46 protein-coding genes (1 of these 46 running past the window's edge) are annotated in these 57671 nt (G+C 69.6%); 26 read left to right on the top strand and 20 right to left on the bottom strand.

The window, feature by feature from the left end; translation table 11 throughout:
• A protein-coding gene (locus AW272_RS32125) for a hypothetical protein (protein WP_066373204.1) crosses the window boundary here: on the bottom strand, nucleotides 1–1339 show its 5' portion. 638 nt of this gene lie to the left of the window's left edge; only the first 1339 of its 1977 coding nucleotides appear in the window; its start codon is at nucleotides 1337–1339; its stop codon lies off the left edge, out of view.
• 143 nt (nucleotides 1340–1482) lie between these two features.
• On the opposite strand from AW272_RS32125, the gene AW272_RS32120 reads away from it, so the two are divergent.
• The 4 genes from AW272_RS32120 to AW272_RS32105 all read left to right on the top strand — a co-directional run bounded on the left by AW272_RS32120 (nucleotide 1483) and on the right by AW272_RS32105 (nucleotide 6189).
• On the top strand, nucleotides 1483–3141 hold the full coding sequence (locus AW272_RS32120) for an asparagine synthase (RefSeq protein WP_066373202.1): 1659 nt from the start codon (nucleotides 1483–1485) through the stop codon (nucleotides 3139–3141).
• A gap of 153 nt (nucleotides 3142–3294) precedes the next feature.
• A complete protein-coding gene (gene treS, locus AW272_RS32115) occupies nucleotides 3295–5001 on the top strand; it encodes a maltose alpha-D-glucosyltransferase (RefSeq protein ID WP_066373200.1) in 1707 nt (568 codons plus the stop codon).
• 11 nt (nucleotides 5002–5012) lie between these two features.
• Nucleotides 5013–5690: a uracil-DNA glycosylase gene (locus tag AW272_RS32110; protein ID WP_066373198.1), complete on the top strand. Its 678-nt coding sequence runs from the start codon at nucleotides 5013–5015 to the stop codon at nucleotides 5688–5690.
• A gap of 157 nt (nucleotides 5691–5847) precedes the next feature.
• Nucleotides 5848–6189 (top strand): hypothetical protein, encoded by a 342-nt coding sequence (locus AW272_RS32105; protein WP_066373196.1) that lies wholly within the window; start codon nucleotides 5848–5850, stop codon nucleotides 6187–6189.
• 11 nt (nucleotides 6190–6200) lie between these two features.
• Here AW272_RS32105 and AW272_RS32100 read toward each other — a convergent pair whose 3' ends face one another.
• The 4 genes from AW272_RS32100 to AW272_RS32085 all read right to left on the bottom strand — a co-directional run bounded on the left by AW272_RS32100 (nucleotide 6201) and on the right by AW272_RS32085 (nucleotide 9486).
• Complete coding sequence (locus AW272_RS32100; protein WP_066373194.1) at nucleotides 6201–6740, bottom strand: MOSC domain-containing protein; 540 nt, start codon at nucleotides 6738–6740, stop codon at nucleotides 6201–6203.
• 71 nt (nucleotides 6741–6811) lie between these two features.
• Nucleotides 6812–7015, bottom strand: a complete 204-nt coding sequence (locus AW272_RS32095) for a hypothetical protein (protein ID WP_066373188.1) — start codon at nucleotides 7013–7015, stop codon at nucleotides 6812–6814.
• Complete coding sequence (locus tag AW272_RS32090) at nucleotides 7012–8160, bottom strand: inorganic phosphate transporter (protein ID WP_066373186.1); 1149 nt, start codon at nucleotides 8158–8160, stop codon at nucleotides 7012–7014. The genes AW272_RS32095 and AW272_RS32090 overlap by 4 nt, the downstream gene beginning before the upstream one ends.
• A 72-nt stretch (nucleotides 8161–8232) precedes the next feature.
• Nucleotides 8233–9486, bottom strand: coding sequence for a cryptochrome/photolyase family protein (locus AW272_RS32085; protein ID WP_066373185.1), 1254 nt, complete (start codon nucleotides 9484–9486; stop codon nucleotides 8233–8235).
• 84 nt (nucleotides 9487–9570) lie between these two features.
• On the opposite strand from AW272_RS32085, the gene AW272_RS32080 reads away from it, so the two are divergent.
• From AW272_RS32080 to AW272_RS32050, 7 genes are all read left to right on the top strand, one after another.
• On the top strand, nucleotides 9571–10470 hold the full coding sequence (locus AW272_RS32080; protein ID WP_066373184.1) for a MerR family transcriptional regulator: 900 nt from the start codon (nucleotides 9571–9573) through the stop codon (nucleotides 10468–10470).
• 85 nt (nucleotides 10471–10555) lie between these two features.
• Nucleotides 10556–11044 (top strand): RNA polymerase sigma factor, encoded by a 489-nt coding sequence (locus AW272_RS32075; RefSeq protein ID WP_066373182.1) that lies wholly within the window; start codon nucleotides 10556–10558, stop codon nucleotides 11042–11044.
• Nucleotides 11041–11994 (top strand): YbgA family protein, encoded by a 954-nt coding sequence (locus AW272_RS32070; protein ID WP_066373181.1) that lies wholly within the window; start codon nucleotides 11041–11043, stop codon nucleotides 11992–11994. Before AW272_RS32075 ends, AW272_RS32070 begins: the two co-directional genes overlap by 4 nt.
• An 85-nt stretch (nucleotides 11995–12079) precedes the next feature.
• Nucleotides 12080–12742, top strand: a complete 663-nt coding sequence (gene cseB / locus AW272_RS32065; RefSeq protein ID WP_066373180.1) for a two-component system response regulator CseB — start codon at nucleotides 12080–12082, stop codon at nucleotides 12740–12742.
• A gap of 1 nt (nucleotide 12743) precedes the next feature.
• Nucleotides 12744–13901 carry a sensor histidine kinase gene (locus tag AW272_RS32060; protein WP_066373178.1) on the top strand — a complete coding sequence of 386 codons (1158 nt, stop codon included), beginning with the start codon at nucleotides 12744–12746 and terminating at the stop codon, nucleotides 13899–13901.
• Between the two features lie 69 nt (nucleotides 13902–13970).
• Nucleotides 13971–14483, top strand: a complete 513-nt coding sequence (locus tag AW272_RS32055) for a M15 family metallopeptidase (protein WP_066373176.1) — start codon at nucleotides 13971–13973, stop codon at nucleotides 14481–14483.
• A 46-nt stretch (nucleotides 14484–14529) separates the two neighbouring features.
• Nucleotides 14530–16323, top strand: a complete 1794-nt coding sequence (locus AW272_RS32050) for an alkyl/aryl-sulfatase (RefSeq protein WP_066373599.1) — start codon at nucleotides 14530–14532, stop codon at nucleotides 16321–16323.
• Here AW272_RS32050 and treZ read toward each other — a convergent pair.
• The 3 genes from treZ to glgX are packed head-to-tail and all read right to left on the bottom strand — an operon-like array spanning nucleotide 16310 to nucleotide 22307.
• Nucleotides 16310–17995 carry a malto-oligosyltrehalose trehalohydrolase gene (treZ, locus tag AW272_RS32045; protein WP_066373174.1) on the bottom strand — a complete coding sequence of 562 codons (1686 nt, stop codon included), beginning with the start codon at nucleotides 17993–17995 and terminating at the stop codon, nucleotides 16310–16312. The two genes, AW272_RS32050 and treZ, sit on opposite strands and share 14 nt — an antisense overlap.
• Entirely contained in the window at nucleotides 17992–20172 is a 2181-nt protein-coding gene (gene treY, locus AW272_RS32040) for a malto-oligosyltrehalose synthase (RefSeq protein WP_066373173.1), read from the bottom strand. Before treY ends, treZ begins: the two co-directional genes overlap by 4 nt.
• Nucleotides 20173–20210: 38 nt before the next feature.
• A complete protein-coding gene (gene glgX, locus AW272_RS32035) occupies nucleotides 20211–22307 on the bottom strand; it encodes a glycogen debranching protein GlgX (protein ID WP_066373598.1) in 2097 nt (698 codons plus the stop codon).
• Nucleotides 22308–22439: 132 nt separating this feature from the next.
• Here glgX and AW272_RS32030 point away from each other — a divergent pair, with 132 nt between their 5' ends.
• Nucleotides 22440–23369: an alpha/beta fold hydrolase gene (locus AW272_RS32030; protein ID WP_066373171.1), complete on the top strand. Its 930-nt coding sequence runs from the start codon at nucleotides 22440–22442 to the stop codon at nucleotides 23367–23369.
• 4 nt (nucleotides 23370–23373) lie between these two features.
• On the opposite strand, the gene AW272_RS32025 is transcribed toward AW272_RS32030, so the two are convergent.
• The 4 genes from AW272_RS32025 to AW272_RS32010 form a co-directional block, all read right to left on the bottom strand.
• Nucleotides 23374–24072, bottom strand: a complete 699-nt coding sequence (locus tag AW272_RS32025; protein WP_066373169.1) for an oxygen-binding di-iron domain-containing protein — start codon at nucleotides 24070–24072, stop codon at nucleotides 23374–23376.
• Nucleotides 24073–24139: 67 nt separating this feature from the next.
• Nucleotides 24140–27214 carry an ATP-binding protein gene (locus AW272_RS32020; RefSeq protein WP_066373167.1) on the bottom strand — a complete coding sequence of 1025 codons (3075 nt, stop codon included), beginning with the start codon at nucleotides 27212–27214 and terminating at the stop codon, nucleotides 24140–24142.
• A 47-nt stretch (nucleotides 27215–27261) separates the two neighbouring features.
• The gene (locus tag AW272_RS32015; protein ID WP_066373166.1) at nucleotides 27262–28572 is read right to left on the bottom strand and encodes a sensor histidine kinase; all 1311 of its coding nucleotides are present in this window, start codon (nucleotides 28570–28572) and stop codon (nucleotides 27262–27264) included.
• Nucleotides 28573–29256: a response regulator transcription factor gene (locus AW272_RS32010; protein ID WP_066373165.1), complete on the bottom strand. Its 684-nt coding sequence runs from the start codon at nucleotides 29254–29256 to the stop codon at nucleotides 28573–28575.
• Between the two features lie 53 nt (nucleotides 29257–29309).
• Between AW272_RS32010 and AW272_RS32005 the strand changes: the two genes are divergently transcribed.
• On the top strand, nucleotides 29310–29936 hold the full coding sequence (locus AW272_RS32005) for a hypothetical protein (protein WP_066373164.1): 627 nt from the start codon (nucleotides 29310–29312) through the stop codon (nucleotides 29934–29936).
• Nucleotides 29937–30099: 163 nt separating this feature from the next.
• On the opposite strand, the gene AW272_RS32000 is transcribed toward AW272_RS32005, so the two are convergent.
• A complete protein-coding gene (locus AW272_RS32000) occupies nucleotides 30100–30771 on the bottom strand; it encodes a DUF305 domain-containing protein (RefSeq protein WP_066373162.1) in 672 nt (223 codons plus the stop codon).
• Between the two features lie 286 nt (nucleotides 30772–31057).
• Here AW272_RS32000 and AW272_RS31995 point away from each other — a divergent pair, with 286 nt between their 5' ends.
• The 6 genes from AW272_RS31995 to AW272_RS31970 all read left to right on the top strand — a co-directional run bounded on the left by AW272_RS31995 (nucleotide 31058) and on the right by AW272_RS31970 (nucleotide 41352).
• Nucleotides 31058–32062: a LacI family DNA-binding transcriptional regulator gene (locus tag AW272_RS31995; protein ID WP_066373160.1), complete on the top strand. Its 1005-nt coding sequence runs from the start codon at nucleotides 31058–31060 to the stop codon at nucleotides 32060–32062.
• A complete protein-coding gene (locus AW272_RS31990; RefSeq protein ID WP_157518944.1) occupies nucleotides 32049–33590 on the top strand; it encodes a serine/threonine-protein kinase in 1542 nt (513 codons plus the stop codon). Before AW272_RS31995 ends, AW272_RS31990 begins: the two co-directional genes overlap by 14 nt.
• Nucleotides 33591–34069: 479 nt before the next feature.
• Nucleotides 34070–34495 carry a large conductance mechanosensitive channel protein MscL gene (gene mscL, locus AW272_RS31985; protein ID WP_066373159.1) on the top strand — a complete coding sequence of 142 codons (426 nt, stop codon included), beginning with the start codon at nucleotides 34070–34072 and terminating at the stop codon, nucleotides 34493–34495.
• Nucleotides 34496–34606: 111 nt separating this feature from the next.
• Nucleotides 34607–34975 (top strand): DUF8711 family protein, encoded by a 369-nt coding sequence (locus AW272_RS31980; protein WP_066373158.1) that lies wholly within the window; start codon nucleotides 34607–34609, stop codon nucleotides 34973–34975.
• Nucleotides 34976–36765: 1790 nt separating this feature from the next.
• The gene (locus AW272_RS31975; protein ID WP_066373156.1) at nucleotides 36766–37938 is read left to right on the top strand and encodes a sugar phosphate isomerase/epimerase family protein; all 1173 of its coding nucleotides are present in this window, start codon (nucleotides 36766–36768) and stop codon (nucleotides 37936–37938) included.
• 114 nt (nucleotides 37939–38052) lie between these two features.
• Nucleotides 38053–41352 carry a PQQ-dependent sugar dehydrogenase gene (locus AW272_RS31970; protein WP_066373154.1) on the top strand — a complete coding sequence of 1100 codons (3300 nt, stop codon included), beginning with the start codon at nucleotides 38053–38055 and terminating at the stop codon, nucleotides 41350–41352.
• A 74-nt stretch (nucleotides 41353–41426) separates the two neighbouring features.
• On the opposite strand, the gene AW272_RS31965 is transcribed toward AW272_RS31970, so the two are convergent.
• On the bottom strand, nucleotides 41427–41639 hold the full coding sequence (locus AW272_RS31965) for a DUF397 domain-containing protein (RefSeq protein WP_066373152.1): 213 nt from the start codon (nucleotides 41637–41639) through the stop codon (nucleotides 41427–41429).
• Nucleotides 41636–42481 (bottom strand): helix-turn-helix domain-containing protein, encoded by an 846-nt coding sequence (locus AW272_RS31960; RefSeq protein ID WP_066373151.1) that lies wholly within the window; start codon nucleotides 42479–42481, stop codon nucleotides 41636–41638. The genes AW272_RS31965 and AW272_RS31960 overlap by 4 nt, the downstream gene beginning before the upstream one ends.
• 149 nt (nucleotides 42482–42630) lie before the next feature.
• On the opposite strand from AW272_RS31960, the gene AW272_RS31955 reads away from it, so the two are divergent.
• Nucleotides 42631–44064 (top strand): MFS transporter, encoded by a 1434-nt coding sequence (locus tag AW272_RS31955; protein WP_169807670.1) that lies wholly within the window; start codon nucleotides 42631–42633, stop codon nucleotides 44062–44064.
• Here AW272_RS31955 and AW272_RS31950 read toward each other — a convergent pair.
• Nucleotides 44037–45593 (bottom strand): AMP-binding protein, encoded by a 1557-nt coding sequence (locus AW272_RS31950; RefSeq protein WP_066373150.1) that lies wholly within the window; start codon nucleotides 45591–45593, stop codon nucleotides 44037–44039. The two genes, AW272_RS31955 and AW272_RS31950, sit on opposite strands and share 28 nt — an antisense overlap.
• 153 nt (nucleotides 45594–45746) lie before the next feature.
• Here AW272_RS31950 and AW272_RS31945 point away from each other — a divergent pair, with 153 nt between their 5' ends.
• The 4 genes from AW272_RS31945 to AW272_RS31930 all read left to right on the top strand — a co-directional run bounded on the left by AW272_RS31945 (nucleotide 45747) and on the right by AW272_RS31930 (nucleotide 51167).
• Nucleotides 45747–45971 (top strand): hypothetical protein, encoded by a 225-nt coding sequence (locus tag AW272_RS31945; protein ID WP_066373149.1) that lies wholly within the window; start codon nucleotides 45747–45749, stop codon nucleotides 45969–45971.
• A gap of 89 nt (nucleotides 45972–46060) precedes the next feature.
• Nucleotides 46061–49237, top strand: coding sequence for a S41 family peptidase (locus AW272_RS31940; protein ID WP_066373147.1), 3177 nt, complete (start codon nucleotides 46061–46063; stop codon nucleotides 49235–49237).
• 5 nt (nucleotides 49238–49242) lie between these two features.
• Nucleotides 49243–50106 carry a hypothetical protein gene (locus tag AW272_RS31935; RefSeq protein WP_083958937.1) on the top strand — a complete coding sequence of 288 codons (864 nt, stop codon included), beginning with the start codon at nucleotides 49243–49245 and terminating at the stop codon, nucleotides 50104–50106.
• The gene (locus AW272_RS31930) at nucleotides 50103–51167 is read left to right on the top strand and encodes a DUF2293 domain-containing protein (RefSeq protein WP_066373146.1); all 1065 of its coding nucleotides are present in this window, start codon (nucleotides 50103–50105) and stop codon (nucleotides 51165–51167) included. Before AW272_RS31935 ends, AW272_RS31930 begins: the two co-directional genes overlap by 4 nt.
• Nucleotides 51168–51305: 138 nt before the next feature.
• On the opposite strand, the gene AW272_RS31925 is transcribed toward AW272_RS31930, so the two are convergent.
• The 4 genes from AW272_RS31925 to AW272_RS31915 form a co-directional block, all read right to left on the bottom strand.
• The gene (locus AW272_RS31925) at nucleotides 51306–52271 is read right to left on the bottom strand and encodes a nitronate monooxygenase (protein ID WP_066373145.1); all 966 of its coding nucleotides are present in this window, start codon (nucleotides 52269–52271) and stop codon (nucleotides 51306–51308) included.
• A gap of 46 nt (nucleotides 52272–52317) precedes the next feature.
• Nucleotides 52318–52491 (bottom strand): hypothetical protein, encoded by a 174-nt coding sequence (locus AW272_RS42675; protein WP_157518942.1) that lies wholly within the window; start codon nucleotides 52489–52491, stop codon nucleotides 52318–52320.
• A 33-nt stretch (nucleotides 52492–52524) separates the two neighbouring features.
• Nucleotides 52525–53547: an LLM class flavin-dependent oxidoreductase gene (locus AW272_RS31920; protein ID WP_066373144.1), complete on the bottom strand. Its 1023-nt coding sequence runs from the start codon at nucleotides 53545–53547 to the stop codon at nucleotides 52525–52527.
• 112 nt (nucleotides 53548–53659) lie between these two features.
• Entirely contained in the window at nucleotides 53660–54646 is a 987-nt protein-coding gene (locus AW272_RS31915) for a WD40 repeat domain-containing protein (RefSeq protein ID WP_066373142.1), read from the bottom strand.
• A 239-nt stretch (nucleotides 54647–54885) separates the two neighbouring features.
• Here AW272_RS31915 and AW272_RS31910 point away from each other — a divergent pair, with 239 nt between their 5' ends.
• Together AW272_RS31910 and fxsT are read left to right on the top strand one after the other, a co-directional pair.
• Complete coding sequence (locus tag AW272_RS31910; RefSeq protein ID WP_066373141.1) at nucleotides 54886–55344, top strand: toll/interleukin-1 receptor domain-containing protein; 459 nt, start codon at nucleotides 54886–54888, stop codon at nucleotides 55342–55344.
• 29 nt (nucleotides 55345–55373) lie between these two features.
• On the top strand, nucleotides 55374–57671 hold a 2298-nt coding region (fxsT, locus tag AW272_RS31905), incomplete at its 3' end, for an FxSxx-COOH system tetratricopeptide repeat protein (RefSeq protein ID WP_066373138.1).

Below are 57671 nucleotides of genomic sequence, written 5' to 3'. Positions count from 1 at the left end.
GTTCCAGCTGGTCGCGTACGGCCACCAGCGCGGTCACCACCTGGGTGTTGCGCACGTCCGCCAGGCCGACGGCCTCGAAGACGGGACGGAGCCGGGCCGTGACCGGCACGGTGGCCCGCCAGGCCAGGTGGGCGCGGCGGTCGCGTTCCTGCGGGTCGGCGGCGAGTTCGGCGGCGCCGGTGGCCACGACCGGGGTGCCGCAGGCCTCGATCTCGGCGATCTCGCGGTCGTTGGCGTCGGGTCCTGCCACGACGACCTCGACCTTCCGCACGGCGGTCAGGAAGTCGTCGTAGCTGGTCCTGTCGTCGCCCTGGGCGGGCAGCGGGCCGCCGCCCTCGGCGGTGCCGAGCGTGGCGACGCCCTCGGTCCTGCCGCCTTCGGCGCGGAAGGTGTTGTGCACACGGGGCTGCACGCTGTGCGGCAGCACGATCACCCGGTCGTGCTTCAGCGCCGCCCGCCACTCGCGGGCCCGCTGCTCGGTGGTGGCCAGCACCAGGTCGAACAGCTCGGCGACCGGCACGGCCTTGCCGAGCGACCCGCCCGAGTGCCAGTAGACGGTCTTGATGCCGCGCTTCTTGCACGCCTCCACCAGGTCGCGCATCGCGCGGTCCTGCCCGGCCATCGAGGCGAGCCAGCGTCCGCCGTTGCCCTGGCGCGGCCCCTCGTGCACCGACTCGACGAACAGCATCGAGGGCCGGTACGTGTCCAGCATCTTCGCCCAGTTCTCCGGGCCGAAGTTGGTGACCTGGCGCCATTCGTACCGGAGCAGGGCCTCGGTGCGCCGGTCGACGATCGCCGCGACGGTCATGTAAGGCCTGGTCAGCGGCCCCTTGGGTACCGCGAAGTACTCGGTGAGCGGGGTGGAGAACAGCGGCGCGCGGGGGTCGGGCTCGACCGGAGGAGCTTTCTCCGCAGGCGTCTGACTGACGGCCGGCTTCTCCACCGGGAAGTCGGTGCGTTTGGGGGCCTTGCCGGCGCCTCCCGAGGAGGCGCGGAGTGAGCGGGCGACCGAGCCGGGCTTCTTGGTCTGGATCGCGTCGCCGATCTTGATCCAGCGGCTACCTTGGAGCTTCTCCAGCTTCCATTCGGCCACCGCGGTCTGATACCTCTGCTCGGCCAGTTGCTTGGCGAGATGGGCGAGCTGGCGTTCGGCCTGTTTCTCGGCCGCCTTGCGTGCCGTCTCGGCGTCCCTGGCCTTGGTCAGGGCCTCGGCCTCGGTGCGGGCGGCCTCGTCCAGGCGGGCCTGGTAGTCGGCGAGAAGCCGGGCCAGTTCGGCGGCGCCCTCGGCCTTCTCGACCGCCTGTGCCAGCGCCCGCCGCAGGCTTTCGAGCTCACTCATAACGCCCACTCCTCCAGGTAACGGCGACAGTCACCATATTCTCAGATCATGGTCTACCTGCATGGAAACAGTCATTAAGGCACCAAGAGTCCATCTGACGTCCGTAAACTCGTCGTCAACCGCCGATCGAGGAGGGACCTGAGGTGCGCAAGGGAGAGTGGCCGTCGTTCCGGGCCAGGCCATACGTCTGTGGCGCCTTCGGGCCGTTCTCCCAGGAGCGACTCGACCTGCTCGCGCGGTCGGGACCCCTGGTGGAGACGGCCTATGTGACCCGCGACGCGGCCGTGCTGTCGTCGGGACCGCTGACCATGTACGACTCCTCGCCCACCATGGCCGCCTTCTCGTGGGGTGACCGCACCCCCATCGCCGGCGGCGACTGGCTCCACGTGGCCGAGCACTACGAGGCGCCCGGCTTCATCGACGAGCCCGCGGCGGTCACCCTGCACACCGGCGCGTTCGGGCTGATCGACGTCTACTACCTGACCGACGGCGACGCGGTCTACTTCTCCGGCCTGATCGAGCCGCTGCTGGCGCTCGCGCGCAAGCCCTACGTGGTGAACTGGAACGCCTGGGCGGCGATCCTCAAGCTGACCTACCCGCTGCTCGAGGACACCCCCTATGCCGAGGTCAAGCGCCTCCCCGGGGCGACCGCGCTGTCCTGGTCGCGCGACCGGCAGCGGCTGTCGGTCGACAAGCGGGCCCCCCGATGGGTGCGCGAGGAGCCGTTCGACCACGGGGTCAGCGCCCACGACATCGTCAGCCTGCTGCACGAGTCGCTGAAGCCGTACGAACAGGTGCTGGTGCCCGTCAGCGGCGGCTACGACTCCCGGCTGCTGGCCAGCGTGGCCGTGGCGCAGGGCAAAGACGTCATCTCGTGGACGACCAGCCCCGACGACGGCCTCGACAACGACATCGACTTCGCCGTCGCGGTCACCCGCGAACTGGGCATCCCCCACCGGATCGTCCCGCAGAACGCCGCCGACTTCCCCGACGAGGCCCTGTGGGCCGCCCGCAGGCTGGAATACCTGACCAGCCACCACGCGTGGTACTCCCCCTTCGCCCGCGCCGTGCACGAGGCCGGCCGGCCCGTGGTCGACGGCCTGGCCGGCGGCCCGCTGATGAAGAACTTCCTGATGTCGGCCGCCGCGGCGGCCACGACGCCCGCGGAACGGCGTCAGGCGCTGCTGAAGTCGATGACGACCGGCGCGGCCCATCTCCCGGTGCTCGGCGAGGGCGCGCTGGCCTGGATGGACGACGTCGTCGAGAAGACCTTCACCCAGGCCACCTCGATGCTGAACGGCCACCGCAGCGAACTCGCCCTGAGCGTGCTGCACACCCGGACCGCCCGGGGCATCGCCCGTTCCCCCGTCAACCTCGTCGGTCCCGAGGCCACGCCGATCTTCCCGTTCCTGCACCCCGGCTTCTTCGACGCCGCCCTGTCGGTGCCGGTGCACCGCAAGGAGGGCGGAAAGTTTTACCGAGAGATTCTGTGGGCCGCCAATCCCAAGGTCGCCTCGCTCCCGTCGACCAACGGCGGCCTGCCGCACCGCCGCGTGCCGCTGCGCTCCGGCGCGGTGTGGGCCCGCGAATGGAACCACACGATGCTCAGGCGGGTGGCCCGCGTGCCGGGGCTGCTGTCGCCCCAGATGGCCGAGGTGGTCGAGGGCGGACCCGACGCACTGGCCGCGTTCGGATCGTGGAACTCCCGGTTCTGGCTGCGCGGGCTGGTGCTGTTCGGCGCCTGGCTCACCGACTACGACGAGGTTCTGGGTGACCTCACCCCTCCGTGGAGCTCACGTTAGGTGACGCGGAGTAGCCGCACGACAACCGACGGAAAGTCCCTGTAAGGGCTACGTAACCGTTCATTGTCAGGGGCTACCGGGTGGTACCTTCTCCGGAAGGCCGCGCTGAGCTGCGGACATTCCCATTTTTCTCCTTCCGTGGAGCGAGGTCTGATGACTGCGGCTGCGCCCTGCCCTGAACCCGTGTCAGAGCCCATTGAGGAATTCGAAGTACAAGATCCGGCCTGGTACAAGAAGGCCGTCTTCTACGAGATCCTCGTCCGGGGCTTCCACGACTCCAATGGCGACGGGACCGGCGATCTGCGCGGCCTGGTCGACAAACTCGACTACCTCCAGTGGCTCGGCGTCGACTGCCTCTGGCTGCTGCCCCTGTACGAGTCCCCGCTCCGCGACGGCGGCTACGACATCTCCGACTACCTCAAGATCCTCCCGGAGTTCGGCAACCTGTCCGACTTCGTGACGATGATCGAGGCGGCCCACGAGCGCGGTCTGCGCGTCATCACCGACCTGGTGATGAACCACACCAGCGACCGCCACCCCTGGTTCCAGGCCTCCCGCCACGACCCGTCGGGCCCGTTCGGCGACTTCTACGTGTGGACCGACGACCCCACCACGTACGAGGGCGTGCCGATCATCTTCGTCGGCGCCGAAGACGCGAACTGGACCTATGACCCGGTCCGCGGCCAGTACTACTGGCACCGCTTCTTCCACCACCAGCCCGACCTGAACTACGACAACCCGGCCGTCCAGGAGGCGATGCTGGAAGTCCTGCGCTTCTGGCTGGACCTGGGCGTCGACGGCTTCCGCCTCGACGCGGTCCCCTACCTGTACGAGCGCGAGGGCACCATCTGCTCCGGCCTGCCGGAGACCCACGCCTACCTGAAGCGGGTCCGCGCCGAGGTCGACCGCCTCTACCCCGACCGGGTCCTGCTCGCCGAGGCCAACGGCTGGCCGGAGGACGTCGTCGAATACTTCGGCGACCCGTCCGTGGGCGGCGACGAGTGCCACATGGCCTTCCACTTCCCGCTCATGCCGCGCATCTTCATGGCCGTCCGCCGCGAGTCCCGCGAGCCGATCTCCGAGATCATGTCCCGCACCCCCAAGCTGCCCGAGACGGCCCAGTGGGGCATCTTCCTGCGCAACCACGACGAGCTCACGCTCGAGACGGTCAGCGAGGAGGAGCGCGACTACATGCACGCCGAATACGCCAAGGACCCGCGCATGCGCGCCTACCTCGGCATCCGGCGCCGGCTCGCGCCGCTCCTGGAGAACGACCGCGACCAGATCGAGCTGTTCACCGCGCTGCTGCTGTCGATGCCGGGTTCCCCGGTCATGTACTACGGCGACGAGATCGGCATGGGCGACAACATCTGGCTGGAGGACCGCGACGCCGTCCGCACCCCCATGCAGTGGAGCCCCGACCGCAACGCCGGCTTCTCCAAGGCCGACCCGGGACGCCTCTACCTGCCGACGGTGATGGACCCGATCTACGGCTACCAGGCCGTCAACGTCGAGGCCCAGCTGAAGAGCCCGTCGTCGCTGCTCCACTTCACCCGGCGGATGCTCCAGATCCGCCGCGAGCACCCCGTGTTCGGCACCGGCGAGTACATCGAGCTGTGGTCGCACAACCCCGCGATCCTGGCGTTCCTCCGCGAAGACGGCGACGACCGGGTGCTCTGCGTCAACAACATGTCCAAGCACCCGCAGCCGGTCGAACTCGACCTGCGCCGCTTCACGGGCATGACCCCGGTCGAATGCCGCGGCGGCGTGCCGTTCCCGGTGATCGGCGACCTGCCCTACCTGCTGACGCTGCCCTCCCACGGCTTCTTCTGGTTCTCGCTCACGGACCGGGAGGACTAGGCTTTCGCGGCATGGCAGGCCGTCCCTTAAACGAGTTGGTGGAACCGGGCTGGGCTAAGGCCCTCGAACCGGTCGCGGACAAGATCGCCGAGATGGGCGACTTCCTCCGGAATGAGATCGCGGAAGGCAGGCAGTACCTCCCCGCCGGGGAGAACGTCCTGCGGGCGTTCAAGCAGCCGCTCGCCGACGTCCGGGTGCTCATCATGGGTCAGGACCCCTACCCGACCCCAGGGCACCCGATCGGGCTGAGCTTCTCGGTGGCGGCTGACGTCAAGCCGATCCCGGGAAGCCTCCGCAACATCTACACCGAGCTGATGGAGGACCTGGGCCTGCCCAAGCCCTCCAACGGCGACCTCACCCCGTGGACCGAGAACGGGGTCCTGCTCCTCAACCGGGTGCTGACCGTGGCCCCCGGCGCCCCCGCCTCCCACGCGGGCAAGGGCTGGGAGTCGGTCACCGAACAGGCCATCCGCGCTCTCGCCGAGCGCGGCGGCCCCCTGGTGGCCATCCTGTGGGGCGCCCACGCCCGCAAGCTGCGCCCGCTGCTGGGCCAGGTCCCGTGCGTCGAGTCGGCCCACCCGAGCCCTCTGTCGGCCCGCAACGGCTTCTTCGGCTCCAAGCCGTTCAGCCGCGCGAACGAACTGCTGGAGCGACAGGGCGCCGCACCCGTGGAGTGGAAACTCCCCTAGCCGGATTCGGTCCCTCACAGGCCCGCTTGACAATCCGCACTGCGTGTTACTCATAGCGTACGATCAGTCACGCGTCGTGCGTTTGTTCTAATCCCGCCTGACACAAGACCTTTAGTCCCCTGCCCGGAAGCAGGGGTCCACGTTCAAGGAGTCACTCATGACCGACGTTACGGATGCCCGCTATCTGCGCCTCACGGTCGATCTCGTGGTTGAGGTCACCGATGTCGGCGCCCTCCAGGCCGCCGCGCTGAAGGAGATCCGCAACCCGGAGGCCGACCTCGAGGAGGGCGAGCGCCAGGAGCAGATCGACCTAGTGAACGCCGACGAGACGGGCGCCGCCGCGCTGCAGTGGCTCATCGAGCCCGACCACGTTCTCAGCCTCGTCGAGCACATCGACGAGGTCGAGCCGCGTGAGGCCATGCTGGGTGTCGAGCCGTCCGACGGCTCCCTCGAAGACGAGGAAGACGAAGAGCACGACCACGATCACGACCACGTGTGAGCGACGACCTGTCAGACGGGCTCCAGCTTCCGATGGGGCCCGTCGGGCAGGGTCACCCCGATCGCATCCCCCGGGCGGATCTCACCGCCCGTCAGCACCACACTCATGATCCCGGCCTTGCGCACGACCGCCCCGTCGTCGTCGCGCCCGAGCACCGCCTTCATCAGGCCGTGCTGGAAGCCGTCGATCTGCAGGCACGGATTGCGCAGCCCGGTCACCTCCACCACCGCTTCGGCGCCGAGGTGCAGCAGGGTGCCGGTGGGCAGGCCGAGCAGGTCGACGCCCCGGGTGGTGACATTCTCGCCGATCTGGCCGGGCGCCACGGCGAACCCCCGCAGGGCCAGTTCCTCGAACAGTTCGGCGTGGATCAGATGCACCTGGCGCAGGTTGGGCGCGTCGGGGGTGCGGGCCATCCGGCTGCGGTGTCTCACCTTCTCGCCGTAGTGGGCGTCCCCCTCGACGCCGAGCCCGGCGACGAGCCGGATGACGCCCTGACCGGGCTTGCTGAAGGTGTACTCGGCCGACCTGCTGACCGCCTCGACGAGGGCCACGCGGGCCTCCTCCCCTAGAAGAACCTGAATGCGATGATTTCATCCGCATAAAGGATCATCAGGCGCAGGCCCTATTTGTCGAGCATGACGTACACGCCCAGCAGCACTCCGGCGATCACGATCACGAAGCAGGCGCCGCCCGCGACGCGGGCCACGGCGCGGCCGGACGAGATGCCGACCAGGCCGATCGAGAACAGGGCGGCGATGCCGACACCGCCGATCAGCGAGGCCACCATGACGCGCCACAGGGCGTCGACGTCGATGTAGTCGCTCATACCGGAGTTCCGATCTGGGTGGGGGTGCCCCGCCCGACCCACTCGTCGTTGACGTTCTTCGAGGTGACGGCCGTCTTGCGGGAGGCGAGGTAGAGCAGGGCGGCGAAGATCACCGCCGCCGCGAAGACCACGATCACACCGAGGGTGCCGCCGATCAGCTGGGCCACGCCGAAGGCGATGGCGCCGACCAGGGCGGCGGCCGGAAGGGTGATCAGCCAGGCGACGCCCATGCGGGCCGCGACGCCCCAGCGCACCTCGGCCAGTCGCTTGCCGAGACCGGCGCCGATGACCGAGCCGGTGCAGACCTGGGTGGTGGAGAGCGGGAAGCCGAAGTGGGTCGAGGTCAGGATGACCGTCGCCGATGAAGCCTCGGCCGCGAAGCCCTGCGGGGTCTCGATGTCGGTCAGGCCCTTGCCGAGGGTCCTGATGACCCGCCAGCCGCCGATGTAGGTGCCCGCGGCGATGGCGGTGGCACTGCAGATGATCACCCAGAAGGGGGTGCCGGCGCTCTGCGTGATGGTGCCGTTGGCGATCAGGGCGAGGGTGATGATGCCCATCGTCTTCTGTGCGTCGTTGGTGCCGTGGGCGAGCGACACGAGTGAGGCCGAGCCGATCTGGCCGATCTTGAAGCCCTTGGCCCGGGTGTTCTCGTTGACCTTCCGGGTCAGCACGTAGACCAGATAGGTGCCGATGGTGGCCACCACGATGGCGGCGATCGGGGCGAGGATGGCCGGGATGATGACATGGGAGACCAGGCCTCCTCCTTTGACGGCGCTGACCCCCGACGCCAGCAGGGTCGCGCCGACGACGCCGCCGATCAGGGCGTGGGAGGAGCTCGACGGGATGCCGTAATACCAGGTCACCAGGTTCCAGGCGAGGCCGCCGACCAGACCGGCGAAGACGACGGTGAGGGTGATCGCGCCGCTGTTGACGATGCCGGTGGCGATGGTCGCGGCGACCTTCAGGGAGAGGAACGCGCCGACGAAGTTCAGGATCGCGGACAGTCCGACCGCGATCTTGGGTTTCAGCGCTCCGGTGGCGATCGAGGTGGCCATCGCGTTGGCGGTGTCGTGAAAGCCGTTGGTGAAGTCGAACGAGAGCGCCGTGAGCACGACCACGATCAACAGAATCAGGTCACCAGTCATACTCCCTCACATTAGGCAGCAGTGCCTGATTCATGCCTCTCAATCGGTCAATGACCGAATATTCATTTGGGGTCAACCGCGCCAGATCGGTGAGGTGTAGCCGAGGATCGGCGAGGGTGCCCGCCAGGGCTCGTGCAGGGTGGCCGTCGGGACGTGTTCCAGCTCGGGCACGTAGCGGCGGATGTACTCGCCTTCCTTGTCGAACCTCTTCGCCTGGCGCACCGGGTTGAGCACCCGGTTGGGCCGGGTGTCGTTGCCGGTCCCGGCCACCCACTGCCAGTTGCCGTAGTTGTTCGGCACGTCCGCGTCGAGCAGCAGCTCCTCGAAGTGGTCGGCCCCCACGCGCCAGTCGAGGCGCATCGTCTTGGTCAGGAACGAGGCGACGATCATGCGGGCCCGGTTGTGCATCCAGCCCTCGGCGGCGAGCTGGCGCATCCCGGCGTCGACGATGGGCACGCCGGTCATGCCCTCGCGCCAGGCGTCTTCGGCCTCCTTGTCCTGGTGCCAGTCGCCCCGGCCGGGCCGGTAGTCGTCGCGGGGCATGCCCGGGAAGGCGAGGGTGACCTGGGCGAAGAAGTCGCGCCAGCAGAGCTGGCGGACGAACTCCTCCGACGCCCCGGCCCGGCCGGCCAGCTCCAGCGGCGAGACACAGCCGAACCGCAGATAGGGGCTCAGCCTGGACGTGTGGTCGCCGGCCAGGTCGTCGTGGCCGGCGGCGTAGTCGCGCAGGCAGTGGCGCAGCCACAGGTCGAGGCGGCGGCGCACTTCGCGTTCGCCGCCGGGCAGGTGGGGCTTGCGGCGGGCGGTCGGGATGTCGCCGGCCTTCACCTCGGGCATCGCGATCGTGTCGGGGGTCTCCGCGATCGGCCGCCAGTGGACCTCCGACCAGGCCCGGAAGTAGGGCGTGAAGACCTTGTAGTGGTCGCCGTTCGCGGGCCTCAGCTGGCCGGGCGGGACGACCGTGATGCCGGGGAAGGTGCGGAACTCGATGCGCTCGTTCTGGAACCGGCGTTCCCGCTTCGTGGCGACGGCGCTGACGTCGGCGCTGGCGTAGACCGCCGTGGCGCCGGTCGCGGCGGCGATCCGCATCGTCTCCGCGACCGCGTCGCCGCGTCTGACCACCAGGTCGGCGCCCCGGTCCCGCAGCGATTCGCGCAGGTCACCCAGGCACTCGATGAGGAACCCGGCCCGGCCGCGCGGCCGGATGGCCGGGTCGATCACGAACAGGGGGACGACCTGACGCGCGTCCTGGCACGCCTGGGCCAGCGCGGGATGGTCGGTGATCCGCAGGTCCCGGTTGAAGAGGACAATGATGGTGTCCGGCACGACCGTACCTTCGTGAACCCCCTGTGGCCGGTTGCATCCAGTCGGCGACCGCCCCCGAAAGGACGTGTGGGAGGTGACGGAACCATGCCCGACTGGGAAGCGAAATCCCTGAGCTACGGCATCGGCGCGGTGGCCAGGCGTTTCGGCCTGCCCGCCCCGACGCTCCGCACCTGGGACCAGCGCTACGGCCTGGGGCCGAGCCTGCGCACCGCCGGAGGGCACCGCCGCTACACCGAACTCGACGTGCAGCGCATCCAGGAGATGCACCGCCTGGTCCGGGCGGGCGCCCCGGCGTCCGAGGCGGCCGAGGCGGCGCTGAAGATCCGCCGGGTGGGCACCGAGAGCCGTCCCGTGCTGGAACCCCCGGTGCGGCCCGAGCCGGTCTACTCCACCTCCCACGTCGCCAGGGCCGCCCTGATGCTCGACTCCTGGTTCGTCGCCGCCGCGCTGGAGACCTGGCTGCGCGACCAGGGCGTCGCGAACACGTGGAACCACCTGGTCATCCCGGTCTTCGCCGCGATCTCCCGGCGGCAGGACGACACCGGCGCCGGCATCGACATCGAGCACCTGTTCTCCGAGCGGGTGCTGGCCGCCCTGGCCCCGCTGGTCGAACGCCCGATCGCGCCGATCCACCCGAGGCCGGTCCTGCTGGCCTGCGCCGAAGAGGAGCAGCACAGCCTCCCGCTGTTCGCGCTGGCCGCCGCGCTGACCGTGCAGCACGGCGCGGAGTGCAGGGTCATGGGGGCGCGGATGCCCTACGACGCGCTGGTCGACGCCATGCGGCGGCTCAGCCCCGCCGTGGTCTTCCTGTGGTCCCAGCAGCCCGGGACCGGTGCCGCCGAACCGCTGGCCGCGCTGCCCCGGCTACGCCCCGCGTCTACCGTCATGGTCGGCGGTCCCGGGTGGAGTGATCTCCCTGCGGGTGTCGTCCACCTGCGATCTCTTGACGACGCCATCACGTCAATCTGCGCTGTCCTGCGCTGAGCAGGGCATATTCCCGTCGTACCACTTGCGCCTCACACCCGAGAGTGAATAGGTTTTGAGTAAGTTCTCAATTCGGGGAGGTCTCATGGACGGCGAGGAGATGACGGTGACGGAGTGCTACCGGAGCCACGCGCCGCTGGTCCGGGGCTATCTCCGGCATTTCGTACCGCAGCAGGATGTCGAAGACGTCCTGCAGGTCGTCTTCAGCGAGGTCTGGCGCTCCCGGGGCCGCTACGACCCGAACCGCAGCCTCGAGGGCTGGGTGCTGGGCATCGCCCGCAACCGGGCCATCGACTTCCTGCGGGCCCGCCACCCGGCGACGGTGCCGCTCGACGTGGTACCCGAGCCGAGTGACCACGTCGACCCGGCCCGTCGCCTCGACGACCGCGACCAGGTCCGCCGGGCCCTGCGCCACCTGCCCGAGGTCCAGCGCGAGGCGATCACGCTGGCCTACTACGGCGACCTGACCCAGCGCGAGATCGCCGAACACCTCGACGTGCCGCTGGGCACGGTCAAGGCGCGCACCGCGCGGGCGCTGCACAAGCTCAACTCCGTCCTGACCGAGGCCGCATGAGCCCCTGGATCAGACCTCAGATCGGAGTGTCGAGCTGTCTCATCGGCGAGCCGGTGCGGTTCAACGGCGGGCACAGCCGCGACCGTTTCCTGGCCGGCGAGCTCGACGAGCACGTCGACTGGGTGCCGTTCTGCCCCGAGGTCGAGGCGGGCCTGGGCACCCCGCGCGAGACCCTGCGCCTGGAGGAGGGCGAGCACGGCGAGCGCCTGATGCTCCGCAAGAGCCGCGTCGACCTGACCGCGACCATGCGCGAGGTCACCGACCGGCGCATCGCCACCCTGGAGGTCGACGGCTACGTCTTCAAGTCGAAGAGCCCGTCGTGCGGGATCCACGGAATCCCCGTGTACGACGCCAACGACCACCCCGCCCGACGCACCAGGGGCGTGTTCGCCCAGAAGATCATCGAGACCTACCCGCTGCTGCCCGCCGAGGACGAGGGCCGCCTCAACGACGCGGTGCTCCGGGAGCAGTTCGTCGAGCGGATCTTCGCCCACGCCCGGCTGCGCGTCCTGTTCGAGACCGGCTGGAAACCGCGTGACCTGGTCGAATTCCATTCACGCCACAAGATGCAACTGCTCGCCCACGACCCCGAGGGCTACCGGGCCGCCGGCCGGGTGGTCTCCCACGCGGGCAGCGCGCCCCGCGAGGAACTGGAGCGCGACTACACGGTCGCCTTCCAGAGCATCATGTCCAGGAAGTCCACGATCGGCCGCAACGTCAACGCCCTGCACCACTGCCTGGGCATGGTCGGCCACGCCCTCGACGACGCCAGGAGGGCCGACCTCGTCGAGGTGATCGACGCCTACCAGGGCCACCAGGTGGCCATCGCCGTGCCGATGACGCTGCTGCTGCACCATGCCAAGGGCGAGGCCGCCGAATACGTCCAGGACCAGACCTTCTTCGCGCCCTTCCCGGCCGAGCTGAGGCTGCGCAACCACGTCCCGGCCTGATTCACGCCTGATACACGGCCGAGGCGGAACGGCTGCGCGCCCGCCATAGTCTCTTTCTGACCTGTTCCTGTGTCATTGGAGATCAATGTCGGTTTCGGTGCTTCTCGTGGAAGACGACGAGGTGATCCGCCGATCGGTCGGCATGGCCCTGGAGCGCTACGGCTACCGCGTCGTCTCGGCGGCCGACGGCCTGACCGGCCTGGAGCTCTTCCGCGCCGCGGACCCCGATCTCCTCCTGCTCGACGTGATGCTGCCCGGCCTGGACGGCATCGGCCTGTGCCGCCGGGTCCGCGAGTCCAGCCTGGTCCCGATCCTGATGATGTCGGCCCGCGGCGACGCCCTCGACGTCGTGTCCGGCCTGGAGGCCGGCGCCGACGACTACGTCGTCAAGCCCGCCGACACCTCCGTGCTGGTGGCCAGGATCCGGGCGCTGCTGCGCCGCGCGACCCCCGTCCCGGACACCCCCCGGCTCGTCTTCGGCGACCTGACCGTCGATCCCGAGGCGCTGGAGGTGTACGTCGCGGGCGAGCAGATCTCCCTGGCCCCCACCGAGTTGCGGCTGCTGCTGGAGTTCGCCGCCAATCCCGGCATCGTCCTGGACCGCCAGACGCTGCTGCGCAATGTCTGGGACTACGGCTGGGACGGCGACAGCCGCGTCGTCGACCTGTGCGTCCAGCGGCTGCGCAGGAAGGTCGGCCCCGACCGCGTCGAGACCGTCCGCGGCTTCGGCTACAAGCTGCGGCGCTGACATGCCCCGATGGAGATCCCTGCGCTGGCAGGTCGCAGCCCTGGTCGCCGTCGCGTCCGGCGTGGTGGCGCTCGCGGTCGGCGTCCTGGTGCACCGGAGCACCGTGGACCGGGGGATGACGGTGGGCCGGGAGCAGGCCGTCACCGCTCTGCTGACCGAGCCCGGCGGCTCGGAAGCCCCGCCGCCCGAACTGATTTCCCGGCTCAAGGGCGCCGGCGACATCGCCACCTGGTACGACGACAGCGCCCCTGACACCCCCTGGATGTGGGCGGCCACCGGCACCAGGGCGGTCAAGGTCGACATGGGCACCGACCTGCGCAACCTGCGCGCCCTCGACCGGCACATCGTGCTCGCCTCGCTGGGCGTCCTGGGGGTGGTCGTCCCCCTGGCGGCCCTGGCCGCCGAGCTGCCCAACCGCCGCCTTCGCCGGGTGGCCCGCACCGCCCGCCGCATCACCGAGGGCGACCTGGACGCCCGGACCGGGCCAGCACACGGCCGCGACGAGATCACCGACATCGCGACCGCCGTCGACACGATGGCCGGCGCCCTGCACGACCGCCTGCGCGTCGAGCAGCGCTTCACCGCCGACGTCGCCCACGAGCTGCGCACCCCGCTGATGGGCCTGGTCACCTCCGCCGAGCTCCTGCCGGAGGGCGAGGCGACCGACCTGGTCCGCGACCGGGTGGGGGTGCTGCGCACCCTGGTGGAGAACCTGCTGGAGATCTCCCGGCTGGACGCGGGCGCCGAATCCGCCGACCGGATCCCGGTGCCGTTGGGCCCGTTCACCGCCGACTGCCTGCGCCGCACGGGCCTGCCGTCCGAGATCACCGTGGAGGGCGAACCGGTCGCCGTCACCGATCCCCGCCGTCTCGACCGCATCCTCGCCAACCTGGTCGTCAACGCCCACCGCCACGGGCTGGCCCCGGTCGAGGTGCGGGTGGCGGGCACGACGATCGTCGTCCGCGACCACGGGCCGGGTTTCCCGGAGTCGCTGCTGGCCGAGGGGCCGCAGCGATTCCGCACCGGGGCGAGCGAACGCGGCCGGGGGCACGGCCTCGGCCTGACCATCGCCGCCGGGCAGGCGGCCGTCATCGGGGCCCGGCTCACCTTCGGCAACGATCCGGACGGCGGCGCGGTCGCCCGCGTGCGACTGAACTGATACACGGTCAAGCGGCCGCCGATACCCGGCTTCCACGGTCTCGACACCTGCCCCGACCAGCCTGAACACATGTACCGATGGCCCGTGACCCTGCTCGTCGCCCTCGCTCTGACCCTCGTGGCACTCCCGGATGACGCCGTCGGCGTCGACGACGGATTCGTGGCCGACGGAGCGCACATCTCCCCGTTCGACACGCGGTTGCCCGCGATAGCCGAACTGGACCCCGCCCTCCTGCGGGCCGTGCGGGAAGCGGCCCGCGACGCCGCCACCGCCGGCGTCCCGATGTTCCTGACCACCGCCTGGCGCAGCGAGCGCTACCAGCGGCAGCTGTACGAGGAGGCGATCACCAAGTACGGCAGTGAGCAGGAGGCCCGCCGCTACGTCAGCACCCCCGAGCGCTCCCACCACGTCACCGGCGACGCCGTCGACGTCGGCCCCACCGACGCCGACGACTGGCTCAGCAGGCACGGCGCGGAATACGGCCTCTGCCAGACGTACGCGAACGAGATCTGGCACTTCGAGCTGGCGACCACGCCGGGCGGCGCCTGCCCCCCGATGCGTCCCGACGCGAGCAAGTCTTGAAGTTACCGGGCGGTAGCGTTACGTTCCGGGGGGAATGTCCGTTTTCATGGCCGACCTTCCCTTCCACGACCAGACCGACTTCGCCGACGCCGACCGGGGCTTCAAGGCCCGCCTCGATCCGGCGCTGATCAGGTCGGCCGACGGCCGGATCGTCTGGAACGCCGACGCCTACCGATTCCTGGAGCACGACACCCCCGCCTCGGCCGACCCGAGCCTCTGGCGGCAGAGCCGCCTGTGCGCCCGGCAGGGACTCTACGAGGTCACCGAGGGCGTCTGGCAGGTACGCGGCCTCGACCTGTCCAACATGACCCTCGTCGAGGGCGAGCGCGGCGTGATCGTCATCGACCCGCTGCTCTCGACCGAATGCGCCGCTGCGGCCCTGCAGCTCTACCGGTCGGAAAGAGGCGACCGCCCGGTCACCGGCGTGATCTACACCCACTCCCACGTCGACCACTACGGCGGCGTCCGGGGCGTCACCGACGGCCGGGACATCCCGATCATCGCCCCGGCCGGATTCATGGAGCACGCCGTCGCCGAGAACGTCTACGCCGGCACCGCCATGACCCGCCGGGGCGTCTACATGTACGGCATGGCGCTCCCCGTCTCCCCCGAGGGCCAGATCGGCTGCGGCCTGGGCCTGGCCGCCTCGCAGGGCACGGTCAGCCTGCTCCCGCCGACGATCGACGTCACCACGACGGGCCAGCTCGAAACGGTCGACGGCGTCCGGATCGTCTTCCAGCTCACCCCCGGCACCGAGGCCCCGGCGGAGATGAACCTGCTGCTCCCCGAGATGCACGCCGTCTGCCTGGCCGAGAACGCCACCCACACCCAGCACAACCTCGGCACCCTGCGCGGCGCCCAGGTCAGGGACGCGCGCATGTGGTCCCGCTACCTCAACCAGGTCCTCGACCTGTTCGTCCCGCACGCCGAGGTCGCCTTCGCCTCCCACCACTGGCCGACATGGGGCCGCGAGCGAATCACGAGACTCGTCCAGGAACAGCGGGATCTGTACGCCTATCTCCACGACCAGACCCTGCGAATGATCAACCAGGGACTCACCGCCTCGGAGATCGCCGAGCGGATGGAGCTCCCGCCCGGCCTGGAGACCGCCTGGAACACCCGCGGCTACTACGGCTCGGTCAGCCACAACGTGAAGGCGATCTACCAGCGCTACCTCGGCTGGTTCGACGGCAACCCCGCCCACCTGTGGGAACACCCGCCGGTCGAGCAGTCGAAACGCTACGTCGAATGCCTCGGCGGCCCCTCGGCCACCGTCGCGATGGCCACCCGCTACATCCAGGACGGCGACCTCAGATTCGCCGCCACCCTGCTCAATCACGCCGTCTTCGCCGCCCCCGCGCACGCCGAGGCCCGCAGAAGGCTCACCGAGGTCTACACCCGCCTGGGCCAGCACGCCGAGAACGGCGTCTGGCGCAACTTCTACCTGACCGCCGCCCTCGAACTCACCGCCCGGCGCACCTTCCCGTCCGGGGCCGACACGGCCGCGCCCGACGTGCTGACCGCACTCACCCTCGACCAGCTGCTCGACGCGGTCGCGATCAGGGTGAACGGCCCGAAGGCCTGGAACGAGACCCTGTCGATCGACTGGAACCTCACCGACACCGGCGAGCACCGCCGGACCACCCTGTCGAACGGCGCCCTGATCATCAGCCCTGGCGGCCCGGCGGACCTGCGGCTCCGCCTGAGCAAGCTGGAATTCCTCCAGGTGATCAACGGAGCGGCGCCGGGCGACCACGAAGGCGACCCGGCCGTGCTGACCCGGCTGCTGTCCCTGCTCGACGACCCCGACCCCGGATTCGCAGTGGTCACACCTGGATGACCGCCAGCGACAGCGGCGGCAGATAGAGATCCGGCCCGGTCAACGTGATCGCCTCGTCGGAGGCCAGCAGCACGTGTCCCTCGGGGACCCGGACCGGCACCGAGCTCTCCCCCAGGTTGGCCGCGATGCGGAGCGAGCCGCGTTCGATCACCACCCAGTGGCGGGTGTCGTCGTAGTCGACCTTGACCAGTTCGAAGCGGGGGTCGGCCAGGTCGGGGTGGGACTTGCGGAGCGCGATCAGGTCGCGGTACCAGCCGAGCAGGGCGCCGTGTTCCTCTTCCGCGTTCTCGGCCCAGTCGAGTTTCGATCTCCGGAACGTCAGTTCCTCCTGCGGATCGGGCGCCTTCCAGTCGTATCCGAAGTCCTTGAACTCCCTTTCCCTGCGCTCTCCCTCGTTGCCGGAAAGGGCGGGGTCGAAATGGTCGGTGAAGAAATAGAACGGCGTCGAGGCGCCCCATTCCTCGCCCATGAAAAGCATCGGGGTAAAGGGCGAGGTCAGCAGAAGTCCCGAGGCGACCCAGAGCTGGTCGACGGTCATCCGGTCGCCGGCCGGGCGGTTGCCGATCTGGTCGTGGTTCTGCGCCGACACCACGAACCGCCACCCCGGCAGGCCCCTCGCCGGGCGGCCGTGGGAGCGGCCCCGGAACGAGGAGTAGCTGCCGTCGTGGAAGTAGGCCGAGGTCAGGACCTTGGCCAGCGACGCCGGGCCGCCGAAGTCGGCGTAGTAGGCGTGGGTCTCGCCGGTGACGTTGGAGTGGATGGCGTGGTGGACGTCGTCGTTCCAGGTCGCGTGCAGGCCGAATCGGGTGATCAGGCCGGGGTCGTTGAGATCTGACTCGGCGATCAGCGTCAGCGGCCGGCCCTGGACGGCCGCGAGCACCTCGACCTCACCGGCCAGCTCCTCCAGGAAGTGGACGGCCCGCTTGTCGTGCAGGGCGTGCACGGCGTCGAGCCGCAGGCCGTCGATGTGGTAGTCGCGCAGCCACTGGAGGGCGTTCTCGATGAAGTAGCGGCGCACCTCGTCGGAGTGTCTCCCGTCGAGGTTGACCGCGTCGCCCCAGAAGGAGCCCTTGAAGTCGTGTAAATAGGGCCCGAACTTGTTGAGGTAGTTGCCCGACGGGCCGAGGTGGTTGTAGACGACGTCGAGGATGACGCCGATGCCGTTGCGGTGGCAGGCGTCCACCAGCGTCTTCAGGCCGTCGGGGCCGCCGTAGTCCTCCCGCACCGCCCACAGGTCGACGCCGTCGTAGCCCCAGTTCCGTTTCCCCGGTACGGGCGCCACCGGCATGATCTCGATGAAGTCGACGCCCAGGTCGATCAGGTGGTCGAGCTTGGCGATGGCCGAGCCGAAGGTCCCCTCGGGCGTGAACGTGCCGATGTGGAGTTCGTAGACGACCGCGCCGCGCAGGTCCCTGCCGCGCCAGTCCTGGTCGCCCCAGGTGAACTGGGCGTGGTCGTAGGCCCGGCTGGGGCCCTCGACCCCGACGGGCTGGCGGCGGGTGCGCGGGTCGGGGAAGGGGCCGTCGCCGTCGACATAAAGGGTGTAGTCGGCGCCGTGCGGGGGTTGGGGGCCACGCCACCACTCGCCGTCGGCCGTCAGGTCGTGACGGCCGGCCCGACTTTCGATCTCGACGCGGGCCGCTGTGGGCGCCCACACCTCGAACTGGTTCATCTGCTCTCCAGGACGGCGACGGGGAATCGGGACAGCAGGTGGGCCAGGGGTACCCGGCCGGTGAGTTCGGACCCGGTCAGCAGGCACTCCCAACGGCCCGGCGGCAACATGACGCTGTCGCCGCCGAACCCGCCGCGCCGCTCCAGTGCGGCGGGCAGCCGCGTCGCCACGGCCACCGCCTTGTCACCGCGCGCGAAGGCGATGGCGTTACGGCCGGCCTCGATCGGCGTATAGGACTCATCACCCGTAAACCGCTTTCTCGCACGTAGGCAGGCGGTCACGGTCCGGAGTTTCTGCCCGTCCCACGTGTCGTCGGGGTTCTCCAGCAGGGCTCGGCGAAGCGCGTAGTCGACCGGCCTCCGGTTGTCGGGGTCGACGAGGGAGAAGTCGGTGATCTCGTTGCCCTGGTAGAGGTCGGGGATCCCCGGCATCAGGAGCTGGACGACCTTCTGCCCCAGCGAGTTGGCGCGGGCGTACCGGTCGACCACGGCGGTGAAGGAGGCCACCGAGAAGCCGCAGACCTCGACGGCCTTGCGGCAGAAGTCGCGCAGCCCGGCCTCGTAGACGTCGTCGGGCTTGATCCACGAGATCGCGGTCTTGGCCTCGCGGGCGGCCTTGAGCAGGTAGTTCGTGAACCTGTCGACGTCGATCGGCCAGGCCGCCATGAGCGACTGCCAGGCCAGGTAGTCGAGGGCCGGGTCGAACCTGACCTGGCCGCTCCACGACTCGACCGCGTCGGCCCACACGTCGGGTATCTCCGACAGCACCGCCAGGCGCGCCCGGACGTCCTCGGAGCGCTTGGTGTCGTGGGTCGACAGCGTCGTCATGGTCGTCGGGGTCATCACGGCGCAGAAGGCGTGGAACTCCTCCGGGGTGACCGCGAAGTGGTCGGGTTCGCCGCCGACCTCGTTCAGGCAGGCCAGCGGAAACCAGCGGTAGAGCGCGGTGTCTTCCACGCCCTTCGCCATCACCGGCCCGCACGTCTGCTGGAAGCGGGTGACGGCCTCGTCGGGGCCGTACAGGACCTGGTGCGCGACCCTGGCGACGGCGCCGGGGTCGGTGCGGCGGCCCGCCTCGACGGCGGCGCCCTCGACGATGCGGATCGCCTCGGCCGAAGGGGGTTCGCCCGGGTTCACGTAGGCCCGGTAGACCGGCATCGCGGCCAGCATCTCGACGAGCGCGTCGCGGAGGCCGGGTTCGCCGAGCGCGCTTTCGAGGCGGTCGACCTCACCTCTAAAGAACAGGGATATAACGTATTTCTTCGCCTCGTAGCGGACCGCGTCATAGTCGGCCGAGACGCCGGTGCGCTGCGTGAAGGTCTTGATCAACTTCTCCGAGCCCGCCGGGTCGACGAACAACCGCGTGATCGCGTTGAGCGCCTCGTAACCGGTCGTGCCCTCGCACGGCCAGTCGGTGGGAAGACGCTCACGGCCGATGAGGATCTTCTCCACCCAAACGGGCACCGACGTGAACTGACGAAGCCGGCGAAGGTAACCCCGGGGATCGGCGAGGCCGTCGGGGTGGTCGACGCGCAGGCCGTCGATGACACCCTCGTCGATCAGGTCGAGGGTCAGCCGGTGGGTGGCCTCGAACACCTCGGCGTCTTCGACCCGCACCCCGATCAGGGACGACACGTCGAAGAAGCGCCGGTAACCGGGCGGTTCGGTCCAGGGGACGAGCCGGTAGTGCTGAGCCGCGAGAAGCTCGTCGAGTGGAAGGCCCGCGGTTCCGGCACGCAGCGGGAACTCGTGGTCCCAGTAGCGCAGCACCTCGCCGTCGACGACGAACTCCGGGTTCTCGCCCAGCACCGGCAGCGCGACCGGGAAGGTGAGGTCGAACCAGGCGGCGTAAGGGGATTCGGGACCGAGCTGGAGAACCGACCAGAGCTGGGCGTTGTCCGACTCGGGCACCGGCACCGTCATGTGGTTCGGCACGATGTCGGCCACGATCGAGAACCCCTGCCCGGCCAGCGCCCTGAGGCCCTTGACGCCACCGAACTCGGCGCGGACGCGCGAGTGGTCGGTGACGTCGTAGCCGTGCTGGGAGCCGGCGACCGCCTGGAGCGTCGGCGACAGATAGATGCCGCCGACGCCGAGATCGCGCAGGTAACCGGTCAGCTCGGAGAGCGCTTCGAAGCCGAATTCAGGCGTGAGCTGGACACGGTAGGTCGACGTCACGATGGGCCCCTTACCCCGCTCCTCAGAGTGCAGAAACGTCACAACCGGCGCAGAACCCGCACGGAACGTCCCGCGACGGGCACCGCCTCCCCGGCCCGGCACATCCGCGTGCCGGTCGCGATGGGCATGGCGGTGTCGAGTTCGGTCTCCCACATCTCGCCGTAGTCGTTGGGGATGGTGAACTCGATCGCCTCGTAGTGGGCGTTGAAGAGCAGCAGGAACGAGTCGTCGACGATCCGCCGACCGCGGCTGTCGGGCTCGGTGATGGCCTCGCCGTTCAGGAACACCGCCAGCGCCTTGGCGTAGCCGTTGTTCCAGTCGGGGTCGGTCATCTCGGTGCCGGCGGGGGTCAGCCAGACGATGTCGGACAGGGGGTCGCCGGAGCCGCGGACCGGACGTCCGTAGAAGAACCTGCGCCGCCGGAAGACGGGGTGTTCGCGGCGCAGCTTGGAGACCCGGCGGGTGAAGTCGAGGAACAGCCAGTTCTCGGTCCAGTCGACCCAGGCGATCTCGTTGTCCTGGCAGTAGGCGTTGTTGTTGCCGCCCTGCGTGCGCCCGAGTTCGTCGCCGTGCGAGATCATCGGCACGCCCTGCGACAGCAGCAGCGTCGCCAGGAAGTTGCGCTTCTGCTGCTCGCGCAGCTGCGCGACAGGCCCGGTCGCGGGGCCTTCGACCCCGCAGTTCCACGACCGGTTGTCGTTCGCGCCGTCGCGGTTCTCCTCGCCGTTGGCCTCGTTGTGCTTGTCGTTGTACGAGACCAGGTCCTCCAGCGTGAACCCGTCGTGGCACGTGACGAAGTTGATGGAGGCCGCCGGCCGCCGGGAGTCGAGCTGGTAGAGGTCGCTCGACCCGGTCAGCCGGGACGCGAACTCGGGCAGCCGGGCGGGCTCGCCGCGCCACACGTCGCGGATGGTGTCGCGGTACTGGCCGTTCCACTCCGTCCACCGGGCCGGGAAGTTGCCGACCTGGTAGCCGCCGGGCCCGACGTCCCAGGGCTCGGCGATCAGCTTGACCTGCGAAAGCACCGGGTCCTGCTGGACCAGGTCGAAGAAGGCGCTCAGGCGGTCGACGTCGTGGAGCTCACGGGCCAGCGACGACGCGAGGTCGAAGCGGAACCCGTCGACGTGCATCTCGGTCACCCAGTAGCGGAGGGAGTCCATGATGAGCTGCAGCGCGTGCGGAGACCGCATGAGCAGGCTGTTGCCGGTGCCCGTGGTGTCCATGTAGTAGCGGTTGTCGCTCTCGACCAGCCGGTAGTAGTTGGCGTTGTCGATGCCCCGCATGCTCAGCGTCGGCCCGAGGTGGTTGCCCTCGGCCGTGTGGTTGTAGACGACGTCGAGGATGACCTCGATGCCGGCCTCGTGCAGGGCCTTCACCATCGCCTTGAACTCCAGCACCTGCCCGCCGCGCTCCCCCGAGGAGGAGTAGGCGTTGTGCGGCGCGAAGAACCCGATCGTGTTGTAGCCCCAGTAGTTGGACAGGCCGCGCTTCTCGAGGATGTGGTCGGTGACGAACTGGTGGATCGGCATCAGCTCGATCGCCGTGACCCCGAGCGAGGTCAGGTGGTCGATGATGGCCGGGTGGCCGATGGCGGCGTAGCTGCCCTTGATCCGGTCGGGAACCCCCGGATGCTGGATCGTCAGGCCCCTGACGTGGGCCTCGTAGATGAACGTGTCGTGGTAGGGCGTCTGCGGCGGGCGGTCGTGGCCCCAGCCGAAGAACGGGTTGATGACCACGCTGCGCGGCACGTACCGCGCCGAGTCGCTGTCGTCGCGGCTGGCCGGGTCGCCGAAGGTGTAGCCGTAGACCGCCTGGTCCCACGTCACCGCGCCTTCGATGGCCTTGGCGTAGGGGTCGATGAGGAGTTTGTTGGGGTTGCAGCGCTGGCCCTGCTTGGGGTCGTAGGGGCCGTGGACGCGGTAGCCGTACTGCTGGCCGGGCTGGATGCCCGGCAGGTAGCAGTGCCAGACATGGCCCTCGACCTCCGAGAGGGAGACGCGTTCCTCGCCGCCCTCGTCGTCGAACAGGCAGAGGTCCACCCCCTCGGCGACCTCGGAGAAGAGGGCGAAGTTGGTGCCCGCACCGTCATATGTCGCGCCGAGCGGATAAGGATCCCCCGGCCAGATCTCTCGCATCTTCATATGCTCCATCGCGGGAACTCTCTTTGCCCGCATATCGCGAGTTACTCCCACGGGCCGGGAAAACCTCGGTTTCGTGGGGAAACGGGCGCGTTACAAACGGGCAACAACCTGGCAGAACACTCTTGTATGGACAGTAGCGAGGTGCGCTTCCTCGACGTTCACGGGTACAGGCGGGCGTACCGGATTGCCGGTGGCGGACCGCCCTTGTTGCTGATCCACGGCATAGCGGACAGCTCCGAGACGTGGAAACCCGTAATGGAGAGGCTGGCCGAGCACCACACGGTGATAGCCCCTGACCTGCTAGGACACGGTGACTCCGACAAGCCGCGAGCCGACTACGGCGTCGCGGCCTACGCGTGCGGCATGCGCGACCTCCTCGGCGTCCTCGGCGTCGACGAGGTCACCGTAGTGGGCCACTCCCTCGGCGGCGGCATCGCGATGCAGTTCGCCTACCAGTTCCCCGAACGCTGCGAACGCATGGTCCTGGTCAGCAGCGGCGGCGTCGGCCGCGAGGTCCATCCCCTGCTCCGCCTCGCCAGCGGCCCCCTCGCCGCCGAAACCGGCCTCGCCGTCGCCACCTCGGCCCCCGTTCAAGGTCTGGTACGTCTGGTCGCCCCCCTCCTGAAGCGAGGCCTGCGGATGGGCCCCGACTTCGACCACGTGCTGGCCCGCTATCAGGGCCTGACCTCGATGACCGCCCGGCAGGCGTTCCTGCGGACGCTGCGGGCCGGGGTCGACATGCGCGGCCAGGTCATCACGATGCTCGACCGGTGCTACCTGACGGCGGGCATGCCCACACTGATCATCTGGGGCGCCAACGACACGGTCATCCCCGCGACCCACGCGACCGTCGCCCACCAGGCCATGCCCGGCAGCCGCCTGTCCGTCTTCCCCCGCACAGGCCACTTCCCCCACCACGACCAGCCGGAGCGGTTCGTCGACACCGTCGTCGAGTTCATCAAGAACACCCACCCCCAGAAATACGACCAGGAGAAGTGGCGCGACTTCCTCCGCAGCGGCCACACCTTCCCTCCGGAGACCTCCAGCGGCACCTGACCGTCTAGCGGAGCGCGTCGAAGGCGAGCTTGATCCGCCGGCCGGTGATCGTCGGGCCGTGCGCCGTGGCCAGTGCGGTGAGTTCCATGGCGGCGATCTGGTCGACGTACCCGCCGAAGACCACCGGGTCCAGCCACGCCCGCCAGGGGCTCAGGCCCGTCGCGAAGCGGCAGACGGCTTCCAGGTGTTCGTCGGCGGGGACCTCCGAGGCGTCGACCACGGGGGTGGCCACCACGGCGCCGAAGCAGTCGGCGGCCCAGTAGACGCCGGTGCGGTCGTCGTAGAGGCCCAGGGTGGCGGAGGCGTCGTACAGGGGCGGGCGGACGGCCCTCAGCGTGCGGCCGCCGGCGACCCAGGACTCGCCGTCGCGGATGTGGCGGATCCTGCGGCGGGGATCGAGCGGGGGGTGGCGGAGGCGGCCGGTGACCAGGGTGGCGCGGGGGCACAGGTCCAGGACGGTCGTCAGGTTGCCCACGTGGTCGGCGTCGTCGTGGCTGATGAAGATCCATCGGATGTCCGCCGGTTCGACCACGGCGAAGACGTCTTCGAGCCACTGGTCGCGGTGGAGGGCCGAGCCCGTGTCCACCAGCACCGGCTCCCGGCCTGTGATCACCATGGTGTTGACGAAGCCGAACCCGTCGGCGGCCGGGACGAGGCGTGGGATCAGCACGGTGTCGGGGGCGATGCGATGCGGTTCGAGCATGCGGTCCAGCTTCGCCGGTCCGGCTTGGCCGTCACTTGCCGGGAACTTGTCGGGCTCAGTGGGTGATTCAGCGGGGCATGCCGGCCCTCCGGGCGAACTCGTCGGCCGATTTCCGCAGCGTGGCCGAGTCACGGCCCTGCACCTCGGCCAGGCGGGCCAGGCAACTGTCGGCCACCGCCCAGCCGAGGACGCGTCCGGTGCAGACCTCCAGGTGGGGGTAGAGGGCGTCGGCCGCCTCCCGGTCGTCGAAGGCCACGATGAGCTCGGTGAGCAGGTCGGGGACGATCCGGTAGGCCAGGTCGCCGACCATGACGGCGAAGCCGTCGCGCGACAGCTCGGCGAAGATCTCCCTCGACTCCTCCTCCCGGCCCACGTCGAGCAGGAGGGCGCAGCGCAGGATCGTCCACAACTGTTCCCGGCCGTCGATCTCCAGGGCCGCCGCCGAGTCGCCCTCGGCGCGCAGCCGCAGGGCGCGCATCAGGTCGGCGCGTGACTTCGGGCCCCGGCCGCCGTCCGGGTGAGCGCGGGCGGCCTCCGCCGCCTCGGCCTCCGCCAGGGCCAGGTCGCCGACCATGTAGGCCACGATCGCCGCCCACCAGCCCGCCAGGCTCGCGAGAGCCGGGCGACGCAGTTCGACGGCGGTCTCGCGCAGCCAGGCCAGGATCGGCCGGCCCTCCTCGAAGCGGCCCTGGGTGAAGAGTTCGACGAACCAGGCCTCCTCGACCAGCCACTCGTCGACCAGATCGACGGTGACCTCGCGCATCCGGGCGATCAGCGCCTCGCGCTCGGCGATGGGGGCCACGCCCCGCGACAGGAGATCGGCCGCGCTCAGCGCCCGCAGCAGCGAGCGGTCGTCGGACGCCTCCTCGATCGCCTGGGCCGCCAGAGCGCGGCTGGCGTCCATCGGGCGGCTGAAGGCGCCGATGATCGCCGCGGCCGACAGCAGCATCGAGCGCCAGCGTGCCCCCGCCCCGCGCAGCGCCCGGTCGATCCGCTCGACCAGGACGGCGGTGGCGTTGAGCTCCTCGTACATGGCCCAGACCAGCGGGTCGGAGAAGCCCAGCGCCGCGCGGGCCAGGCGTTCGCCGTCGCCCAGGTCGTCGGCGACGGCGACGGCCTCGTCCAGAACCGCGTGTACGCGGGAATTGAGGCCCGCCACCGTCAGCGCCTCGGCCAGTTCGATCAGCAGGTCGCACTTCAGCGCCAGGTCGGTGACGGGGAGCTGGCCCGTGAGGGCGACGGCGTGCTCCAGATGGCCGGCCGCGTCCTCGTGGGCGAACTGGCCGGTGGCGTGCCGGGCCGCGGCGCGGGCGTAGGTGATCGCCTTGGTGGCCATGCCGGAGATGACCAGGCCCTCGCGGTAGTGGTAGGCCAGCTCGCCCGGCTGGGTGCCGCGGCTCTCCAGCACGGCGGCGACCCGCGCGTGCATGCGGCGGCGGCGCAGCGGGGCCAGGCCGTCGCGCAGCACGTCGCGCACGATGTCGTGGCTGAAGGTGTAGTGGAGCGACCGCTCGGTCAGCAGCCTGGCCTGCACCGCCGCGTCGAGCACGTCGAGCACCTGGTCCTGCGGCAGGTCGAGCACGTCGAGCAGCACGCCCAGCTCGGTCTCCCGGCCGATCAGGGCGGCGGCGCTCAGCACGTCGTGCGCCCCCGGGGGCAGCGCGGCCAGCCGTCCGCGCAGCACCTCGGCCATCGCGCCCGGAGTGTCGCCCAGACCGAGGAAGAACGGGTTCCCGCCGGTACGCCGCAGTTCCACCCCCGCCCGAAGCGGATCGGCGCCCGATCGGGCCAGATATTCGGCCACCGCGTCCTCGGGCAGCCCGCCCAGGGTCACGCCCTCGACGTGCGACAGCCGGCGCAGCGCCGCGAGCGCGCGGGCCAGCGGCTCGCCGACCTCGGTGTCCCGGTACGTCGCCAGCACCGTCAGCCCCGGGCACGACCGCGTCGTGGCCAGGAAGTCGAGCAGGCGCAGCGAGGAGGCGTCGGCCCACTGGAGGTCGTCGAGCACGATCACCGTCGGGCCGGCCGCGTTGACCAGGCGGGCGATGGCCTCGTACATGGGGAACTCGCCGGTGGCGGCGGTGATCTCGGCGAGTTCGCCGTCGCGGCCGGTCAGTTCGCGCAGCGCCCGCACCCACGGCCAGAACGGCGGCGCGCCACCGCCGTCCCAGCACCGGCCGATGACCACCCGCGCCCCGGACGCCCGATGCGCGGCGGCCTCCACCAGGCTCGTCTTGCCGATCCCCGGCTCCCCGGCGACCAGCACGATCCGGTGGCCCGGCGCCTCGACGGCGGCGGCCAGCCGGTCGAGTTCGGCCGACCGGCCCAGGATCTCCTCCGCCGGCGGCGGCGCGACCATCCGCACCTGCGCCGCCGGGGCGAGCCCGGCGTCCTGCGCGAGGATGCGCGCCTCCAGCTCACGGGTGCTCGGATCGGGGTCCAGGCCCAGCTCGTCGACGAGCACCCGCCGCCCCTCGGCCAGCAGCGCCAGCGCGTCGGCCTGGCGTCCCGCCTGGTAGAGGGCGTGCGCGGCCTGCCTGCGGACCCGTTCTCTCGTCGGGTACGCCGCCACCAGCCGCGCCAGCTCCGGCACCAGCTCCGAACCCCGGCCGAGCGCGAGGTCGGCCTCGTTGGCCTCCTCGACCACGGTCAGCCGCAGCTCGTCGAGCGCGACGCGTTCCTCACGCGCCCAGGCGAGGTTCTCGAACCCGGTCAGCGCGTCGCCCCGCCACTCGCTGAGCGCCAGCCGGAACTCCCGCGCCGCCTTCCCCGCGTCTCCGGCGTTGAGCAGCCGCCGCCCCTCGTCCACCCGGATGGCCGCCCGGCGCAGGTCGACGTCGGCGTCGGGGATGTCCAGGGCGTAGCCGCCGGACCGGCCGACGAGCACGGCGGCGGCCCCCCGGCGCGACCGGCTCGGTTCGAGCGCCCGGCGCAGCTTGGAGATGTACGCCTGGACGGTGTTCACCGCACTCGCCGGCGGCGCCTCGTCCCACAGGGCGTCGATGATCCGCGCCACGGTCACCGGCCGGGGCGAGGCGAGCAGGCAGAGCGCCAGCACCGAGCGCTGCTGGAGCGGTCCGATATCCAGAGCGACGCCGTCGGCGCCGATCACCGTGATGGGCCCGAGCACCCGGAATTCCATGGGCGGACTCTACCGAAAAGGGGCCAATGTCCAGCTCGCTGCGGCCCTCACACCTGCCGTGGGCCGCCCGCGCGCCGGAGCAACCGGCGGGCCGGGCGCGGACCGGTGGCAGGCTCCGTGGTGCGCAGCCAGATCTGGATGGCCGCGCCGCCCAGGGGCGACCGGTCGACCTTGAGGTGGCCGCCGGTCGATTCGGCCAGGCGGCGGGCGATGTCCAGACCGAGGCCGGTCGAGCCGGCGCCGCTGTGGCCGCGCTTCAGCGCGCCCGCCGGGTCGTCGATGCCCGGCCCCGCGTCGGCGATCAGGATGCCGACCATGCCGGATCCCTGGTGGAGGGTGACGGTGAAGGCGGTGCGTTCGGGGGTGTGCCGGAACACGTTGCCGAGGGTGGCGTCGATGACCGCGCTCAGGTCGGCCGCCGCCACCGGGACCTTGGCGGGCTCCTCGGTTCCGTACAGATCCCAAGGTCTGGCCTGGTCTTCGGCCAGCGCCGACCAGAAGGCGAGGCGCTCCTTCAGGACGGCCGCCGCGTCGCACCCCATGGTCGTCGGACGGGCCGGCCGTCGGGCGGTCTCGATGATGGCGTCGACCGCGCGTTCGAGGCGGTCGACCTGCTCGGCGGCCGGGCCCTCACTGCCGACGTGGAGCCGGAGCGCGGTGAGGGGGGTTCTGAGGCGGTGGGACAGGTCGGCGGCGAGTTCCCTCTCGGCGGCGAGGAGCCCGGCGACCTGGTCGGCCATGGTGTTGAAGGCCTGACCGGCGGCGACCAGCTCAGGCGGGCCCGCCGGGGTGATGCGGACCGACAGGTCGCCGGTGCCGAGGGCGCCCGCGGCGGCGCCCAGCGACCGGGTCGCCTTGACCATCCGGGAGCCGAGCCGGTCGGCCACCACGACCGAGCCCGCGACCAGCGCGACCGCCACCCCGGTGAGGATCGCCCAGGAGGTGGCGACTCCCTCGCCGAGGGCGGCGTCGGGGACGTACACCTCGATCACCGCCCTTCTCCCCCGGTCCAGCGCGACCGGGCGGAGCAGCGCGAACCCGCCGGGCACCTTGATCGTCTGGGCCCGGACGGCAGCCGGGTCGACGCCGCCGATCCGCGAGACCCCGACGGACCCGCCTTCGAGGTGGACCGCCAGCCGCGCCGCGCCACCGGCGGCGGTGCTGGCCAGGGCCGGTTCGAGGCGTTCCGGGTCGGTGGTCACCACCAGCGCCGGGACGATCATGCTGGCCTGCCGCTCGGCGTCGCCCAGCGCCCTGCTCTCGGCGGCCTGCTTCACGGCGGCGGCCAGCGGGATCAGGAACGCGAGCGCGACCATGGCCGTCACGGCGACGGCGACGAGCGCCAGGCTCCTGCGCATCTACTCGGCACCCGGAGCGCTGAGGCGGACTCCGACCCCCCGGACCGTATGGATGTAGCGAGGGCTCGACGCGCTCTCCCCGAGCTTGCGCCGCAGCCACGACAGGTGGACGTCTATCGTCTGGTCGTCGCCGTAGGACTGCCGCCAGACCTCGGTCAGCAGCTCCTTCCGCGACACCACCCGGTCGGGCCGGGCGCCCAGATAGGCCAGCAGGTCGAACTCCCGGCGGGTCAGCTCCAGCGCCTTCCCGTCGAGCGCGGCCTCCCGCCGGGCCGTGTCGACGGTCAGCCCGCCCACCCGGATCGCCGCCACCGCCGGTGTGGTCCGCGCCCGCCGCAGCACCGCCTCGATGCGCGCGTTGAGATGGTCGCCGGAGAACGGTTTGACCAGGTAGTCGTCGGCGCCGTCCTGGAGCAGCCGGACGATCTCGGCCTCGTCGTCCCGCGCCGTGGCGATGATGACCGGCACGTCGGAGATGGCCCGCAGCATCTTCAGCGCCTCGGCCCCGTCGAGGTCGGGCAGGCCCAGGTCGAGCACCACCACGTCGGGCGGGAAGTGCGCGATGTCGCGTAACGCGTCGAGGGCGCCACCCGCACTGCGCACGGCGTGGCTGCGGCCACTCAGATCGCGGATGATCGCCGACCGGACGAACTCGTCGTCCTCCACCACCAGTACCGTCGCCATGGCCCCACACGTTACGACACGTTTCCATGGTCTTTCGGGGATAATGGCGCCATATGCGTGCGATCGGGTACACCGTGGCGTGGTGCGGGGCCACCGCCCTCGCCGTCGGGGTCGCCTGGTTCGGCGTCAGCGGCGTGTTGCGTACGGCCCTCGGCGACGGCGAGCCGCTGACTCCCCTGGTGGTCGCGGCGCCCCAGCCGAACGTGGTGTCAGGCGTCCGGCGCGAACCGCCCTCGCCCGAGGCGGCCGTGCCACCGAGCGAGCCACCGGCTTCCATCCAGGTCACACCCACCGCCGCAGCCGCCACGCCCCGGCCCCGGAAGACGCCCGCCGCGACCCGCCGCCCGACGGTCACCGCGACGACGAGCGAGCCGAAGCCGACCCCGCCGCCAGCGCCCAAACAGAGCCAGGCTCCCCAGCCTTCGCCTTCCGCCCAGAGCCAGGCCGCCCAGTCGGAGGAGAAGCTGCACACCTTCAACCTGAACGGCGGCCGGGCGACGGTGGCCGTACGGGAGAAGGACTGCCGGATCGTGTCGGCGACCCCGGCCGAGGGCTGGGAACTGCAGACGTGGACCGAGCCCTACTGGCTGCGCATCACGTTCCTGCGCGACGGCAAGGAGTCGTCGGCCTTCTGCACCTGGAACGCCCTGCCACCGAGGCTGGACACGTACGAGACCTAGTCGCGCCTCGATCGGGTCTCACCCAATCTCAGGTGGCCATTTCTCATGGCGGTGGCGGCTTCGTGGCCGCGTACACGACCGGAACCCCGTGCCCGTCGTCACGCCGCGCAAAGAGAAAGGGGCGGCCCGGCCGCCCCACTCCCGCAATCGAAGAAAGGCCTGATTACAGCGACTTCTGGAACTTCTGGAGTTCCTTCAGCTGCTTGTCGCCCGCCTCGATGATCGCGTTGGCCATCTGCACCGCCGGCCCGTAGGAACCGCCGTCCGCCTCGTCCCCGGCCAGCTTCAGCGCGCCCTTCTGGTGCTGGATCATCAACGCGGCGAAGCGCTCGTCGAAGGCGGCTCCCGCCGAGCCCGCCAGATCGGCCATGTCCTTCTCGGAGATCAGCCCCGGCATCGGCTGGCCGCGCTTGAGCGGCTCCACCTCCCACTCGGCCAGCCACCCCTTCAGCGTCTCGACCTCGGGCTCGCGTTCCGCCCGGTACGCGGCGGCGAAGTCGCGCACCCACTGGTCGCCCGCGGCGGTCGCGGCGAGCCCGGTCAGGTCGTAGGCCTGCAGGTTGTGGGTGATCAGGGCGGCGGCGAAGGTCTTGTCGGGCACGTTCGGCCCGGCGTCCGCGACGACTTCCGGCTCCTCGGTGGCCGTCGGCTCCTCGGCCGGCTCGGTCGCCGAGGACTCCTGCGAGGCCGTCACGGTCGGAATCGGCGCGGCGGAGGTGGCCGCCGAGGTGGCTGCGGGGGAAGGCGCGGCGTCGACCACGGTCTCGGCGGCGCATCCGGACATCAGGGCCGCGGCCACGATGGCGGGCAGGGCGATCCGGGGGAAGGTCGTCATGGGGCGAGACCCTACCGAAACCCACATAAGGGGGTGTTCATATAAAGGTTGGAGGGCCACACATCGCACGATTCGCGCCTCCCGCAGAACTCTCCTAACTCTTTCGGTCAAACTTTGATGCGCTTCCGGAGCACCTGTTCTAGCCTGCGATCATGCGCAAGGGGACCGAAAATCGATGAAAGGTTTCATCCACACGAAACCTCTGTTGACACGCACGAAACAGTGCTACGTTCTTGGGAGCGCTCCCAAGCCGCCGCGTAACACAATTCGGGCCTGAGGAGACCGGATGGCCGATCTTCCCACCCTCGCAGAGGTAGCCGCCGCTGCTGGCGTCTCCCCGGCAACCGCTTCCCGAGTCCTGACGGGCTCGGTCAGAGTGACCACAAGCACCAGGCGACAGGTCCACGACGCCATGTCGCGCCTGGGGTACGTCCGCCGGAGAGCCCCCCGGGGCTCCACCGCGCGCCGTACGGACCAGATCGTCGCCGCAGTTGTCTGTGAGCAGACGCCTCGGTTGTTCACCGAGCCGTACTACGCACGACTGCTGTCGGCCGCCGAAGAGGTGTTCGCGGGCCACGGGGTACCCCTCGTGATCATGACGGCCACTCCGGCGACCGCCGCGATCGCCGCTCCGCCACTGGTGGCAGGGGCTGTCGACGGGGTGCTCCTGATCGGGGCGCGGGCCCGCCACCCGCTCGCCGTGACACTCGCCGCCTCAGGGATCCCGGTCCGCAGTGCCGGGCGCCCGCCGGACGGCGTGGATCTGCCGTACGTCGACATGGACAACCGCGACGGAGGCCGCCAGGCCGCCGAGCACCTACTGCTGAGCAACAGGCGGGTGATCGCCACGATCGCCGGGCCGCCGACTCTTCCGGCGGCACGCGACCGGCTCGACGGGTTCCGGGAGACCCTCCGCGACGCGGGGGTCACCGACATGCCCGTCGCGTACGGCGACTTCACCCACGCTTCGGGAGCGCACGCCATGCAATGGCTGCTGCAACGCGCGCCCAGGCTGGACGCGGTGTTCGCCGCGTCCGACGTAATGGCGGCCGGCGCGATCCAGGCGCTGCGGCGAGCCGGGCGCAAGGTGCCCGACGACGTCGCGGTGGTCGGGTTCGACGACGCCCCCATCGCCCGGCACACCACGCCCACGCTCACCACGGTCCGCCAGCCGGTGGAGGAACAGGCGGCTCTGGCCGCCCGGATGCTCCTCATGGCCCTGGCCGACGGTGAGGCACCCAAGGGCAATCCGGTCCTGCCCACGGAACTGATCGTCCGTGAATCGACCTGAGCTGGCCGAAGGCGATGTCCTGACCCGTCGCTATCTGCTCCAGGAGCGGATAGCGACGGGCGGGATGTCGGTCATCTGGAAGGCGTTCGACCAGTCGCTCCAGCGGACCGTCGCCATCAAGCTGCTCGACTCCTCCCTCGACGGCGACAACCCCGGCCGGGAACTCATCCGCCGGGAGGCCAGGGCGACGGCCCGGCTGATCCACCCCGACGCCATCGAGGTCTACGACTACGGCGAGACCGTCACCCCCCGGGGACGCCTCGCCGCCTACGTCGTCATGCGCCTTCTCGAGGGCCGCTCCCTGGCCGACCGCCTGTCCGACGGCCCGCTCCCGTGGGAGGAGGCCGCCTCCATCGCCGCCCGCCTGGCGCTGGTGCTCGCCGCCGCCCACGAACGCGGCATCGTGCACCGGGACGTGACGCCGGAGAACGTCCTGCTCACCTCCGAGGGAGCCAAGCTCCTGGACTTCGGCATCGCCGCTTTCGCCGGCGAGGCCGACGACGACCTGGTCAAGGACTTCGGTACCCCGCCGTACGTCGCCCCCGAACGCCTCAAGGAGTTACCCGCCGCACCCGCGGTGGACGTCTACTCCCTGGGCGTCCTCCTGTACGAAATGCTGAAAGGCCACCCGCCCTACCCCGAGACGACCTGGGAGGGCATCGAACAGGCCCGCCGCGACGGGCCACCCCCCAGCGCCGAGGGCGTCCCCGGACTGCCCCCCGAGATCGCGGCCGTCTGCCGCCGATGTCTGTCGCCCGACCCGACAGACCGGCCCAGCGCCCGCGAGGTCGCGGCCGCCCTGCTACCCGGCGAGGCCGAACGCGAGCCCGGCTGGGTCAAGTGGGGCGCGGCCGTGGCGGGGGTCCTGGCCCTCAGCATCCTGGTCTGGCAGCAGCCCGGCGGCACCCCGGCCGGGCTGGCCGCGGACATGAGCCTGACCGTGACCCCCACGAGCCAGGCCACCTCCCGCACCTCACCCGACCAGAGCCGCCCCGTCCTCGACCCCAACCCGGACACCGCCGAACCCCAGGCCACCGAAGCGGGCGCCCCGGACACGGGCGGCCCCACCGAAACCGACCCGAAGCCTGACAGGGCAACCGGAGACGACCCCTCCGCCGGAGGCGACCCCCCGGCAGAAGAAGGCCCCCCGCCTGGAGACGATCCCCCGGCCGGCGAGAAACCCGATCCCCCGCCGCCCCGCCCCACCCCTCGTCCGGGATCGACTCTGGCCCCCATTCCGCTGGCCAGCCCGATCCCCGGCGCCCCGACCGTGGAGTCGGCCGCGGCGGGGTTCGACCGCCTGGTGACCGAGGGCAGGAAGTCGGGCGACATCGGCAAGCTGGCCGCCGAGGACCTGCGACTCGAACTGCGCAACATGATCGCCAACAACGACGGCGGCGCGGTCCCCAACCTCCGTATAAAGCTGAACGACCGCCTCCGGGAGGGCGTCCTCACTCCTGCCCTCAAGACACGGCTGGAGGCGGCCCTCGACCGGCTGTCGGCAGCCTTCGCAGCGAAGGGAACCTGACCGGAGCGGGTTACACCGAGACAGCCACCTACCGCTGCCGGGGGCCAGCCACCCGACGGTGTCGTGGCTGCCCGGCTGGGCGTCGTCATGACCAGTCGGGCACCGCAAGACCGGCCGCGCGCCGTAACGGCCAGTCGGGCATCGCATGACCGGCTGGGCGTCGCAAGGCCATTCAGGCTGGAACGCCGGGGCCCTTCCCGGTCCACTCTGTGGAACGCCCGGTGGAAGGCGATCTTCTGACCCGCGAGAGTAAGGGCGATCGTGCGGGCCTCCGCACGTGTCCGCACGATCCCTTGAATTACGGGTTTAATCCTGCGAGAACCCATGGGAGCGCTCCCGTCAATGGGAGCGCTCCCAGAATAAGCACGTGTTTCCTGCCCGTGTCGGAGCCGTTGCCAGACCCGCTCGCCACCTTCCCGCAATCCTGCCGAATCTTTCATGCGGAATCTGCCCCCTTTCATTGGGTAGCCTGCGGGCCCATGAGCGGATTCAAAAAGTTCCTCCTCCGCGGCAACATCGTGGAGCTCGCGGTCGCCGTGGTCATCGGCGCCGCCTTCGGCGGCCTCATCCAGGCCGTGGTCGCCGACTTCATCACACCCCTGGTCAAGGCGATCACCGGCGGCGCCGAGGACAGCTTCGGCGAGCTGAAGTTCACCTTGAACGGCAGCGACTTCGCCTACGGTCACTTCCTCAACACGTTACTGAGCTTCATGATCATCGCGGCGGTCGTCTACTGGCTGGTGGTCACACCCATGACCCGGCTGGTCACCATGTTCGAGAAGGACAAGGTCTCGACGGAGAAGCAGTGCCCCGAGTGTCTGAGCGACGTACCCATCGCGGCTCGTAGGTGTGCGTTCTGCACAAGCGACCTCACCCCGGCGGCGGCCGAGCGGCCACCGGCGTAAGGGTTCGGGCATAAGGCAGGCGTAAAAGCTGTAAGCGGCCTGAAAGGTCGTCGCAAGTCGGCTTCCCTAGTGTCCCGTCTCGTCAAAGACAACTAGGAAGGCACTCTCCCAATGAAGACCGCTCGCCTCATCCTCGTCGCCGGTGCGACCACTCTCCTCATGGGCCTCACCGCTTGTGGCGCCGGCTCGAACACCACTGAGGTGTGCAACGAGGCCATGAAGGCGTTCACCGACTACAGCACCAAGGTCGGCCAGGCCGCCGGAAACCTCGACGGGATCAACACGGAGACCCAGGCTCTCGCGACCCAGCTCAAGGGCCTGGCCGACAAGGCCGACGGCGACCTCAAGTCGTCGCTGACCGCCATGTCCACCACCTGGGCCAGCCTCAAGATCGACCCGGCGAACCCCTCGGCGATGACCGAGTTCGCCACCAAGACCTCCGAGGCGACCCAGCAGCTCGCCACCGCCTGCGCAGGCTGATCGAACCGCCCCACCGCCGGGCCGCCCAACGGCCCGGCGGGGGACAAAAGGCTCAAGATCTTTTCTTTCCGTTACGGCTCCGCCCACCCTGGCACCGCCCGCCGCGGCCCCGGCCCGCCCCGCACCCGGCGCCAACCGGCCGCGCACACTCCGCCCCGCAACGGCGGCACAGCAGAGCAGCGGCGATCTCGCCCAAAGTCAGCCCCAGCCGTCACCCGGGACGACGAACGAGCGGGCCGGCAACGGTCCGGCGATCTGACCCACGAACGGGCCGACAGCGGTCAGGCGAGCTGACGAACGAACCGGCTGGCGGCGGTCAGACGATCCGGCAAACGAACCAGCGGTCGACAATCCGCGAGCAGAGGCCGGCCACATCAGCAGGCGGCGAACCCGCAGGCGTCGAGATGGCCCACCCACCCGGGGCCGGACCATCTTCTCCCATACGACTGACGTTTTCGCCCTGGCCAGCCGCGCCCTGGGGAAACCGGACCGCCCTACCGATCAGGCCGCCCAATCCTTCTCGGGCAGTTCGGCCACCCAAGCCAGGCGAGAAGAAAACCGGTCGAAATGCGACATGGGCACGAAAGGCGAACCCTCGATCAGGAAGGTGCCCAGAGAGGCGAAACAGACGAACCCGCGAAACGGGCGCCATGCAACCCGGGCGGCAAACCAACCCTCGGCCCGCATAACCGACCAAGAAGCGAAACGGGCGGCCCCGCAAAACGAGCGGCAGACGACACGGGCGGCAAGCCGACCCTCGGTCAGCGAAACGGGCGGCCCGGCGAACGACCGGTATAAAACACGGGCGGCGAAGGACTCGACGGAAGAACCGGCCCGCAACCGCAGATTCGGACAAAAGCCCCAAACGGGCAAACAATGGGATCGGCAAGCGAGCCGATCGGCACCGGCCGACCACAAGGGACCCGGCCGGTAAACGGCCAAGTCGTGAACGGTCCGGCGATCTGATGCTTCAGCACACGACACGGCCGGCGATTCAACGGGCCGGCGACGATCAGACGATGAGAGGGCCTCGCCGGTGACTACCGGCCGGCAAGCGGTCCAGGGGCGATCGGCCGAGCTGGTGAACGGGTCGACTGACGGTCGCGAGGGACCTGGGTGGGAATCGGCCGGGTCGGTGAACGGTCCGGCGGGCAATCGGGCTGCTGACGAAGAAGGTGGCCGGCGAATGGGCCGGCATACAGAACGACCAGCTGAATCAGCTGGTCAAACAGGCTAACCCGCGATCGCCGTGCCTCCGAGGAGGTACGGCGATCGCGGCGTTTTCCGAACACTCATGCTGGGGGATCCAGGCCGGGGTGGCATTTCCCTGGTGACCCCGTCGACTCGGCGCGACGACGGGAGGGACCGAACCGTATCCACCAGGAGACGGAAGTTGGAGCATGGACGAGGGCATTCGGCTCTGGCGGAACCGGCACCCGAGATACATCGGATGTTTTGTAGGAGAAACCACAGATGTCCTACATGTTTCGGGACGATAGATGGGACTTATGATTTTTGTCAACAGAAGTCTGCCGATCGACGAGATTAATTACCCCACCAGGGCCCCATGTGACGTTGCACTGCGCCCACCTGCCAGCAGGAACACGCTCCCACGGGGTTCAGGAACGGTCCGACCGGGGATCACAATGCAGGCCTGAGCCCGTTGACCCCCTCCATATCCCGTAGTAACAATGTCATCGATCAGCTCAAGGGCGGTGGCAGCCCGCGGGTCGACACAGAGTCACAGAGACGTGATCGGCGCACGCGTCCCTCATCGAAGAGGAGTAAGCGTGAGCGACACGCATGCCCAACAGGACGCTCTCCGCCGAAGCCTGGGCCTGAACCGGCGCCAGTTCATCGCGGCCACCACCGGTGTGGCTGCCGCCACGGCCGGGGCACTCGCCCTGCCCGGGGTCGCGATGGCCGACGACGCCCCCGTCGCCGACCCCGCCGCCGCGGCGGTGCTGCCGGACGACCGGAGCGCCCTGGTTCCCGCCTCCCAGCGAGGCATCATCCTCTACACCGTCCGCGACGCCACGGGCCGTGACCCTCTGGTCAACACGGCTCCCTCGGGCTTCAAGGAAGTCCTCGCCGCCCTGGCCACGATCGGCTACAAGCAGGTCGAGTTCGCCGGCTACACCCAGCACGCGAACGCCGAAGGCGGCCGTACGCTCGAGTCCGTCGCCGGCGCGCAGTTAATGCGTTCGTGGCTGGACGCCAACGGCCTGCGGGCCCAGGGCAACCACGGCTTCATCCCCTCGTCGTGGCCGCTGAGCCAGGCCGACATCGACCGGTTCAAGCAGCACCTGGAGATCGCCAACATCCTCGGCATGCAGCATGTCGGGACCGGCAGCGACCCCACCAGCAGCAACTACAAGGCCGACTGGGACATCGCCATCGCCAAGTGGCACGCGCTGGGCGAGCTGGCGACCGCCGCCGGGCTGAAGCTGTACACGCACAACCACGACGCGGCGTACAACTTCCTGCTGGACAGCGGCCCGCTGGACGCGCAGGGCCGGCCGACCCGTTCGTCCGGTGTCCGCAAGCTGGAGTACTTCCTCAGCCAGACCGACAAGCACCTGGTCTACCTGGAGATGGACCTCTACTGGGCTCACGTCGCCCAGTACCGGTTCAGCGTCTTCACGGCGCCGGACGGCTCGGTCCAGCAGAACATCTTCCAGCCGTTCCAGCTGGTGCGCGACAACCAGAAGCGCTACCCGCTGTTCCACATCAAGGACGGCAAGAGCAACCCGGCCCTGCCGGCCGGTTACGAGATGGCCCCGCTGGGCGTCGGCAACATCAACTACCGCGAGTTCTTCGAGACGGTGAAGATCCGCGACAAGCACAACCCGATGATCGAGCAGGACACCGCGCCGGGCACCGACCCGATGCAGTCGCTCAACATCGCTCAGCTGAGCTGGAACAACTGGGCCGCCATGCGCGAAGACCGGTACTACGAGTAACCACTGAGCAGTCGCAGGCCAGTTTCATACCGGACCGCCGCGCGGAGCCGCCGTTGCCCCGGCGGGCGTGGCGGTCCGGTTCCGATACTCCTCGTCCAAGGAGAAGTACCTTCCATGCAGCGTACCCGAAGGGCGCTGGGGGCCATTGTGGCCGCCCTGGCGCTTCCGTTAGGCATGCTCGGCGTGCCCGCCGCGCAGGCCGCCGACGACCCGGCCATCGTGTGGTCGAACTACGAGAAGATCACCCTCACCAAGAACGTCGGCGAGCCCGTCGACATGGCCGTGCTGCCCGACCTGCGCGTGGTGCACACCGCGCGTAACGGCGACATCCGGCTGACCGACCCGGGCACCGGCATCACCAAGACGATCAACACGATCTCGGTGTACAACAACTCCGAAGACGGCCTCCAGACCATCGAACTGGACCCCGACTTCGCGAACAACAAGTGGGTGTACCTCTACTACGCCCCCTCGAAGATGACCCCGCCCTACGTCGAGACCACTCCGACCGGGTCGTCGCCGAACTCGCTCCCCGCGGGCCAGACCGACGCGTACTGGGACCAGTGGAAGGGCTACAACCAGCTCTCCCGGTTCAAGTGGGACGGCGACAAGCTGGACCTGACCACCGAGCAGGTCATCATCAAGGTCGAGGTCCAGCGCGGTCAGTGCTGCCACGTCGCGGGTGACATCGACTGGGACGCCGACGGCAACCTCTACCTGGGCACCGGCGACAACACGCCGGCCTCGGCCCCGGGCGCCAACGGCTTCGCCCCCAACAACGACGCCGCAGGCAACCCGGGTCTCGACACCCGTCGCGGCTCCGGCAACAGCAACGACCTGCGCGGCAAGATCCTGCGCATCAAGGTCGCGGGCGACGGTTCGTACACGATCCCCGCGGGGAACCTGTTCGCGCCGGGCACCCCGAAGACCCGTCCCGAGATCTTCGTGACCGGCGTGCGCAACCCCTTCCGCATGGACGTCGACAGCGTCACCGGCAACCTGTCCTGGGCCGACTACGGCCCCGACGCCGGTGCGCCGAACGCCGACCGCGGCCCGATGGGCTACGTGGAGTGGAACACCACCCCGCTGAACAAGCCGATCAACGCCGGTTGGCCGTACTGCACGGGCAACAACTTCAACTACAACAACTGGAACTTCGCGACCAACACGCCGCGTGAGTGGTTCGACTGCAACGCCGGTCCGACCAACACCTCGAAGTTCAACACCGGTATCGCGCAGCTTCCCCCGGCCGTCCCGGCCGACCTGTACTACGGCGACAACAACACCCACCAGCCGATCGAGTGGGCCGGTCTGACCGACTTCGACCCGCAGGGTGGCCAGGGCCCCATGGGCGGCCCCATCTACCACTACGACGCGGCGAACCCGTCGACCCACAAGTTCCCGCAGTACTGGGACGGCAAGGCGTTCTTCGCCGAGTTCTCACAGGACTACCTGGCGGCCTTCACCATCGGCGGCCCCGACGGCCCGGTCACCAAGATCGAGCAGTTCCTCCCGAACAGCGCGCTGAACACGGCCGCCATGCCGATCACCGACAGCCCGATCGACATCGAGTTCGGCCCCGACGGCGCGCTCTACGTCCTGGACTACGGCGACGGCTTCTTCCGCGCCAACCCCGACGCCGGTCTCTACCGGATCGACTACTCGCCGGACAACAAGAGCCCGCAGGCGAAGATCAAGGTCGACAAGCGGTCGTCGAGCGGCCCGCCGCTGACCGTGAACTTCGACGCCTCGGCCTCGTCCGACACCGAGCCGGGCACGCTCACCTACGAGTGGGACTTCGACGGCGACGGCACCTTCGACGGGACCGGTGTGCAGGCCAGCCACACCTACACCACCAACGGCCTGTACTTCGCCCGCCTCAAGGTCACCGACTCCGGTGGCCGGTCGGCGCTGACCTCGATCGAGATCTCCGTCGGCAACACCTCGCCCGAGGTGTCGGTCAACACCCCGGCGAACGGCGGCTTCTTCGACTGGGGCCAGGCGGTTCCGTTCAACCTGTCCGCCGCGGACGCCGAAGACGGCCCCAACGCCGTCTGCACCCGCATGCAGTGGAACTTCGGCCTCGGCCACGACAACCACGCGCACCCGCAGACCCTGGGCACGGGCTGCTCCGGCGCCTGGCCGACCCCGGCCAACGCCCCCGAGCACGGTGAGACCGAGAACATCTTCGGTGTCGTCGTGGTCTCCTACCGCGACAACGGTGCCAACGGCCTCCCGCCGGCGCTGGGCGAGGCCAGCATCATCCTCAACCCCAAGCTCCAGCAGGCCGAGCACGCCGACATCATCAACGGCGCCGTCGACACCGACGACCCGAACGCCTCGGGCCTCGGCAAGATCACCTCGCTCGACCCGGGTGACTCGATCGCCTGGGACCCGATCAACTTCACCGGCATCGACAGCGTGAAGGTCCGCGCCTCCGGCGCCGGCACCCTGGCGCTGCGCTGGAACTCGGCGACGGCCGCGCCGTTCGCCAACGTCACCATCCCGGCCGGCGCCGGCTGGCAGGAAGTCACCGCCGCGCTGACCAACGCCCCCACGGGCACCGGCCAGCTGTACGTCACCTCCACCGGCGGCGTCGAGGTCGACTCGTTCGTCTACGTCGGCGGGGGCGTGGCCGACACCACCGCTCCGACCGTGACGGCGACGCCGAACCCGGCGCCGAACGCCAACGGGTGGAACGACGGCAACGTCACCGTGACCGTGGCGGCGACCGACAACGGCACCGTCTCCAGCCGCCAGTACTCCACCAACGGTGGCCAGACCTGGTCGAACGCCCAGAACCCGGTCAGCATCACCGCCGAGGGCGTCACCACGTTCCTCTACCGGGCCACCGACAACGGCGGCAACGTCTCGCCGGTCGGCACCCTCACGGTGCGGATCGACAAGACCAACCCGACCGCTGCGATCTCCGGGGTCACCGCCACCGAGTACGGCACCGGCGACGTCGTCACCCCCGTGGTGACCGGCACCGACGCCCACTCGGGCGTCGACACCACGACCGCCACGATCGACGGCGCCCCGGTCACCCCCGGCCAGCCGTTCGAGCTGTGGAAGCTGTCGCTCGGCGAGCACACTCTCGTCGGCACGGTGAAGGACAAGGCCGGCCGCACCGCGACCGCCCAGGTCAAGTTCACCGTGACGACCTCGTACGAGGACCTGGAGACGCTGATCCCCAGGCTCCGTGACGCCGGCAAGATCACCGCCAACGGCGCCACCGCCCTGCTGAACCACCTCCGCGACGCCCAGCACAGCCTCAGCCTCAACAAGCCGAGCGCTGCCAGGTCGGAGCTCAACGGGTTCATCCGCACGCTGTCCCAGCGTGACTACGTCAAGGACGCGGAACTCCGCGCGGCCCTCGAAAGAGACGCCAACGCGCTCCTCGCCCGCATCTAATCGCCATTAACCGCAGTCAGCGGTAAAAAGCTGGGGAAGGGCCCCGTGGCCCCTCCCCAGCTTTCTTTTATGCCTTACACGTCGAACTCTCCGCCTTTCACCCCGTGGACGAACGCGTCCCATTCACCGGGCGTGAAGACCAAGGTCGGACCGGTCGGGTTCTTGGAGTCGCGCAGCGCGATGGCGTGGCCCATCAAAGCCACCTCCACACACTGGTCTCCCTGGCTGTTGGACTTCTGCGCCTTGCGCCACGTGGCACCGGAAACTTCTGGGCCGGTGAACTTCATGAGGTCATCTCCTTCTCTGCGGATTCGAGTACTTCCAACGACCGTTCCGGGCCGAGTGCCGCTGCCCGGAGGTGGTCGAAGATGTGGGCGCAGCGGCTGAGCTGGTCGGGTGCCTCGAGGTAGAGTTCGCCGCCCGCGTTCTCGAGCAGGACGACCTCCCCGTCGGCGGGCCCGGCGAAGCTCAGGATGCTGAACGGACTGCCCATGCCGAGGTAGGCGCCACCACGCAGAGAGAGCACCTGGATCGTGATGTTGGGGCGGTTGGCCAGTTCGTACAGGTGACGGAGTTGCTGGGCCATCACCTGCGGGCCGCCGACGCGGCGCCAGACGACGCCCTCGTCGAGTACCACCCACATCGCGAAGTCTCGCTGATCGAGTTTGCGCTGCCGTTCGAGCCGCAGGTCGACCCGGCGGCCGATGGCCTTCGGAGTCTCCACGAGTGCGGCGCTGATGACGGCCCGCGCGTAGTCGGCGGTCTGGAGGAGGCCGGGGATGACCACCGATTCGTAGTTGCGCACCGACACGGCGTCCGCTTCGAGCCCCACGTAGGGCCCGGGGAGGACGTCACCGAAGGCGTGCCACCAGCCGCGGTCCCCCGCGTCACGGGCGAGGTCGGCCAGAGCTGTTCGGTGGGCGGGGTCGGCTTCATAGAGGTCGAGCAGGTCACGGAGGGTTCTTGCACGGGGGCGGGTGTGGCCGGTCTCGATGCGGTAGATGGTGGAGAACGCGACACCGAGGCGGCCGGCGACCTCCTCGCGGCTGTAGCCGGAGTCGACGCGCATTCGGGTCAGCTCAACGGCGAGACGGCGTAACCGAATCGTCGGCTGGCGCCCAGTTCCCATTGACGAATGACCCCCCGAGCGATTTCCTGGCAATACCGTTAGGAGTCTGCCACGCCGCGTTAGGGACTCCAGGTAATGCCGATTAGTGACGGTGGACATTTATGCACCGGCGGTGAATCCCCAGTCCTTCTTGGGGTAGCTGGCTTGGCATGAAGCAGATCACGACTGATATTCCGGCGCGGTTGGACCGGCTGCCATGGTCGCGATTCCACTGGCTCGTGCTGCTCGGGCTGGGCACCGTGTGGGTGCTCGACGGCCTTGAGGTCACGATCGTCGGCGTGATCGGCCCCCGGCTGACGAGTGACGCCGGCGGCCTGATGCTGACCGACTCGGAAGTGGGCCTTGCGGCCGGCATCTACGTACTCGGAGCGTGCATAGGCGCGCTCTTCTTCGGCCATCTGACCGACCGGTACGGCCGGAAGAAGCTCTTCCTGGCCACGCTGGCGGTCTATCTGGCCGCCACGGTGGCGACGGCGTTCTCGTTCGAGCCCTGGTACTTCTTCCTGTGCCGGTTCTTCACCGGCGCCGGAATCGGGGGCGAGTACGCCGCCATCAACTCCGCCATCGACGAACTGATCCCGGCCCGGCTCCGGGGCAGGGTCGATCTGATCATCAACGGTTCCTACTGGCTGGGCACGGTCTTCGGCGCGCTGGTGGCCATCCCGCTGCTCAACCCCGAGGTGCTGCCCGAGGACATCGGCTGGCGGGTGCTGTTCGGCCTGGGCGCGATCCTCGGCATCGGCATCCTGCTGATCCGCAGGCTGGTGCCGGAGAGCCCGCGCTGGCTGTTCATCCACGGCAAGGACGAGGAGGCGGAAAGGATCGTCACCGACATCGAGAGGTCGGTGCACAAGGAACTGCCGAAGGCCGACCGGAGCATCACGGTCAACCAGCGCGACCACACGCCGCTGTCGGAGGTCGCGGTCACGCTGATGAGGAAGTATCCGCGGCGGACGGTCGTCGGGCTGTCGCTGTTCATCGGCCAGGCGTTCCTGTACAACTCGATCTTCTTCACCTACGCCCTGGTGCTCGCCAAGTTCTTCGGGGTCCCCGACGGTTCGACCCCCTGGTATCTGATCCCCATCGCGATCGGGAACTTCCTGGGGCCGCTCCTGCTGGGCCACTTCTTCGACTCGATCGGCCGCCGTCCGATGATCGCGGGCTCCTACGTGCTGTCGGGCCTTCTGCTCGTCGGCACGGCCCTGCTGTTCGACGCCGGCAGCCTCGACGCGACGACGCTGACCATCTGCTGGATGGTGGTCTTCTTCTTCGCCTCGGCGGGCGCTTCGTCGGCCTACCTGACGGTGTCGGAGATCTTCCCGATGGAGACCAGAGCGCTGGCGATCGCGCTGTTCTACGCGGTCGGCACCGGCCTCGGCGGCATCATCGGGCCGATCCTGTTCGGCCGGCTCGTGGAGAGCGAGCAGGTCGGCCAGGTGACGGTGGGCTATCTCATCGGGGCGGCGCTGATGATCGCGGCCGGTCTGGTGCAGTGGTTCCTGGGCATCGAGGCGGCCCGGCGGTCCCTGGAGGACATCGCCGAGCCGCTCAGCGCTCAGACCGTCGACCGCGCCCAGGCGTAGTCGGCCTTGCCGTTGGCGTGGCGGCGGACCCGCTCGACCCGCACGAACTCCTTCGGCACCTTGAACCCGGCGAGCCGGGCGGCGCACGCGCTCTTCAGTGCGGCGTCGTCCGGCTCACCGGTTTCCCGCGTCTGTACGACGGCCACGACCTCCTGGCCCCACTTCTCGCTGGGCCGGCCGACCACGAGGGCGTCGACCACCCCGTCGACCTCACGCAGCACGCCTTCGACCTCTTCGGCGAAGACCTTCTCGCCGGCCGTGTTGATGACCGTGGCCTCGCGGCCGTGCAGGTCGATGGTGCCGTCTTCGCGCCAGATCGCCCGGTCGCCCGGGATCGCGTATCTGACCCCGTCCACGACGCGGAACGTGCGGGCGGTCTTCTCCGGGTCGCCCAGGTAGCCGAGCGGGATCGGGCCCGATCGGGCCAGCCAGCCCTCCTCGGGGTCGCCCGGGGTCAGCACGCGGGTCTGGTCGGCGCTGAGCACCACCGTGTACGGCCCCGCCTCGAACCTCCCGCCGTCCATGCGCACGGCGGAGTTCCCGGTCTCCGAGGAGCCGAGGGTGTCGACGGTTCGGACGCCCGGGATGAGGTCGGCCAGCTGGGCGCGCGACGCCTCTCCCAGGAAGGCGCCGCTGGTGCCGATCATGCCGAGGCTGAGGTCGTACACACGATTGCGCAGTTCTTCGATGAGTGGACGGGCGAAGGCGTCGCCGACGATGACGGTGCCGGTGACCTTCTCGCGTTCGAGGGTGGCCAGCAGGCTGGGCGGGTCGAAGCGGTCGGCGCGGTCGGCGATGACGACGGTGGAGCCGAGGCACCAGCCGTTGAGGGTGAACCAGACGCCGGTGCCGTGCATGAGGGGCGCGGCGGGGAGGATGCGGCGGCGGCTGGCCGCGGCGTGTGCGACCAGGTCTTCGAGAGACGCGAAGGACGAGCCGTCGCGGCGGCGGACGCCGACCGGGCCGTCGAGCAGGTCGCCGATCCGCCAGACGACGGCCTTCGGCATGCCGGTCGTGCCGCCGGTGTAGATGATGTGGTGGTCGTCGGGTGACGGCCGGACCGGGACGGGGTCTTTCCCGGCAGCGGCCAGCGCCTCCTCGTAGGGGAGGGCTCCGGGGGCCAGGGGGTGGCCCGAGTCGTCCATGACCTGGAGCAGGAGCATCGACGGCGTGGCCACCTTCGCCACCAGCGGCGCGAACGCCGCGTGGAAGACGACCACCGACGGCTCGGCGTCGGTGAAGAGGTAGGCCAGTTCGTCGGCCGTGTACCGGTAGTTGACGTTGAACGGGGTCACCCGGGCCTTGTGGGCGCCGAGCAGGGCCTCCAGGTATTCGGGGCCGTTGTGCAGATAGATGGCCAGCCTCGCGCCGGGACCCAGCCCCCGTGAGTGCAGCAGGTTGCCCAGCCGCCGGGTGCGTTCGGTCACCTCCTGCCAGGTGGATCGCCGGTCGCGCCACACCAGGCACTCCCGGTCGGGGACCGCCGCCGCGATCGCCTCATGCAGCGTGGCCAGGTCGAACTGGGTCACCGCACGCCCTCCAGAACAATGGTCCAGAACAATCGTCTACCACCATTCTCACACAAACCACATGTGTGATTACTTTCGCCCATACGGGTATGAATGCCATCGATGGCACACATAGCGTCATCAAAGCCACTTTCGGGGGAAAAAATGGCTGAAATGCCTCAGAAGCGCCAGCCCAAGGTCTCGGGCAAGGCCAAGCGCGCCGCCATCAAGGACCAGCGTGCGGCCAAGCAGGACAAGCGCGAGGGCGGCGACAACCGTCCCGAGCGTGAGGGCATGGGCGGCGGTTCGACGGGCGGCCGTACGGCCGGTGGGGAGCGGCCGCAGCAGCAGCCGAACCCTTCGCAGCAGCAGCGCCAGGGTGGTCAGCAGCACCGCTGATCCGCGTAGTGCGGGTCTGAGGTGAGGGCTCGGGGATAGGGGGCGACCCGGGTCCCCGGGCCCGTCTCGTTTCATCAAGAGGGGATCGGATGGCGGGATATCTGCGCTTTCCCACGATCTTCCGCGACGTCGTGGTGTTCGCCGCCGAAGACGACCTCTGGATGGTCCACGCCGACGGCGGCCGCGCCTTCCGGCTGACCGCCGGAGTCGCCGAGGCCGCCTATCCGCGCCTGTCCCCCGACGGCACCCAGATCGCCTTCGTCGGCCGGGAGGAAGGGCCGGAGGAGGTGTACGTCATGCCGGCGGACGGCGGCGCCGTCGAACGCCTCACCTTCCACGGCGCCGACTGCCAGGTCACCGGCTGGGACCCGCACGGCGCCGTCGTCTACACCAGCGACGAGGGCCAGCCCTTCCACGGCTACCGCTGGCTGCACCGGGTGACCCCGGGAGGAGTGCCGGAGCCGCTGCCCTACGGCCCGGCGTCCGCGATCACCTACGGCCCCGGCGGGGTCGTGCTGGGCCGCAACACCTCCGACCCGGCCCGCTGGAAGCGCTATCGCGGCGGCACGGTCGGCGACCTGTGGATCGGCGCCCGCAGGTTCCGCCGCCTGATCGCGCTGCCGGGCAACCTCGCCTCGCCGTGCTGGGTGGGCGACCGCGTCTTCTTCCTGTCCGACCACGAGGGCGTCGGGAACGTGTACTCGTGCTCGCCCGACGGCGACGACCTGCGCCGGCACACCGACCATGGCGACTACTACGCCCGCAACCTGTCCTCCGACGGGCGGCGGCTGGTCTACCACTGCGGCGCGGAGCTCTACCTGCTCGACCCCGGCGCCGACGAGCCGCGGCCCATCGAGGTGCGCCTGGGCAGTTCGCTGACCCAGCGCAACCGCAGGTTCGTGTCGGCCTCGCACTTCCTCGACAGCGCCACGCTCAGCCCGGACGGCTCGCGGCTGGCCATGACGTCCAGGGGGAAGGCGTTCTCCTTCGCCTGCTGGGAAGGGCCGGTGCTCCAGCACGGCGAGCCCGACGGCGTCCGCTACCGGTTCCTGACCTGGCTCGACGACGACGGCGAACGGCTGGTCGCGGCGGCCAGCGACGACGCCGACCGGGAGGTGCTGGTCGTGCTGTCCCGCGAGCACGACGACCCCTTCCGCCTCGACGGCGCCGACACCGGGCGGATCACCGCCCTGGAGGTCTCCCCCAGGGGAGACAGGATCGCCGTCACCAACCACCGCAACGAACTGCTCGTCGTCGAGCTGGACGGCGACGGCGCGACGGTGACCGAGGTGGAGGCCAGCCCGTTCGGGGCGATCGAGGACCCCGCCTGGTCGCCGGACGGCACCTGGCTGGCGTACGCGTGCCCGGTGGCCCGGCAGACGACGATCATCAAGCTGTTCAACGCCGAGACCGGCGAGATCGCCGCCGCGACCGACCCGGTGCTGGTGGACCGGCGGCCCGCCTTCGACCCCGAGGGCCGCTACCTCTATTTCATCGGACAGCGGGTGTTCAACCCGGTCTACGACGAGCTCCAGTTCGACCTCGGTTTCCCGATGGGCACCCGCCCCTACGCCGTGGCGCTGCGGGAGGGGGTGGGGTCGCCGTTCGTACCGGAGCCGAGGCCCCTCGATCATGAGGGCGACCACGAGGAGAACTTCGAGATCGACGTCGAGGGGCTGTCGCGGCGGATCGTGGCCTTCCCGGTCGAGGAGAACCGCTACCAGCGGATCGCCGGGCTCAAGGGCAAGGTCATCTACACCACGACGCCGGTGGTCGGCGACCACGGGTCGACCCTCCACTGCTACGAGTACGCCAAGCAGAAGGCCGAGGAGCTCGTCTCCGACGTGGCCGAGTTCGTCCTGGGCCGCGACCACACGACCCTGCTCTACCGCGCCGACGACGACCGCCTGCGGGTGATCAAAGCCGGGGAGTCGCCGTCGGACGACGACGAGACCGACCGCAACGACGGCTGGATCGACCTCGACCGGGTGAAGGTGTCGGTCGCGCCCGAGGCGGAGTGGCGGCAGATGTTCCGCGAGGCGTGGCGGCTCCAGCGGGAGAACTTCTGGGACGAGGACATGGCCGGCATCGACTGGGACGGCGTCTACGCCCGCTACCTCCCCCTGGTCGACCGGGTCGGCACCCGGGGCGAGTTCTCCGACCTGCTCTGGGAGCTGCTGGGCGAACTGGGCACCTCGCACGCCTTCGAGTCGGGCGGCGAATACCGCGACCGCCCCCACTACTGGCAGGGCAAACTCGGCGTCGACTGGCTGCACGAGGACGGCCGCTACATCATCGGCCGCATCGTCACCGGCGATCCGTGGGACCCGTCGGCGACCTCCCCGCTGAACCGCCTCGGGGTCGACGCCCGCGTCGGTGACGTGCTGACCGCCATCAACGGGGTCCCGGTCGGCCCTTCGGCGAGCCCCGGGCGGCTGCTGGTGAACCTGGCCGACGAGGAGGTCGAGCTCACCATCGAACGCGACGGCGAATACCACCTCGTGGTCGTCCGGGCCATCGCCGACGAGCAGCCGGCCCGCTATCGCGACTGGGTGAACGCCAACCGCTACCTGGTCCACGGGCACACCGGCGGCCGGGTCGGCTACGTGCACGTCCCCGACATGGGCCCCGAGGGCTTCGCCGAGTTCCACCGGGGCTTCCTGACCGAGTACGACCGCGAGGCGCTCATCGTGGACGTCCGCTTCAACGGCGGCGGGAACGTGTCGGCGCTCCTCCTGGAGAAGCTGTCGCGGCGGCGGCTCGGCTACGACTTCCCGCGCTGGGGCGTCGCCGCCCCCTACCCCGACGAGTCGCCGCGCGGCCCCGTCGTCGGCCTGACGAACGAGTGGGCCGGCTCCGACGGGGACATCTTCTGCCACACCTTCAAGCTGCTCGGCCTCGGCACGCTGGTCGGCAGGCGCACCTGGGGCGGCGTGGTCGGGGTGTGGCCCCGCCACCGCCTGGCCGACGGGACACTGACCACGCAGCCCGAGTTCTCCTTCGCCTTCGACGACGTCGGCTGGCGGGTCGAGAACTACGGCGCCGACCCCGACGTCGAGGTCGACATCACCCCGCAGGAGTACGCGATGGGGGTCGACGCCCAGCTCGAACGGGCCATTGAGATCGCGCTCGAATGCCTCGAACGGACCCCCGCCCACACCGCCAACCCGGCCGACCGCCCCCGGCGGGTGGTGCCGACCCTGCCGCCCAGGGTGGCCGCCTGGCGGGAAACCGACAATCGCCGTGGTCGGGGTCGGCTAGCGTAGGCCGGGTGCCGCGCCTGCTACTCGTATCCCTGCTCTTACTGACCGCCTGCTCCGTCGGCGGCCCGACGACCGTCGTGAAGACGGCCGTGGAAAAGGCGGCGCCCGCGAAGACGGCGCCCAAGCCGGTCAGCGTGCCCTCCGGGGTGACGACCGGCTATGTCGTGTACGACAGGCTGCAGAAGAAGGTGACGGTCAGCCGCAACGTCCACAAGCGGTTCCGCTCGGCGTCGGTCGTGAAACTGATGATCGCGATCGATCACCTGGAGCGGGCCGGGAAGCCGAACCTGGCGTTGCTCAAGCCGATGCTGCGGGTGAGCGACGACAACGCCGCCACGAGGCTCTGGTCGCTCGGGGGGCAGGGCAAGATCGTCCAGCGGATCGCGAAGAAGCTGAAGCTGACCGACTCGGGGCCGCCTCCGGCGGACAAGCCCGGGTTCTGGGGCTACACGTCGATCAGCGCGCTCGACATCGCCAAGATCTACAAGTACATCCTGGAGCAGGCCTCCCCCACGGTCCGGAACACGATCATGGGCCACCTGCGGCAGGCCGGCCCGTGCGGCAGCGACGGCTTCGACCAGTTCTTCGGCATCCCGCGCGGCGTCGCGAAGCCGTGGGCGGTGAAGCAGGGCTGGTCCGGCTACGGCTCGATCCCGCCCGTCCGCTGCAAGGGCAACGGCTCGGCGTCCTTCTACGAGGCCCCCGCGCCCGTCGACTTCCGCAACGCCGTGCTGCACACGACCGGTGTCGTCGGCCCCGGCGACCGCTACATCGAGGTCGTCCTGACCACCCAGACCTCCCGCTGGGCCGACTCGGTCACCAAGATCACCCGGCTGGCCCGGGACGTGCACCGGGCGGCCCTCGCCCGATGAGACTGGGACGACGGGTCGCGGAAGCGGCCGAGATCGCGCTGGCCACCCGTAAATACGTGACCGTCGTCGACGTGCTCACGGGCCTGCGCTGGGTGCACACCCGGCACGTCGAGAGCTGGCGGCAGGGCCGCGCGGGCTCTCTTGAGGAACTCGCCGCCGTCGACGCCGCGCGGATGACCGACGCGGCGGCGCTGCTGGCCGAATGGGCGGGCGACCGGGGGCTGATCGCCGGAGAGACGTTCTACGTCTCCGGCAGCCGCGACCGCTCCGCGCTGCGCTTCACCCGGAACGGGTCGGAGGAGCAGGAGCAGGCCTTCTGCCGCCAGTGGATCAGCCCCGCGATGTCCGACACGAGCCGCCGCCGCCTGGCCGAGGCCCAGAACCGGCCACCGGACCTGCGCGTGCTGATCCCGCAGGAGCCGTGGCGGTGTGCCGGATGCTCCGACACCGGCCCCTACATGATCATGGAAGACGCCTCTTCCTACTGCCTGACCTGCGCCGACATGGACCATCTGGTGATGCTCCCGGCGGGGAACGCGGCGCTCAGCCGGCGGGCCAAGAAGGAGAGCGGCCTGTCGGCTGTCGTGGTCGAATACAACCCCCGGCGGAAGCGCTTCGAACGACGCGGCGTCCTGATCGAGGAGACCGCCCTGGCCCGCGCCGAGGAACTGTGCCTGGAAGACGAGGAACTCCGCGCCCGGCGTCGTGACCGGGACGCGGAGCGGCGTGCTCACCAGGACGTGGAGTTCCAGGGGCGGATGACAGCGGAGATCCTGCGGCTGTTTCCCGGTTGCCCCCGGGCCGACGAGATCGCGGCGCACGCGGCGTTGCGGGGTAGCGGGCGGGTCGGGCGGACGTCGGCGGCCAAGGTTCTGGACGAGGCGGCCATCACGCTGGCGGTGGTGGCGTCGGTGCGTCACAAGGACACGGCGTATGACGAACTGCTGATGAAGGGCGTGCCCCGGATGACGGCCCGCACCCAGATCCGGGCCCGGATCGATGCCGTGCTGGAGTCGTGGCGGGCGGAACCGGGTCACGCCGTAAGCCAGGCCTCCGGGTAACCATCACACCTAGATCCGCGCGGTATGAGACCGATCTCCGGAGGAGAGTCGCACTCAGATTCACGCGTGGTGCGAGCCGGCCTGCGGATGACCGCCCGCGCCGAAAGCCGGGGGCTGAATCGGCGCGGTGCCGGGGCGTCAGCCCGATGTGGGCCGGACCCGGTCCAGGGCCTGTTCGGCCTGGGTGGCGAGGGTTGCGACGAGGTTCTCTGCCGAGGGCAGGTCGGCGATGAGGTCGACGGCCTCGCCGGCCCAGACGATCGGGGGCACCGATCCTCCGGCCATCTCCTCGCGGGACTGCCGGGCGGCCTGGAGGTCGGCGGCGAACTCGTCTTCGCGGCCGCGCCAGCGGTCGAGCAGGGGGTGGGCGAGGCTGCGGCCGTCGTACTTGCCCGGCCAGTCAGTGCCCCGGGCGATGTCGAGCACGCTGCTGCGTTCGGTGTGTTCGCCGTGGCCCTCCACGATGGCCCTGGTGACGGCGGGGTCGGCGAGGGCCTCCACGGTGGCTTGGAAGCGGGTGCCGAGCAGTGCGCCGCCCGCTCCGAGCGCGAGGGCGGCGGCGACGCCCCGGCCGTCGGCGATGCCCCCGGCGGCCAGCACCGGCGTCGGGCCCGCCATGTCGGCCACGACCGGCACGAACGGCAGGGTCGACCGGCCCCGCCGCGCGCCGTGCCCGCCGCTCTCGGTGCCCTGGACGACGATGACGTCGGCGCCGACGTCCAAGGCCTGCCGTGCCTCGGCCAGATCGGTGACCTGGATCATCAGGAACACGTCCGTCCGGCGGATGGTCTGCAGGAACGGGGTCGGGTCGCCGAACGCGAGCATGATCGCCATCGGGCCGAACTCCAGCGCCTGCTCGACGGCGCTGACGTCGGCCGCCCAGGAGAGGAATCCGACGCCCCACGGTTCGCGGGTGCTGTGGGCGACGATGGGCAGTTCCCTGGCCAGCCAGTCGTGATCGCCGACGCCGCCGCCCACGAACCCGAAGCCCCCGCCCCGGGAAACGGCCGCTGCCAGCGCCCCGCCGGCCGACCCGGCCATCGGCGCCGACACGATCGGATGCCGCACCCCGAACAACTGCGTGAAACTCGTCGTCAATCCCATGCGACCATCATCGCCCCCACGTCACTTGAGGGCTGGGTAACCCCGGCTAGGGAACCTGGAGCCCCGTCCGGTTCTCTCCGGCCGGAGTGAGGGTGAAGGTGTCCTGGAACCGGCCGGTGCCGCAGCGGGCGGCCTGCAGGATCGGCTCCTCGTACATGGCGTTGTTGAGATCGGTGATGAGGTAGTCACGGATCTCGTCGGCGGTACGGGGTGAGGTCATCGGTCCTTCAGAGGATGATCGCGCCGGCGAGGGCTACGAGACGCCGGGCCGCCAGCCGAGTGCCGGGCCGAGGTGGCCGGCCATGTCGGTGAGGATCTGCACGTAGTCGTCGTGGTCGAAGGTGAACGGCAGGGCGAAGGCGACCTCGTCGATCTCCTGGAACGCGGCGTGGGCGTAGAGCCGTTCGGCGATCTCGTCGGAGGTTCCGACGATGTCGGGCGCGAACATCATGCGCGCGGGTCCCTGGGGCGATGTGGTGCGCGGTGTGCGCTTCTCCGCGAACTCCTTGTACTTGGCGCGCTGCTCCGCGCTCGCGGAGTCGGTGGGGATGACGACGAGACCCTGGGAGACGCGGGCGCGGTCGCCGTCCGGGTGCCGGGCGCGGAAGGCGCGGATGTGCGACAGCTGGACCTCGGCGAAGTCCTCCGACTCTTCGGCCTTGACGACGCTGCTGGTCAGGAAGTTCATGGAGTGCTCGCCCGCCCACCGGGCCGAACTCAGGCTGGCGCCGCCGTACCAGAGACGACCGCCCAGGCCGGGTGAGTGAGGCTGGACCCGGTCGGAGAACACCTCGAACCCCTCGACGCCGTGGAAGTCGGTGACCTTCTCACCGCGCACGTAGTCGAGCAGGCGCCGGACCCGCTCGTAGCTGAAGTCCTCCACGTCTGCGCTGCTGGGATAGAGCGCGTCTTTGACCTGGTCGTAGTGCATCGGCGGGCCGACGCTGACGCCCGGATTGAGGCGTCCGCCGGACAGGAGGTCCAGGGTCGCCAGGTCTTCGGCCAGCCGCAGCGGGTTCTCCCAGCCCAGGGGGATGACGGCCGTGCCCAGCTCGATGCGGCTGGTCCGCTGGGAGGCCGCCGCCAGGACGGCGACCGGGGAGGAGATGCCGTACTGCAGATGACGGTGCCGCACCCAGACGCTGTCGAACCCCAGCCGTTCGCCCAGTTCGATGATCTCCAGCGTCGACTCGTGCCCCCGGCGGGGGTCGGCCTCGTCGAACAGGCCGATGGTGAGGAAGCCCAGCTTCCGCAGAGGTTGCGAGGTCAGTGGCATGGATACCCCCTGTTGCGTGGCCCGCTCCGCCAGGCCGAAGCACCATCATTGCAGCGGCAACGAGTCGAAGCGGTCCGGGGCCGCCCCCGCGACCCCGGGCCGGAAGCGGAGTTCAGCCGCCGCAGGTGGCGTAGGTGAAGGTGTCCTTGAGCAGGGTGTAGGTCTCCCGGACCTTGGTGGCGCCCGACTTCACGTCATGCTCTAGCACCGTGATGCGGGCCGGGGCGCTCCCGGACTGCTTCGACACGTGCAGTGTGACCTGGTTCTTGCCGGTCCAGTCGAGTTCGTCCACCGAGCTGTCCTTGGGCAGCTTGATCGGCTTCTCGCTGACGACCCGCTTGGTGGCCAGGTCGTAGACGACGACCTTGCGCCCGTTCTGGATCACGGCGATCCTCTTGCCGTCGGCGTGCAGCGCGGTCTGGGGCGTCTCGGTGATCGCGTCCGGCGGCGTGTGCCGGGGGAACAGCAGACGGCCGGACAGGTCGTTCACGCCCAGTTTCGTCCTGCTGTCCGTCAGCACCTCCTTGCCGTCGCCGCTGAAGCTGTAGAAGAAGACCTCCTTGGGCAGCCTCCCGAGCCGCTTGCCGGAGACGGTGTCGTACAGCGAGGTCTCATCGACGGCGTTGTTCGTGATCGCGAGCGCTGCCCCGTCGTCGGACAGTTTCAGGTTCACGTACCCCTGACCGAGCTTGGCCGGCAGCGCGTTCCTGGGCAGCACCTTGACCGGCCCGTTGAACGTCCGGACGACCAGTCGCCCGTCCTTGCGGAAGTAGGCGACCTTCGTCCCGTCGCCGCTGACCGTCAGCGGCGCGGTGATCTCCGACGACGGCTTGCCCTTCTTTTCGAGCGCCCTGACCTGCGCGTCCTTCAGCAGGACGACCTTGCCGTGGTGGGTCACCAGCCGCCAGTCGCCGCAGGGAACCGTGTTGCCCTTCACGACGCACCCCTTCGCCGACGCGTAGCGGATGACGTCACCGTGCCCGTGCTGAGCCAGGACCGCCTGCGGCTCGGCCTGCGCAGCCCCCTGCGTGCCGAACGCGAACATCCCGATCGCCGCGGCCAGCACGACCGCCGGCGGCGTCCATAATCTGATCTTCATCCCGTGTACCCCCGGTGCCCTCGTCTGTGTTCTTACTCAGTCGGTTGGACACCGAGGCCGGGAGATTAGTTGGTCACGGGTCGGACTCGATCCAGGGCCTGTTCTGCATGGCGGTCGGGGCGATACCTAATCCGAATTTCGGACACGCTCTGTTATGGGCGCTGCCCGAATGAATGATGTCCGCGTGGTAGATGACGGTATGTTACCGAGGGTTCATCGCAGCGTCAGCGGAGGCAACGGTGTCCGAAACCGGCCCGAAGGATTTCTTCATCACCTACAACCACAGGGATGAGGCATGGGCGACCTGGATCGCCCAGACGCTTGAAGCGGCCGGCCAGACCACGTTGATTCAGGCGTGGGATTTCCTGCCCGGGGACAACTTCATGGCGAAAATGGACGAGGGGTTGTCGTCTTGTAAACGGACCCTCGGCGTCCTTTCCGCGCACTACCTCACTTCTCTGTTCACCCGGGCGGAGTGGACCGCGGCCTATCGGCAGACATTGCTGGGTAAGCCGCGCGGGTTCGTGCCGGTCAGGGTGGCCGAATGCGAAGTGGCTCCATTGCTCGGGCCTCTGGTCTACATCGACCTGGTCGGTGTGGACGTGGACGAAGCCCGCAGTCGGCTGCTGGCCGGAGTGGGCGACTCGGTGCGCCGGGAACCTCGGCTGGGCGGATTTCCCGGCACCTCGACCCATTGACCGCTGACAGGCACGCGCCAGGAGATTCGTTGCCGGACACGGAGTACACCAGAGACTTCTTCATCCACCACGCGGACAGCGACGTGGCATGGGCGGAGTGGATCGCATCCGAACTGGAGAACGCCGGGTATGGGGTGATCCTCACGGCCTGGGACATCCGGCCCGGCCACAACCGCTTCGACGAGATGGACAAGGCGCTGTCCACGAGCCGCCATACCCTTCTTGTTCTGCCTGTCGACCATGACTCCGAGGTGGCTGCTCGTACCGCTGCGCACTACCAGGGACTTCAGGGGAAAGAACGAGCCCTGATACCCATCCGGGTGGGTGACAGGGACGTTCCTCCGTCGATCGCGAGTCTGGTGGCGATCGAGCTCGGCGACGTGACCGACGAGACCGAGGCCCGACGACGGCTGGTGGAGGGGTTGGCCGACCGAGTGGACCGGGTTCCACGGGCCGGTTTCCCCAACAAGAGCGCGAAGCAGGTGCGGTTCCCTGGCACCGCGGATCAGGTGTATGAACTGCGCGGGCATCGCGCGGACCCGGGTTTCACCGGCCGCGACGAGCTGATGGCTGAGCTCTATCGCGATCTGCGATCAGGCAGATCGGCCTCGGCCATCCAGGCGATCACTGGTCTGGGCGGGTTGGGCAAGACCCAGATCGCCATCGAATACGCGGACCGGCACGGTGCCGCGTACGACCTGGTGTGGTGGGTGCGGGCGGAAGACTCGGCTACCTTGCGCGGAGACTACGTCGAGCTCGCCAAGGAACTGGGTCTGCCTTTCGATACGGATGACCAGGCCATCGCAGCGCTGCGCCAGTTACTGCGCCGTCGGAAGAACTGGCTGTTGATCTTCGATAACGCCGAGGATTCCGGTGAACTCCTGTCGCTGCTTCCCGAGAAGCACACCGGGCATGTGCTCATCACGTCCCGGCGGCCGAAATGGCCCTATGTGCAGAACCGGCTTCTTGACGTTCTTCCCGTCCCCGCCGCCACGAAGTATCTCGTCCAGACGGGAGGGATCTCCGACGCTGGCACGGCAAAGGACCTGGCGGAAGCCCTGGGGTGCCTGCCTCTCGCGCTGGCACAGGCGGCGAGCGTCATCGCCGACTCGATGCCCGCCACCGAGTACCTCGACCACCTCCACAAGCAGTCGCCGGAGCTGTTCGCGCAGGAGGCGGCCGGAAATCATCAGGCGACGATCGCGTCGACCTGGCGCGTGTCCTTCGACCGCCTGGCGGATCGTTCATCCGCCGCCGTGGCCCTGTTCCGTCTCGCCGCGTTCCTCGGAGCCGAGGCGATCCCCTTGCACAGGATCAGCCCGGTTCCGGGAATGCCCATTGAGCTGGCCGAAACGCTGAACGACACGTTCAAGTGTCTTAGGGCTGCTCAAGCACTCGGCGAATACTCCCTGGCCAAAACCGGTGACGGCCTGATGTCGATTCATCGGATGGTGCAGACCGTCACTCGCACCGAACTGGGCGCTGACGAGAAACACTGGGCGGGCATCGCGCTCGCGGCGATGAGCACCACGTTCCCTCGCGAGGTCCGTGAACCTGAATCTTGGCCCACCTGCGAGACGATGCTCGCCCACGCCCTCGCCAGTGCGCAGCACGCTCGGCGGCTCCGGGTCGGCACCACGGAAACGGTCGACCTGCTCGACCGGATCGCCCGATATCTCCTCGTCCGCGGGCGACTGGACCGGGCGGCTGCGGTGGTCGAGGACGCACTGACAACCGCCGGGCAACTCCCCTCAGACACTCCCGAATATCTCCGCTGCCGCAACGCCCAAGGCTTGATCCTCCACAGCCGAGGCGACTACCACGGGGCACGGCAAGCGCAAGAGGAGGTCTATCAAGCCAGAGTCCAGCAGCTCGGTGCACACGATGTGGACACCCTGCGCGCCGGCCTCGATCTCGTCGAAGCGTTCTACCGACAGGGTCACTGGGCGCAGGCGACCACCATGCAGAACGAACTCGTCGACGCATTCACCGCAGTCCTCGGAGCGGAGCATCTGGAAACGGTGACCGCTGTGGCCTACCAGGCCACGCTTCTGCGCGCCGCCGGGCAGTACCACCAGGCCCGCGTCTTGGAGGAGCAGGTAGCGGACACACGTGGCCGCCTTCTCGGAGACGAACACCCCGACACCCTCCTCGCGATCGTCAACCTCGCCTCCACCCTTCGCACCCAAGGCGAGCTAAGCGAAGCCCGCACCATGCAAGAACAGGCCCTCGACGCTCGCCAGCGCCTCCTCGGCCCCGAACACCCTGACACCCTCGACGCGATCGGCAACCTCGCCTCCACCCTTCGCACCCAAGGCGAGCTAAGC

The sequence above is a fragment of the Herbidospora mongoliensis genome (assembly GCF_001570545.1).
Classification (GTDB): domain Bacteria; phylum Actinomycetota; class Actinomycetes; order Streptosporangiales; family Streptosporangiaceae; genus Herbidospora; species Herbidospora mongoliensis.
Note: the sequence above shows the minus strand (reverse complement) of the source record. Positions and strands in the feature narration are given on the sequence as shown.

What these genes read in the sequence shown, in the direction of transcription:
- AW272_RS31970 (WP_066373154.1), top strand. Translation starts at nt 38,053, where the DNA reads ATGCAGCGTACCCGAAGGGCGCTGGGGGCCATTGTGGCCGCCCTGGCG.
- AW272_RS31920 (WP_066373144.1), bottom strand. Translation starts at nt 53,547, where the DNA reads ATGCCACTGACCTCGCAACCTCTGCGGAAGCTGGGCTTCCTCACCATC.
- AW272_RS31965 (WP_066373152.1), bottom strand. Translation starts at nt 41,639, where the DNA reads ATGAAGTTCACCGGCCCAGAAGTTTCCGGTGCCACGTGGCGCAAGGCG.
- AW272_RS32030 (WP_066373171.1), top strand. Translation starts at nt 22,440, where the DNA reads ATGGACAGTAGCGAGGTGCGCTTCCTCGACGTTCACGGGTACAGGCGG.
- AW272_RS42675 (WP_157518942.1), bottom strand. Translation starts at nt 52,491, where the DNA reads ATGACCTCACCCCGTACCGCCGACGAGATCCGTGACTACCTCATCACC.
- AW272_RS31960 (WP_066373151.1), bottom strand. Translation starts at nt 42,481, where the DNA reads ATGGGAACTGGGCGCCAGCCGACGATTCGGTTACGCCGTCTCGCCGTT.
- cseB (WP_066373180.1), top strand. Translation starts at nt 12,080, where the DNA reads ATGTCGGTTTCGGTGCTTCTCGTGGAAGACGACGAGGTGATCCGCCGA.
- AW272_RS32110 (WP_066373198.1), top strand. Translation starts at nt 5,013, where the DNA reads ATGGCAGGCCGTCCCTTAAACGAGTTGGTGGAACCGGGCTGGGCTAAG.
- AW272_RS31995 (WP_066373160.1), top strand. Translation starts at nt 31,058, where the DNA reads ATGGCCGATCTTCCCACCCTCGCAGAGGTAGCCGCCGCTGCTGGCGTC.
- treZ (WP_066373174.1), bottom strand. Translation starts at nt 17,995, where the DNA reads ATGAACCAGTTCGAGGTGTGGGCGCCCACAGCGGCCCGCGTCGAGATC.
- AW272_RS32095 (WP_066373188.1), bottom strand. Translation starts at nt 7,015, where the DNA reads ATGAGCGACTACATCGACGTCGACGCCCTGTGGCGCGTCATGGTGGCC.
- AW272_RS31930 (WP_066373146.1), top strand. Translation starts at nt 50,103, where the DNA reads ATGAGACTGGGACGACGGGTCGCGGAAGCGGCCGAGATCGCGCTGGCC.
- AW272_RS32050 (WP_066373599.1), top strand. Translation starts at nt 14,530, where the DNA reads ATGGCCGACCTTCCCTTCCACGACCAGACCGACTTCGCCGACGCCGAC.
- AW272_RS31925 (WP_066373145.1), bottom strand. Translation starts at nt 52,271, where the DNA reads ATGGGATTGACGACGAGTTTCACGCAGTTGTTCGGGGTGCGGCATCCG.
- treS (WP_066373200.1), top strand. Translation starts at nt 3,295, where the DNA reads ATGACTGCGGCTGCGCCCTGCCCTGAACCCGTGTCAGAGCCCATTGAG.
- AW272_RS31915 (WP_066373142.1), bottom strand. Translation starts at nt 54,646, where the DNA reads ATGAAGATCAGATTATGGACGCCGCCGGCGGTCGTGCTGGCCGCGGCG.
- AW272_RS32055 (WP_066373176.1), top strand. Translation starts at nt 13,971, where the DNA reads ATGTACCGATGGCCCGTGACCCTGCTCGTCGCCCTCGCTCTGACCCTC.
- AW272_RS32075 (WP_066373182.1), top strand. Translation starts at nt 10,556, where the DNA reads ATGGACGGCGAGGAGATGACGGTGACGGAGTGCTACCGGAGCCACGCG.
- AW272_RS32080 (WP_066373184.1), top strand. Translation starts at nt 9,571, where the DNA reads ATGCCCGACTGGGAAGCGAAATCCCTGAGCTACGGCATCGGCGCGGTG.
- AW272_RS31980 (WP_066373158.1), top strand. Translation starts at nt 34,607, where the DNA reads ATGAAGACCGCTCGCCTCATCCTCGTCGCCGGTGCGACCACTCTCCTC.
- AW272_RS32090 (WP_066373186.1), bottom strand. Translation starts at nt 8,160, where the DNA reads ATGACTGGTGACCTGATTCTGTTGATCGTGGTCGTGCTCACGGCGCTC.
- AW272_RS31955 (WP_169807670.1), top strand. Translation starts at nt 42,631, where the DNA reads ATGAAGCAGATCACGACTGATATTCCGGCGCGGTTGGACCGGCTGCCA.
- AW272_RS32060 (WP_066373178.1), top strand. Translation starts at nt 12,744, where the DNA reads ATGCCCCGATGGAGATCCCTGCGCTGGCAGGTCGCAGCCCTGGTCGCC.
- mscL (WP_066373159.1), top strand. Translation starts at nt 34,070, where the DNA reads ATGAGCGGATTCAAAAAGTTCCTCCTCCGCGGCAACATCGTGGAGCTC.
- AW272_RS32010 (WP_066373165.1), bottom strand. Translation starts at nt 29,256, where the DNA reads ATGGCGACGGTACTGGTGGTGGAGGACGACGAGTTCGTCCGGTCGGCG.
- AW272_RS31945 (WP_066373149.1), top strand. Translation starts at nt 45,747, where the DNA reads ATGCCTCAGAAGCGCCAGCCCAAGGTCTCGGGCAAGGCCAAGCGCGCC.
- AW272_RS32025 (WP_066373169.1), bottom strand. Translation starts at nt 24,072, where the DNA reads ATGCTCGAACCGCATCGCATCGCCCCCGACACCGTGCTGATCCCACGC.
- AW272_RS32105 (WP_066373196.1), top strand. Translation starts at nt 5,848, where the DNA reads ATGACCGACGTTACGGATGCCCGCTATCTGCGCCTCACGGTCGATCTC.
- AW272_RS32005 (WP_066373164.1), top strand. Translation starts at nt 29,310, where the DNA reads ATGCGTGCGATCGGGTACACCGTGGCGTGGTGCGGGGCCACCGCCCTC.
- AW272_RS31940 (WP_066373147.1), top strand. Translation starts at nt 46,061, where the DNA reads ATGGCGGGATATCTGCGCTTTCCCACGATCTTCCGCGACGTCGTGGTG.
- AW272_RS32015 (WP_066373166.1), bottom strand. Translation starts at nt 28,572, where the DNA reads ATGCGCAGGAGCCTGGCGCTCGTCGCCGTCGCCGTGACGGCCATGGTC.
- AW272_RS32070 (WP_066373181.1), top strand. Translation starts at nt 11,041, where the DNA reads ATGAGCCCCTGGATCAGACCTCAGATCGGAGTGTCGAGCTGTCTCATC.
- glgX (WP_066373598.1), bottom strand. Translation starts at nt 22,307, where the DNA reads ATGCGAGAGATCTGGCCGGGGGATCCTTATCCGCTCGGCGCGACATAT.
- AW272_RS32000 (WP_066373162.1), bottom strand. Translation starts at nt 30,771, where the DNA reads ATGACGACCTTCCCCCGGATCGCCCTGCCCGCCATCGTGGCCGCGGCC.
- AW272_RS32020 (WP_066373167.1), bottom strand. Translation starts at nt 27,214, where the DNA reads ATGGAATTCCGGGTGCTCGGGCCCATCACGGTGATCGGCGCCGACGGC.